Origin of the sequence: Micromonospora reichwaldensis (genome assembly GCF_031845925.1) — a bacterium.
GTDB lineage: Bacteria > Actinomycetota > Actinomycetes > Mycobacteriales > Micromonosporaceae > Micromonospora > Micromonospora reichwaldensis.
The window spans coordinates 1-55890 of record NZ_JAVRFL010000013.1 but is presented as its reverse complement, the minus strand read 5'-3'; the positions used below and the strand labels follow the sequence as shown (position 1 = coordinate 55890).

The window sequence follows — 55890 nt, the reverse complement described above, 5'->3', positions numbered from 1 at the left end:
TTCGACGCGCCGCAGGGCGCACCCAGCCCGGCCGGCGGCGCGCCCGCCCCGCCGGCCAACGGCGGCGGATCGGCTCCGGGCGGGCTCGACCCGCAGGCCATGGAACGCGCCGTCTCCAGCTGGTCGATCGCCACCCAGTCCGGCCGGATGCTCGCCGTCATCGACGTCTCCGGGTCGATGAAGGAGAAGGTGGCCAACGCCGGCAACGCGACCCGGCAGCAGGTCACCGTCGAGGCGGCCCGGCGCGGGCTGAACCTCTTCGACGACTCCTGGTCGATCGGTCTCTGGACGTTCTCCACGCAGCTGGTGGGCGCCCGCGACCATCGGGAACTGCTCACCATCGGGCCGCTGTCCCGCCAGCGCGGCAAGCTGGAGCAGTCCCTGGGCTCGATCCGCTCGTCGAACGGCGACACCGGCCTCTACGACACCGTCCTGGCGGCGTACCAGGAGGTGCAGGACAACTGGGAGCCCGGCCGGGTCAACTCGATCGTGCTGTTCACCGACGGCAAGAACGAGGACTCCGACGGCATCACGCAGCAGAAGCTCCTGGCCGAGCTCAACAAGCTCAAGGACCCGGAGCGGCCGGTGCAGGTCGTGATCATCGGTATCGGCAGCGACGTGAGCAAGGCCGAGCTGAAGTCGATCACCGACGTCACCGGCGGAGGCGCCTTCGTCACCGAGGACCCGACCAAGATCGGCGACATCTTCCTCAAGGCGATCGCGCTGCGCAAGGCTCCGGCCTGAGCCGCAACGTAGCGCGGGGCGCACCCGCCGCACGGGATCCGGTGCCGTGGGCCCTTTCCCCGCAAGGGGTTCCTCGGGGAAAGTAGTGACGGTAATGCGTCCGAAGCAATCGGCGAGCGGGGTTGTCGGGGCACGATGTCCTGGTGCCCCTGCGGCCGGCCCGCGACCCGGGCCCGGCGTACGGGCCGTCGGCGACCGAAGTGGGGAGGGCCGGTGACCTCAGCGACGCTGTTGACCCCCGCCAGCACGTCGTCGAGACCGGACGCACCACGGCCAGGGCCGGCCCGCACCCGCGAGCGTGCCTACGTCCGCTCCCTGGTGGTGCTGGACACCACCGTCCTGACCATCGCCGTGCTCGTCGGGTACGTCGCCCGGTTCGGCGACGACGCCCCCGGCGGATCGAAGATCCCGTACGTCCTGGTCGCCCCCGGGCTGGTCCTCGCCTGGCTGGTCTCGCTGCGGGTGCTGCGCTGCTACGACGACCGCGTCCTCGGCTACGGCGCCGACGAGTACCGGCGGGTCGGCACCGCCAGCCTGCGCCTCGCCGGCGGCATCGCGATCGCCGGCTACATCGCCGACGTGGGCGTCTCCCGGGGATTCCTCGGCATCTCGTTCGCCGTCGGCATGCTCGGCCTGGAGGTGGCCCGGTTCGCTGCCCGCAAGCGGCTGCACCGGGCGCGCTCCGAGGGCGCCGGCTGGTCGCGCAAGGTGCTGGTGGTCGGCGACACCGCGCACGTGCTGGAGCTGGTGCACACCCTGCGGCGCGAGCCGTACGCGGGCTACCAGGTGGTCGGGGCCTGCATCCCGGACGCGCTGCTCGCCCCGGTCGCACAGCGGCTGGGCGACGTGCCGGTGGTCGGCTCGTTCCGGGGCATCCCCGAGGCGGCCACCGCCATCGGCGCGGACACCGTCGCGGTGACCGCCTCCGGCGAGCTGACCGCCACCCGCCTGCGCCGGCTGGGCTGGCAGCTGGAGGGCACCGGCATCGACCTGGTGGTGGCCCCGGCGCTCACCGACGTCGCCGGCCCGCGCATCCACACCCGGCCGGTCGCCGGCCTGCCGCTGATCCACGTCGAGGCGCCCGAGTTCCGCGGGGCCCGCAAGCTGGTCAAGGGCTTCGTCGACCGGGCCGTCTCGTCGGTGGCGCTGACGCTGCTGCTGCCGCTGCTGGCCGTCATCGCGCTGGCGATCAAGGTCGACAGCCGGGGGCCGGTGCTGTTCCGGCAGACCCGGGTCGGGCAGGGCGGGCGGGAGTTCGGCGTCTACAAGTTCCGCACCATGGTGGTCAACGCCGACGCCCTGCTGGCCGCGCTGGCCGCCCGCAACGAGACCGACGGCCTGATGTTCAAGATGCGCGACGACCCGCGGGTGACCCGCATCGGGCGGCTGCTGCGCAAGTGGTCGCTGGACGAGCTGCCGCAGCTGGTCAACGTCCTGCTCGGGCACATGAGCCTGGTCGGCCCCCGCCCGCCGCTGCCGTCGGAGGTGGCCCGCTACGACGGCGACGTGGCCCGCCGGCTGCTGGTCAAGCCGGGCATGACCGGCCTCTGGCAGGTGAGCGGCCGCTCCGACCTGAGCTGGGAGGACGGCATCCGGCTCGACCTCTACTACGTGGAGAACTGGTCGCTCGCGGCCGACCTGACGATCCTCTGGAAGACCTTCGGCGCGGTGGTCAACAGCCGCGGGGCGTACTGAGCGGCCGGACGCTCAGTCCTGCGGGCCCGTCCAGTCCAGGCACACCACCACCGCGTCGTCGGTCAGGTCGCCGGCGACGAACGCGCGCAGGTCGCCGATCAGCGAGCGGACGGCGTCCAGCGGCTCCATCGGTCCGGTCCGGCGCAGGAACCGGTCGAGCGCGGTCTCGCCGTACCGGACGTCCTGCCCGGTGGCCTCGATGACGCCGTCGCTGACCACGAAGAGCCGATCGTCGCGGCACAGCTCGAAGTGCTGCTCCCGGTAGTCGGTGGCCTCGAACATGCCGAGCGGGAACTGCGCTTCCAGCGGCAGCTCCCGGACCTGCCCGTCGCGCAGCAGCACGAGGCGGGGCGACCCGGCGTCGACCACGGTGAGGTGCCCCGAGCGCAGGTCCAGCTCCATCAGCAGCACCGCGAGGTGCTGGTCCCCGCGGTGCAGGTCGTAGACCGCCTGGTCGGCGAGGGCCGCCTGGTCGGCGAGGGCGAGCCCGGAACGGCGGGCGTTGCGCAGCGCGTGGGTGGTGAGCGAGGTGAGCATGGCGGCGGCCACCCCCTCACCCGTGCCGTTGATGGTCGCCAACCAGACCCGGCTGCCGTCGTCGGACCAGTCGAAGCTGTCGCCGCGCACCGTGTACGCCGGTTCCAGCTGCCCGGCGAGGCTGAACGACGGGCGGGTCCGGCTGCGGCCGGGAAGCAGCTCCCACTGCATCTCGGCGGCGAGGGTGAGCCGCCTGCTACGCCGCGCGCTCCGGTACACGTCCGTGCCGTTGGTGACCGCGGCGATCTCGTGGGCGAGCGCGGTGGCGATCTCCGTCAACTCGTCGAGGGCGGCCGGCCGGGCCGGCGAGGGGGTCACCACCAGCACGCCACGGCGTTCCCCGCGCATGGACACCGGGAGGTATCCGGTGCCGTCGGCGACGATCGGGGTCTGATGGTCGAAGCAGCGCCAGGCGGGATGCCCCGGCGCGGTGACGGGCTCGTCCCCGACGAGCGGCAGCAGCGCCGCCAGCCGGTAGTCGGCCTGGAGCAGTTCCACGCGGACGATCCCGTAGTCCGCGGCCAGGACGTCGGCGATCCGGTCCAGCAGCAGGTCGGCGGGCGCCTCGTTGAGGGCGCGCCGTGCCCGGTTGACCGGTTCGCTCATCATCGCTCCTTCGTCACGAGCCCAGACTTGGGGATTCGGAGTAGTCTCGGCCCCACCATGGCGGAACTGCACGGTCCCTCCGGACCCGAGACGAGTATGGCGGTCGAGCTCGACGCGGTGGCCGATGCCCTGCTGACGGTCTGGGAGGCCGCGCGGGAGCGGACGACCAGCCGGGTCTCCGGCGCGCAGTTGCGCGCGATCATGCTGGTCGAGCAGCACGAGGGGATCAACCTCCGCCGCCTCGCCACCGGGCTCGACATGCTGCTCTCCTCCGCCAGCCGGCTCTGCGACCGCCTGGTGGCGGCGGGCATGCTGGAACGGGAGCCCGGCCGGTTCGACCGGCGGGAGATCTCGCTGCACCTCACCCCGGAGTCCCGCCGGCTCCTCGCCGAGCTGCGGGACGACCGGCGCCAGCAGCTCGCGGCGATCCTCGCCGACATGACCGCCGAGGGGCGGCAGGCTCTCCTGCGAGGCATGCGGGAGTTCGACGAGGCGGCGCGGCACCGGAACGCCTCCGTGCAGTCCGTCGAGGCGGCCGGCCCCTGGCCGGCGGTGCCGCGGGAGCGCCCGGTCGGCATACCGGCGCAGGAGCGGCCGGGGAACGAGACGCGGGTGGCAAGGACGGCCTGACCCGGCCGGAGTGGGCCCGGGTTCCCGTCGACGGGGCCCGCCGAAGGACCGGGCGCGGCCCGCGACGGTTCGGCCGGTCAGGGCGCTGCCGCCGCCACGGCCAGCATCGCGATGTCGTCCTGGCTCTGCCCGTCGAGCCACTCGTCGACGGCATCGAGGAGCCGGTCGACCAGCGCGGCCGGGGCCAGCCCGGCGGCCGAGGCCAACGCCGCGCGCAGCCGTTCCTCGCCGAACATCTCCTGGCCGCCGGGGCCGCCGCGCGCCTCCACGACCCCGTCGGTGTACGCGAGCAGCAGCTCGCCAGGGCCGAGGCACAGCTCCGCCTCGGCGAACCGGGCGGCGGCCAGCGCGCCCACCGGCATCCCGCCGACCGCGACCGGGGCGACCCCACCGTCGGCCCGGACCAGCAGCGGGGACGGGTGACCGCCGCCGGCGATCCGGACGGTGCACCCGCCGCCGGGCGCGGCGTGGAGGGTGCCGAGCAGCAGGGTGGTGAACTGGCTGCGGCGGGCCGCGTCCGGGGAGTCGAAGAGCGCCTGGTTGAGCAGCCGCATCAACTCCAGCGGCCGCTGCTCGACCAGGCGCAGGGTCCGCAGGGACTGGCGGACCCGCCCGGTGAGGACGGCCGCGCCGACGCCCTTGCCGGCCACGTCCCCGAGGGCGAAGATCGCGCCCCGGGGGATGGGGAAGACGTCGTAGAAGTCGCCGCCGATGCGCAGCCGGTCCCCGGCCGCCCGGTACCCGCCGGCGAGGGTGGCGCCCGGCACGGCCGGCAGGTCGGGCGGGAGCAGGCTGTTCTGCAACACCCGGGCCAGGTGGACCTGTTCACCGTAGAGCTCGGCGGCGCCGAGGGCCGCGCCCGCGCGGGCGGCGAACTCCCGGGCCAGCTCGATGTCGCGCCGGGCGAAGCCGGCCCGCCCGGCGCGACGGACCAGCACCAGGGCGCCGGTGGTGCGTCCGGCGCCCCGCATGGGGCTGACCAGCACGGTGCCGGGCCGGCCGAAGCCGGGCGGAAGCACGGTGGACAGGCCGGCCGCCTCCTGGTCCGGCCACGGGGCCGGGTTGGCCGCGTGCCCGGCCAGCGCCTCGGCCAGGCCGGGCAGCGAGTCGGTCAGCGACCAGGTCGCCAGCCCCGTCGCCAGGGCGGGATCGACCCCGTCGTACCGGATCCAGTGCGGCTGACCCTCCGCGGGCGGGGGCGGCAGGTGGACCACCATGGCCAGGTCGGCCAGGTAGGGCACGGGCAGGGTCGTGGCGGTCCGCAGCGTCTGCTCGCGCTGGAGGGACAGCCCGAGGCGGCTGCCGGCCTGGGCGAGGAACGTCGTCCGGGACCGCTCGACGCTCAGCGCCTCGGTGCGCGTGTGTTCCTCGGTGACGTCCCGCACGTACCAGGCGTGCCGCCCGTCGGCCAGGTCGCGTCGTACGCCCCGCAGCCGGCGACCGCCGTGTTCGGCGTCGAAGCTGTCCGCCCCGGCCCCCGCCGCCCGGGCCATGGCCGGTATGGGGCAGGCGCGCAGGTCCGTGCCGGGCACGAGCTCGGGGAGCAGGGCGGTCGCCATCGCGTTGACCAGGGTCACCAGCCCCGCCCGGTCGGTCGTCACGACCGCCTCGGTGAGCCCGTCGAGCACCTCCCGCGTCAGCCGGGAGTCGACCGGGCGCGCGGGGCCGGGGGAGAGGCCGGAGCGGAGGCGGGCGGGCTGCCCGCCGTCGGCCGGGCGCGGGCCACCGCCCCCGGGAACGGTGGTCACCGCCGCTCGCCGGGCGCCCCGGTCGGTCGACCTGTGCGCATGCTGGTCGTGCTCTCCTCGGATGGGGGTCGTTGCCTTGGGACAAGCGTACCGAGGCGCGGCGACGCCGCCGTCGGGGGAATCCGGCTCAGGCCGCCCGGGCCAGCCAGCCGGCCGGGCGCGCCAGGATCCGGCGTACCACCGAACCGGCCCCGCCGACGGCCGCGGCGGGGGCGCCGAGGGACGCCGGCCGGACGGTGACCGGCGACCAGGCCGCGGTGAGCACCCGCCGGGAGATCTCGGCGAGCACCGGCGGGCGCAGCCACGGCGCCAGCGGGGCGTACCCGCCGCCGAGCACCACGGTGTCCAGGTCCAGCAGGTTCACCACGCCGGCGACGGCTACCCCCAGGGCGGTCCCGGCCTCGGCCAGGGCCCGCAGCGCGCCCGGGTCGCCGGCCCCGGCCAGCTCGGCCAGCCGGGTCGTCGCGGTGTCCGCCGGCAGGTCCGCGCCGGCGAGGCCGGCCGCGGCGAGGATCGCCTCCTGACCGGTGTACGTCTCCAGGCAGCCCCGCCCGCCGCACCGGCAGGGCGGGCCGTCGGGCCGGATCGGGAGGTGACCGATCTCCCCGCTCCAGCCGCGCGCGCCCCGGAACAGGGCGCCGTCGAGCACGATCCCGGCGCCGATGCCGACCTCGCCGGAGATGTGCAGGAAGCTGGCCCGGCCTGCCGGCCCGGCGTGCAGCTCGCCCAGCGCGGCGAGGTTGGCCTCGTTGTCGACCACCAGCGGCGGTACGCCGTCGACGTGCGCGGTCAGCGGCGGCCCCTCGGCGAGCAGCGCGGGGACGGGCACGTCGCGCCAGCCGAGGTTCGGCGCGAGGCGGACCAGGCCGGCGTCGTCGACCAGGCCGGGCACCGCGAGGGCCGCGCCTGCCAGGGTGAGCCCCTCGCGGGCAGCGTCGGCGCGGGCGCGGGCGGCCAGGTCGGCCAGCCGGGCCAGCGCCTCGGCGGGGGAGACGGGCCGCAGGTCGGCGCGGTGCACGGTGTGGTGGCGGACCCGGCCGGCGAGGTCGACCACGCAGGCGGCCAGGTAGTCGACGTTGACCTCCAGGCCGAGCCCGGCCGGGCCGTCCGTGGCGAGCACCAGGCCCCGCGAGGGCCGTCCCGCGCCGGTCCGGGGCGTCGGCTCCGCCTCGGCGACCAACCGGCCGGCGAGCAGGTCCTCCACCACGGCCGAGACGGTGGCCCGGGTGAGGCCGGTGCCGGCGGCCAGCTCGGCCCGGGACGGCGGGCGGTCGGCGGCGGCGATCCGGCCGAGCACCACGGCGAGGTTCCACTCGCGCAGGCTGCCCTGCCGCACCGGCCCGGGCGGGGCGTCGGGTCGGGTCACCCCTTGACAGTGCCACAGGCCGGCCAAATAATTCAACCACTGAACAAATAGAGGACGACACCACCGGAGGTCTGCCATGGCACCCCGTCCCACCCCAGCCGACAAGTTCTCCTTCGGCCTCTGGACGGTGGGCTGGCAGGCCCGCGACCCGTTCGGCGACGCCACCCGCCCCGAGCTGGACCCGGTCGAGGCGGTGCACCGGCTCGCCGAGCTGGGGGCGTACGGGATCACGTTCCACGACGACGACCTGGTGCCCTTCGGCGCGGACGCCGCCACCCGCGACCAGCACGTGGCCCGCTTCCGCAAGGCGCTCGACGAGACCGGCCTGGTGGTCCCGATGGTGACCACCAACCTCTTCACCCACCCGGTCTTCAAGGACGGCGGCTTCACCAGCAACGACCGCGACGTCCGGCGCTACGCGCTGCGCAAGGTGCTGCGCAACGTCGACCTCGCCGCGGAGCTGGGCGCCCGGACCTTCGTGATGTGGGGCGGCCGGGAGGGCGCCGAGTACGACCTCGCCAAGGACGTCCGGGCCGCGCTGGACCGCTACCGGGAGGCCGTCGACCTGCTCTGCCAGTACGTCGTCGACTCCGGCTACGACCTGCGCTTCGCCATCGAGCCCAAGCCGAACGAGCCGCGCGGCGACATCCTCCTGCCTACCGTCGGGCACGCCCTGGCCTTCATCTCCACCCTGGCCCGCCCTGAGCTGGTCGGGCTCAACCCGGAGGTGGGGCACGAGCAGATGGCCGGCCTGAACTTCGCCCACGGCATCGCCCAGGCGCTCTGGCAGGGCAAGCTGTTCCACATCGACCTCAACGGCCAGCGCGGCGTCAAGTACGACCAGGACCTCGTCTTCGGCCACGGCGACCTGCTGAACGCGTTCGCCCTGGTCGACCTGCTGGAGCACGGCGGCCCCGGCGGCGGGCCCGCCTACGACGGCCCCCGGCACTTCGACTACAAGCCCTCGCGCACCGAGGACATGACCGGCGTCTGGGCGTCGGCGGAGGCGAACATGCGCACCTACCTGCTGCTCAAGGAGCGGGCGGCGGCGTTCCGGGCGGACCCGGAGGTCGCCGAGGCGCTGGCCGCGAGCCGGGTCGTTGAGCTGGCGACGCCGACGCTGGCGCCGGGCGAGGGCCACGCCGAGCTGCTCGCCGACCGCTCCGCGTTCGAGGAGTTCGACGTCGACACCGCCGCCGCGAAGGGCTTCGGCTTCGTCCGGCTCAACCAGCTCGCCGTCGAGCACCTGCTCGGCGCCCGCTGAGGCCGGCGATGGCGATCGTCGCGGGGGTCGACTCCTCGACCCAGTCCTGCAAGGTCGTCGTCCGGGACGCGGAGACCGGCGCCCTGCTCCGGCAGGGCCGGGCGCCGCACCCGGACGGCACCGAGGTCGACCCCTCGGCGTGGTGGTCCGCGCTGGGCGCGGCGGTCGACGCCGTCGGCGGGCTGGCCGACGTGGCGGCGGTCTCCGTCGCCGGCCAGCAGCACGGCATGGTGTGCCTCGACGAGGCGGGCGACGTGGTCCGGCCGGCGCTGCTGTGGAACGACACCCGCTCCGCCGGGGCCGCCGCCGAGCTGGTCGAGGAGGCCGGCGGCGGGGAGGCCGGCCGCCGGTTCTGGGCCGACGCGGTGGGCAGCGTGCCGGTCGCCAGCTTCACCGTCACCAAGCTGCGCTGGCTGGCCCGGCACGAGCCGGAGCGCGCGGCCCGGGTGGCGGCGGTCTGCCTGCCGCACGACTGGCTGACCTGGCGGCTGGCGGGCGCGCCGGGGCTGGCCGCGCTGCGTACCGACCGGGGCGACGCCAGCGGCACCGGCTACTGGTCCCCGGCCACCGGCGACTACCGCCTCGACCTGCTGGAGGGGGCGTTCGGCCGGCGCCCGCACGTGCCGGCCGTGCTCGGCCCGGCGGAGCCGGCGGGCACCGTACGCCCCGACGCCCTGCGGGGCCTGCCCGCCGACGGGGCGGTGCTCGGTCCCGGCACGGGAGACAACGCCGCCGCCGCGCTCGGCGTCGGCGCGGGTCCGGGCGACGTGGTCGTCTCGATCGGCACCTCCGGCACCGTGTTCAGCGTCGCCGACGCCCCGGCCGCCGACCCGGGCGGCACGGTCGCCGGCTTCGCCGACGCCACCGGCCGCTTCCTGCCCCTGGTCTGCACCCTCAACGCGGCGCGGGTGCTCGACGCCGCGGCGGCGATGCTCCGGGTCGACCTGGACGAGCTGGCCCGGCTGGCGCTCTCCGCCCCCGCCGGCGCGGACGGGCTGGTCATGGTGCCCTACCTGGAGGGCGAGCGGACGCCCGACCGGCCACTGGCGTCCGGGGCCGTGCACGGGCTGACCCTGCGCACCTCGACGGCCGCCCACCTGGCGCGCGCCGCCGTCGAGGGGTTGCTCTGCGCCCTCGCCGACGGCCTCGACGCGCTCACCGCCCAGGGCGCCGCCGTGCGCCGGGTGATCCTGGTCGGCGGGGGCGCCCGCTCGGCGGCGGTGCGCCGCATCGCGCCGCAGGTCCTCGGCGTGCCGGTGGTCGTCCCGCCGCCCGGCGAGTATGTCGCCGACGGCGCCGCCCGCCAGGCCGCCTGGGTCGCCCTGGGCGGCGCGGCGCCCCCCACGTGGTCCGTCCACGGCACCGAGGAGTACGCCGCCGCCCCCGTCCCCGCCATCCGGCAGCGGTACGCCGCCGCCCGCGAGCACTTCCTCGACCGGGTCGACGCCGTGGCGGGGTAAAGGACTGTACGGGCGCGCCCCGGCTCGCGATCATCGACGGATGCGAACCACCCACGAAGCGGACGAGGCGCCCGGCACCGGCATTCCCTCAATGCTCCAGTACGACGACGCGGACACCCCCTGCGACGTCATCGACGCGCTGGTCCTGGCGGACTTCGTCACCGGCCGCCACCCGTGGTCGCACACCGTCCGGCTCTCCCGGGTGCGTCCCGACGCGCCGCTGACCGCCCCGGACGGGCGACTGCTCCGCACGGCGGTGGAGAACCGCCAGCTGTCCCGCCTGCTGGCCGGCGACGGCTGGACGGCCCGGGTGGTCACCTGGAAGGGGCGCGGCGCGGAGGTGACGGTCACGGCGGTCTCCGAGGAGGTGGGCCGGCCGGCCCTGGACCGGATCGTCGACGGCGCCGCCGAACCGGAGGATCCGGGCGCCGGCCGGATCGGCTTCTGGCACCAGAACCCCCGCCGGGGCAGCCAGCGCGACGTACGCTCCATCGCCGCGCCGGAGTGGGCGGCGATCCGGCCGAACTACGCCGCGGCGGCACGCGACGCGCTCGACGAGCTGATGGCGACCACCCCGGAGCGCCTCTCCGGTCGGCTGGTGCTGCTGCACGGGGCGCCCGGGACGGGAAAGACCACCGCGCTGCGTGCCCTCGCCCGCCAGTGGCGCGACTGGTGCCAGGTCGACGCCGTGCTCGACCCGGACGTGCTCTTCGCGGACACGGCGTACCTGTCCGAGGTGGCGGTCGGGGACGAGGACGGCGAGCCGGGGACGGGCCGCCGGTGGCGGCTGCTCATCCTGGAGGACTGCGACGAGCTGATCCGGGGCGAGGCGAAGCAGGCCGCCGGGCAGGCCCTGTCCCGGCTGCTCAACCTCACCGACGGGCTGCTCGGGCAGGGGCGCGACGTGCTCGTCGCGATCACCACGAACGAGGACCTGTCCCGGCTGCACCCGGCCGTGGTCCGCCCGGGGCGCTGCCTGGCCCGCATCGAGGTGGGCCCCCTGTCGTACGAGGAGGCGACCGGGTGGCTGGGCACGGCGGCGGGGGTGCCGCCCCAGGGCGCGACCCTCGCCGAGCTGTACGCGCTGCGGGCGGGCACGCCGGCCGCGCCCGCCGCCCCGCCCGCGATCGGCGGCTATCTCTGAGCGCCCCCGGCGCGCCCGCGCGTCGTCACCCGCTCGTGACCTGATCCTGGTTGGCTGCCGCACATGACCTTGACCAGGGGCGGGCCGGCGCGGGCCCGGGGCGGGACGCCCGCGCACCGGTTCTACAGCGTCGTGGTCTTCGTGCTGCTCGCCTCGCTGGACAACGTGGCGATCGGTCTGGTGCCCCCGCTGTACGGGCCCATCTCCGCCGCCTTCGACGTGCCGCAGCGGCTGCTCGGCCTGGTCACCGCCGTGAGCTTCCTGGCCAGCGCGGTGGCCGCGGTGGGCTGGGCTTACGTGGGCGACCGCGCGAACCGCAAGCCGCTGCTGATGGTCGGCACCCTCATCTGGGCGCTGGGCACGGGCGGCAGCGCGGTCGCGGCGAACTATCCCGCCTTCCTGGCGGCGCAGATGCTGGCGGCGGTCGGCCTGGGCGCGGTCGGGTCGGTCGGCTTCTCGGTCGTCACCGACCTGATCTCGCCCCGCCGCCGGGGGCTGGTGATGAGCTTCTGGGGGCTGTCGCAGGGCGTCGGCACGCTCGCCGGCACGCTGGTCGGCGGGCTGCTGGGGGCCGCCGACTGGCGACGCCCCTTCCTGCTGCTGACCGTGGTCGGCGTCGCGGCGACCGTTGCCTACCTGTTCACCTACGACATCCGGCGCGGGCAGAGCGAGCCGGAGTTGGCCGACGCGCTCGCCACCGGCGCGGAGTACGACTACCGGATCAGCCGGGCGGACCTGCCGAGGATCCTCGGCCGGCGGACGAACCGCTGGCTGATCCTCCAGGGCCTCACGGCCCAGGCGGCCTTCGGGTCGCTGGTCTGGCTGCCGGTGCTCTTCGCCGAGCGGGCCGAGGACCAGGGCTACACCGCCGCCACCGCCGTGGTCGTGGGCAGCGTCTTCGCCACCCTGTTCCAGCTCGGCGGGGTGCTCTCCATCGTGGGCGGGCTGGTCGGCGATGCGCTGCAACGGCGTACGCCCCGGGGCCGGGCCCTGGTCGCGGCGGTCGGCATCCTCGCGGCGCTGCCGTTCTACCTGGCGCTCTTCTTCGTGCCGGTACGCATCGACGTGCCGGACGGCGCCGGCGCCGGCGCGGTGGTGCGGGCGGTGCTGACCAGCGTGTTCACCGAGCCGACGGTCGGGCTGAGCCTGCTCACCGCCGTCGTGGCGCTGGCGCTCACCTCGGCCAACTCGCCGAACTGGTTCGCACTGATCGCCGACGTCAACCCGCCCGAGCACCGGGGCACCGTCTACAGCCTCGGCAACCTGGTCAACGGCGTCGGCCGGGCGGCCGGAAACGGGCTGGTGGGGGTGGCCTTCCACGGCCTGCGGGCGGCCTTCCCGCCGCCGCTGAACTACGCCGTCGGGCTGGCGGCCTTCCAGCTCTTCTTCATCCCGACGGGCGTCATGTACTGGCTGGCCTCGCGGACCTCGCCGGGCGACATCGACGACGTCCGGGACCTGCTGCACGACCGCGCCGAACGGCTGTAAGGAAGGGCACCTTCCTAACGCATAGCGTTAGGAAGGTGCCCTTCCTTACACCTCAGGCCGGGCGGACCCAGACCGTCACGTCGGTGGGCACGGCGCCGTCGGCGTCCAGCGGGGCGCTGGCGTGCACCAGCTCGGACCCGGCGGGCAGCGGCACGGCGGCGTCGCCGAAGTTGGTCAGCACGGTCAACCCCCCGTTGCGGAACGAGAGCACCTCGTCGCCGGAGGCGAGCCACTCCAGCGGGCCCTCGCCGAGCCGGTGCTCGCGGCGCAGCCGCAGCGCCGTCCGGTACAGCTCGTACGTCGAGCCGGGCGTGTCCCGCTGCCGGTCCAGGGCGTACTCCGCCCAGAGCGACGGCTGCGGCAGCCAGCTCGCGTCGGTCGGCCCGAAGCCGTACGAGGGGGCGTCGGCCTCCCACGGGATCGGCACCCGGCAGCCGTCGCGACCCCGTTCGGTGTGCCCGCTGCGCGCCCAGGTCGGGTCCTGCCGGGCCTCGTCGGGCATCGTGGTGTGCTCCGGCAGGCCCAGTTCCTCGCCCTGGTAGAGGTAGGCCGAGCCGGGCAGGGCGAGCATCAGCAGGGTGGCCGCCCGGGCCCGGCGCAGGCCGAGCGCGGCGTCCGGCTGCGGGTCGCCGATGCCGATGCCGTTGGGCCGCTTGCCGCCGACCGGCAGCCCCAGCCGGGAGGCGTGCCGGACCACGTCGTGATTGGAGAGCACCCAGGTGGTCGGGGCGCCGACGGCGTCGGTGGCCTCCAGCGAGCGGGTGATCACCGCGTACTGGGCCGGGGCGGTCCACGCGGCCAGCAGGTACTCGAAGTTGAACGCCTGGTGCATCTCGTCCGGGCGGACGTAGCGGGCCAGTCGCTCGGCCGGCTCGACCCACGCCTCGGCGACCAGGATCCGCTCGTCCGGGTAGCCGTCCAGCACGCGCCGCCAGTCCCGGTAGATGTCGTGCACGCCCTCCTGGTCCCACATCGGCGGGCGCGGCTTGTCGATCTCCTGACCGGAGAGGATCTCCTGCGGCTCCTGCCAGTCCGCCAGGTCGGCCTGCTTGATCAGGCCGTGCGCCACGTCGACGCGGAAGCCGTCGACGCCGCGGTCCAGCCAGAACCGGAGCACCTCCAGGAACTCCTCCCGGACCTCGGGGTTGTCCCAGTTGAGGTCGGGCTGACCCGAGTCGAACAGGTGCAGGTACCACTGGCCGGGGCGACCGTCGGCCCCGGTGACGCGGGTCCAGGCCGGCCCGCCGAAGACGCTCTGCCAGTCGTTCGGGGGCTGCGCGCCGTCCGGCCCCCGGCCGTCGCGGAAGACGTAGCGGTCGCGCTCCGGGCTGCCGGGGGCGGCGACGAGCGCCGCGGCGAACCACTCGTGCGCCGACGACGTGTGGTTGGGCACCAGGTCGACGATGACCCGCAGCCCGCGCGAGTGCGCCCCGGCGATCAGCCGGTCGGCGTCGGCGAGGGTGCCGAAGAGCGGATCCACGTCCCGGTAGTCGGCGACGTCGTACCCGGCGTCGGCCTGCGGCGACGGGTAGAACGGCGACAGCCAGAGCGCGTCCACGCCCAGTTCCACGAGGTGGTCCAGGCGGGCGGTGATGCCGGGCAGGTCGCCGATCCCGTCGCCGTCGGAGTCGGCGAAGGAGCGCGGGTAGACCTGGTAGATGGTGGCCCTGGTCCACCAACCGGTGGCCGGGCCGGCAGGCGTGTCCTGGTGCGTCGGGTTGCTGTTCAGGGCCTTCTCCCGTGTGTCGAGCCGGACGGTCGGATGCTGCCGGGCGTCGCCGGTTCCCGTTAGTGTGCCCGGGGTGGTGCGGTCGATTCACGCACGATCAGCCGAGTGGGCAGGATCACCGGCGATCCCGGCGTGTCGAGATAGGGGGTGCTCCCCGGCGGCAGCGCCCGGCCGTGCAGCGGGTCGAGCAGGATCCGCGTGGCGAGCCGGCCCTGCTCCGCCGCCGGCTGGGCGATCGTGCTCAGCCCGAGGACGCTGGCCAGGTCGTGGTCGTCGACGCCGATCACGCTGACGTCCTGCGGCACCCGCAGGCCGGCGTCGCGCAGCGCGGTCATCGCCCCCATCGCCATCTCGTCGCAGGCCGCGAAGATGGCCGTCGGCGGGTCGCCGCGCCGGAGCAGTTCCTCGGTGGCCCGCGTACCGCCGCTGATCGTGAACTGCGACTCGACGTCCAGGCTGGGGTCCGGCTCGATCCCGGCCTCGCACAGCGCCTCCCGGTAGCCGCGCCGCCGGTCGAGGTGGGTGGTGTAGGCCAGTTCGTCGTCCGGGTCGCCGGTGATGTGGGCGATCCGGCGGTGACCCAGGTCGAGCAGGTGCCGGGTGGCGGTCCGCGCGACACCCACGTCGTCGATGCGTACGCAGGGCCAGCCGGGCACCACCGTGCCGGAGCTGAGGGTCACCCCGGGGAGCTTCAGCCTGCCCAGGGCGGTCAGGTCGGTGGGCCGCAACGGCGTGGCGACCAGCATGATCGCGTCGACGCGCTTGTGCAGGTCGGCGGTGCGCAGCACCCGGGCACGCACCTGCTCGCGCCCGCCGAGGTTGTAGAGCAGCAGGTCGTAGCCCGCCTGCTGGAGAATGTCCTCGACCGCCTCGACCACGGTGCCGAAGAACCACCGGGTGATGCGGGGGACGACGACGGCGACCGTGCCGGTGCGCCCGCCGGCCAGCCGCGAGGCGCTCGGCGAGACGGCGTACTCCAACTGCTCGGCCGCCGCGAGCACCCGGCGCCGGGTCGCGGCCGAGACCGTCGGCAACCCTCGCAGCGCCCGGGACACGGTGGCGGTGGAGACCCCGGCCAGGCGTGCGACATCATCGATCCTCGTCACGCTACCCCCCCGCTCCGCGCAGCTCCGCCGCCGCCGGGTCACCGGCGGCGGCGGAGACGCCTCAGCCCTTGACGCTTCCGGCGAGCAGGCCGCGCACGAAGTAGCGCTGGAGGGACAGGAAGACGATCAGCGGTACGACGATCGAGACGAACGCGCCGGCGGTGAGCCGCTGCCACTCGTTGCCCCGGGTGCCGGCCATCTCGGCCAGCCGGACGGTGAGCGGGGCGGTCTCGTCGCCGCCACCCGCGAAGATCAGCGCGACCAGCAGATCGTTCCAGACCCAGAGGAACTGGAAGATGCCGATCGCGGCCAGCGCCGGGGTGATCAGCGGCAGCACGATGCTACGGAAGATCTTCGGGTGGGTGGCCCCGTCGACCCGGGCCGACTCCATCAGCTCTCCGGGCAGCTGCGACATGAAGTTATGCAGCAGGAAGACGGCGAACGGCAGCGCGAAGCAGGTGTGCGCGAACCACACCTGCGCGAACTTCTGTTCGTCGACCAGGTCCCAGGCCGGCAGGACGGTGATCCCGCCGACGGTGACCCCGGTGGAGAAGAACTTCAGCAGCGGCACCAGGGCCATCTGCAGCGGCACGATCTGTAACGCGAAGATCGCGATGTAGAGCCAGTCCCGGCCCCGGAAGTTGATCCAGGCGAGCGCGTACGCGGCCAGGGCCGCGAAGGCGATCGGGAAGAGCACCGACGGGATGGTGATCGCCAGCGAGTTGATGAAGTAGCTGGCGAGCTGCCCGGACGACGAGGAGCGCCCGAACAGCACCTCCTGGTAGTTCTCGAGGGTGAACGACGGGCTGGTGAAGAAGTTCCACCACCCGCTGCTCTTGATCTCGTCCTCCGGCCGGATCGAGGAGACGAACAGGCCGAAGGTGGGGATGGTCCAGAACACCGCGATGACGATCGAGACGACGGTCGCGGTACGGCTGTTCAGCCGCCTGCGGACCCGCCCGGCGGTGCTGGTGCCCCGGCCGCCGGTCTTCTGGGTGCCGGCGGCGACGGTGGGCGTCGCGGTGGTCATCTCAGCCCTCCCGCTGCTGACGGATGTTGCGGATCTGGTAGATCACGATCGGGATCACCAGGACGAACAGGAAGACCGCCAGGGCCGAGCCCTGCCCGTTCTCGCCGTAGCGGAACGCCTGGTTGTACATCTCGTTGGCGATCACGCTGGTGTCGTAGTTGCCGTTGGTGGACGTCCGGACGATGTCGAAGACCTTGAGGGTGGCGATCGACAGCGTCACCACGACCACGATCAGCGCCGGCCGGATGCTCGGCATGGTGATCTGCCAGAACATCTGCCACGGGGTGACCCCGTCGAGCCGGGCGGCCTCCACGATGTCGGCGGGGATCGCCTTGATCGCGGCGGAGAGCACCACCATCGCGAAACCGGCCTGGATCCAGACCATGATCACGATCAGCAGCAACGTGTTCAGCGGTGAGTCGAGCAGCCACTGCTTCGGCTCGCCACCGAGGCTGACCACGATCTGGTTGAGCAGACCGATCTGCTCCTGCCCGTCGCCCCGGTAGGCGTAGACGAACTTCCAGATGATGCTGGCGCCCACGAAGGAGATCGCCATCGGCAGGAAGATCAGCGACTTGGCGACCGCCTCGAACCGGGCCTTGTCCACCAGCACGGCGTAGACCAGGCCGAACGTGGTGGCCACCAGCGGGACGAGGAGCACCCAGATCAGAGTGTTGAGCAACACCCGGACGATGGAGTCCTCGGAGAACATCCAGCCGTAGTTGCGCAGCCCTACCCAGTCGTCGCTGCCCTGGTCCATGAACGACAGCAGCACGGTGCGGACCGCCGGGACCACCAGCCCGATGGCGAGCAGCAGCAGCGTGGGCAGCAGGAAGAAGAGCGCGAAGACACCCTCGCGCGGCTTGCGCCGGCGGGGCATCGGGGCGCCGCTCGCGGAGGCAGCGACGAGCTGCGCCTCCCGGCGGCGGGCGAACCAGGCCGGCACCACGTCGAGGAGCAGGAGCAGACCGCCCACCACCGCGACGAAGGCGACCAGCCCGTACATCAGCATGAGGAACTTCGGCTGTTCCGCAGCGAAGTCGAACTCCATCGACCCTCCCAGGTCCTTGACCGGCCGGTGGGCCGGCCCGCGTCCCCGCGGACCGGCCCACCGGTCAGATCACTTCCAGCCGCTCTCCACGTCCCGGAGCACGGTCGCGGTGTCCTTACCGTTGATCCACTGCACCATGGCCTTCCAGAACGTCCCGGAGCCGACAGCTGCCGGCATCAGGTCCGAGCCGTCGAAGCGGAAGACGCTGGACTTGTCCTGGAGGATCTGCACGGAGAGCTTGTCGACGGGGTTGGGGACGTTGGCCAGGTCGAGCTTGTTGTTGGCCGACACCCAGTCGCCGATCTTGGCGCGGCTGTTGGTGTACTCGCCGGACGCGAGGTAGGTCTGCACGGCCTGGACCTCGGGGCGGTCGTTGAAGGCCGCGACGAACTCGCCGCCGCCCAGCACGGGCTTGCCCTTGCTGGCGTCGATCGCCGGGAAGTAGAAGGCGAAGACGTCGCCGTCCTCGGCCACCTTGGTGCCCTCCGGCCAGTTGTTGGCGTAGAAGGACGCCTGGCGGTGCAGCGCGCACTTGCCCGTGGTGATCGGCACGCCGGCCTCCTGGAAGGAGGTGGTGGCGATGCTCTTCACGCCGCCGAAGCCGCCGTTGACGTACTTCTCGTTCTTGAGGATGGTGCCGGCCTTGTCGAGGGCCTCGGCGACCTTCGGGTCGTTGAACGGGATGCCGTGGCTGACCCACTGGTCGTAGACCTCGGGGGTCTGCGTCCGCAGCATCAGGTCCTCGATCCAGTCGGTGGCCGGCCAACCGGTGGCCTCACCCGACTCGATGCCGGCGCACCACGGCTTGGTGCCGGTGGCGGCGATCTGGTCGCTGAGCTTGATCAGCTCGTCCCAGCTGGTCGGGACCGTCCAGCCCTTCTCCTTGAAGGTCTTCGGCGAGTACCACACGAAGGACTTCACGTTGGAGCCGAGCGGGGCGCCGTAGAACTGGCCGTTGACGGTGCTGTACTTCAGCCAGTCGGCCGGGTAGTTCTCCTCGGCCATCTTCTTCGTCTCGGCGCCGACCGGCTTGAGCTTGCCCGAGTCGACGAACCGCTTGAGCAGACCCGGCTGCGGGATGAACGCGAGGTCGGGGGCGTTGCCGCCGTCGACCAGGACGTTGAGCTGCGCCTCGAACTCGCCGCTGCCCTCGTGGTCGATCTTGATGCCGGTGCAGTCCTCGAACTGCTTCCAGGACTCCGCGAGGCGGTCGGCCTCGATCTCCCGGATGGACGAGTAGATCTTGACCTTCTTGCCGTCGATGTCGCCGTACTTCTCGTATGCGGCGCACTCCGCGGAGCCCGCGGTGTCGCTCTTCTTGTCGTCGCCGGTGCCACAGGCCGTGGCGCTCAGCGCCAGCCCCAGCACGCCGGCGACCGCGATAGCCCGGCGTGATCTGGCAAACGCCATGCCGTTCTCCTTCCTTGCCGGCGCGTCAGGGATCGAACCCGCGCCGGTCCGATGGGCGTCACCACATGTAAGCGCTTGCATCTGGCCTGGTCCACCCCTATCCGGACACGAGCGAGTAACAATCCGGAAACCCGTAAACCCCCTGTTGGGCACGCTCCCACACGGGAATTCGACCCCTTTCCATCGATGTCATTTTCTGTCACTCTGGAGGTCGGTGATCGAAGGATTTCGACATAGGAGGTGTTGGATGGGCAAGCGGTGGTTGGGCCTGCTGGCGGCCGGTCTGCTGGCTGTGGGCGCGCTGGTCGTCCCGGCGGCCCCGGCGATGGCGGCCCCCACGTTCAAGGTCCCGTTCCCGTGCGGGCAGTCCTGGTCCGGTCAGACCCGGACCAACCACAGTCCGGCGTACTCGATCGACTTCAACCGGACCGACGACCTGGGCGACCCGGTGGTGGCGAGCGCGCCGGGCACCGTCGACCGGGTCACGGACCTCGGCGGCACCAGTTACGGAAAGTACGTGCGGATCAGCCACGCGGGCGGCTACCACACCTACTACGCCCACCTCAACGGCTTCAACGTCTCCGTGGGTCAGAGCGTCGGCTACGGCAAGGTGATCGGCTGGGTCGGCAGCACCGGCGGCTCGACCGGTCCGCACCTGCACTACGAGCAGCGGCTCAACGGCGCGGACATCCAGGTGCGGTTCAACGGCGCGCTCGCCCTCTACTGGGGCACCAAGAACTACTCCAGCGACAACGGCTGCGGCAGCAGCGCCGGTTCCGGCACGGTCAACACCAGCGGTACGCCGCTGACCGTCCGCTCCGGCCCGGGCACCGGCTACGCCGCCGTGGGCACCGTCGCCGACGGCACCCGGGTGACCATCCAGTGCCAGACGAGCGGCACCAGCGTCACCGGCACCTACGGCACCAGCACGATCTGGGACCGGATCGGCGCCGGCCGCTTCATCGCCGACGCGTACGTCTACACCGGCTCCGACGGCTACATCCCCGGCGTACCGCGCTGCTGAACGTGTGACGGGGCCCCGGCTGCACGCCGGGGCCCCGTTCCGTCGTCGTGTCCTCCGTCGCCCGGCTCAGCCGTTCAGGCGCCAGATGGCGAAGTTGAGGGCGGCCGCGAAGGTGACCCACGCCCAGTAGGGCAGCATCAGCAGGGTCGCCGGGCGGGACACCCTGCGGAAGAGCGCGACCGTCACGCCGATCGCCACCCACATCAGCAGGATCTCGGCGAACGCCAGCCCGTAGCGGCCGGCGCCGAAGAAGAGCGGCGTCCAGAGGGCGTTGAGCACGAGCTGGGCGACCCATGCCCAGAGGGCCGGGCCGAAGCCGACCCGCCGCCAGACCAGCCAGCCGGCCACCGCGATCATCGCGTAGAGAAGGCTCCAGACCGGTCCGAAGAGCCAGGACGGGGGAGCCCAGGCGGGCTGTTCGAGGCTCGCGTACTCGGCCGAGGTGCCCTGCACACCGAGCCCGCCGATCGCCGCGGCGACGAACACCGCCGCCCCGAAGCCGAGCAGCGCCCACCACTGCCGGGCGCCGCCGGTCCGTTCAGCGCTCCTGGACATCTCCATGGTGGGGATATGTCCGCTGAGGGTGGACGGTAAACCCGCGGTCACCCTCCGGCCGGCACGACACCGGGGTCGTCATGTCCGGATGCTCCTGTCGGGAGGACGGAGTTCCGGTCACGACGACCCCGGTGGGTCCTGAACGGCGGCCTGTAGCCGCCTCGTCAATTGAAGATGCTCACACCACCCGGCCCGACGAGCAGGCCGACCACGATGAGGACGACGCCCCACAGGATCTGCCGCCGGAACAGCGCGAGGATGCCGGCGACCACGAGTACGACTGCGAGAATCCAGAGAATCAGCTCCATGATTGCTGAATACCCGACCCGCCGACGCCGGAAACCTGTGCGTGATCGAGGTTGTCGCCCAGGTGGAAGACGCTGTACGCCTGCTTGATCACGGGGTGGGCGACGTTGCGGACGCGTACCCCGCCGGGCGTGGTGCCCCGCTCGGAGCCGGCGTGCGCGTGCCCGTGCAGGGCCAGCGCGGTCGGCGCGGAGTCGATCGCCTGCCCGAGCTGGTACGAGCCCAGGAACGGGTAGATCTCCAGCGGCTCACCGGCGAGCGTGTCGGGCACCGGCGCGTAGTGGGTCAGCGCCACCAGCACGTCGCACTCCAGTCCCCGCAGCGCGGCGGACAGGGCGTCCGCGCTCTGGGTGGTGGTCCGGACGAACGCCTTCATCTCCGGCTCGCCGAAGTCGCTGGCGCAGCGGCCGGCGAACCCCCCGCCGAACCCCTTCACCCCGGCCACACCCAGCCGGCCGCCGGCGCAGTCCAACACGACGCCGTTGCCCTCCAGCACGGTGATCCCGGCGTCTTCGAGCACCTTGACCACCTGCGGCACCTGGTCGCACTGGTGGTCGTGGTTGCCCAGCACGGTCACCACCGGCACGCCCAGCCCGCCGAACTCGGTGGCCACGCACCGGGCCTCCGACTCCGTCCCGTGCCGGGTCAGGTCGCCCGCGAGCAACAGCACGTCGGCGTGCTCGGGCAGCTCGTCCAGTGCCGGCCGGAACCGGCCGACCACGTCCTCGTCCAGATGCACGTCGCCCACGGCGGCGATCCGGATCACCATGGAACCTCCTCAGGGCAGTTGCTCGATCTCCGTGGGCGCCTGCGCGCGGATCACCCCGATGTCGCTGGTGACCGGCACGTCGGGGAAGCGTTCGGCCACCCGGCGCAGGATCTCCTCCCGCCGGTGCGGGCTCTCGACCTCGCCGTAGAGCACGAGGCCGCGCTCCCGGCGGACCACGGTGATCCCCTGCTCGGCCACGTCCGGGTCCTCGGCGAGCAGCCGGTGGATCTCCGCCTCGACGTACTCGTCGGGCGGTCCGGTGGCGACGTCGCGGTGCTCGGTCACGGTGTCCCCTCTCCCTCGCCGGTGCCGGAGTGCGGCACCACTTCCAGCCGGTCCAGCAGCACCAGGAACGCCTCCGCGTACGGGGAGTGCTGCGTCTCCTTGCGTACCCGTTCCCAGTCGATCTGCTCCCGCAGGGAACGGGCCAGCGGCAGGCCCCGGGCGAAGTCGCAGTAGTGCTGCGAGAAGCTCAGCAGCTTGTGCACCATGAGCTGGCTGGCCGAGAGCACCGGCATGTGGATCGCGTCGACCGGCCGCACGACCGTGTCGGCGAACGTCTCCTCCGTCACCGGCGTCTCGATCGGCCGGTGGATCAGGTCCACCATGCGACCGTCGTCGAACACCTTGACCAGCCAGTCCTCGGGCGGCCGCTCGGCGGTGAAGCCCGCCGCGACCAGCGCCTCGAGGGACCGTTCCACGTCGACCTCCCGGATCAGGAAGTCGACGTCGTGGTCGCTGGAGTGACCGCCGTGGGCGTACACCGCGAAGCTGCCCCCGAGCGCGAAGGGAATCTCTTCCTGCTTGAGCACGGCGGCGACCTTCTTCAACGTGTGCACCAGGCTCTCGTCCCCGCGCTCTGCCATTGGCGTCTCCCGTCGATGGTGGTGGGCGGCTGATCCAACTCCGGTACCCGGCATCCCGGCGGGCCACACCTGGCAGGTGGCACGGTCGGGGTCAACCGGGAGGACACGGCACAAATCTCCGGGTACGCGAGCGCGGGTCGGATAGCCTGTGCAGAGTGTCCAGATCACCGGGGGCGCGGCGCGGCAGGGCCCGATTGCGCGCCGTCGCCCTGATCGGCATCGACGGCTCGGGCAAGACCACCCAGGCGCACCGGCTCGCCGACGCGCTCACCGCGGCGGGCCGCCCCGCCACCTACCACCGCAACGCTGGCGGGCGGCGCTGGCTGGGCCGCCTCGCGCACCGCCTCGGCCGCCCGGACGCACAGCGGCTCGTCGGGCGCAGCGGCATGCTGGCGGTGGAGTCCGTGCTCCGCTGGCTGGCGATCGCCCTCGCCCTGATCAGTTGCCTGGCCACCGGCCGGGTCGCGGTGATGGACCGCTACTCCGCCTGCCAGTACGCGAGCATCCGGGCGCACGGGGGCCAGCGCTGGGAGCGGCTGGCCCGCGCCGGCTACCGGATGTTCCCGCGACCGCAGCTGACCTTCCTGCTGACCGTCGATCCCGCCGAGGCGTACCGGCGGATCGAGCAGCGCGGCACCGACCACGAGAGCATGCGCTACCTGACCGCCGCCGACACCGCGTACCGGACCCTGCCGGAGTATCCGACCTTCGTCGTGGTGGACGCCGGGCGCCCGCCGGAGGAGGTCTCCCGGCAGATCCAGGCGCACCTGGCGGGCTGGCTGGGGTCGTCCGCCGACGGTCGCGACGGCCGGCTGACCGACGGTCGCGACGGCCGGGCGCCCGACGGGCGGGACGTGCGGTCCGCCGTCGTGCCCGGGCCGCCGGGCGGGGAGCCGGTCCCGATCGGCCGGCTGAGCGCCTGAGCCGACGGCCCCCGGGCCGGCTGCCTGGGGATCCGGCCGGGTGGCGGGGTGCCGCGGGAGGCGGCGGGATGGCATCGTCTGTACGCGGCCGGCAGCGACCGGGTGTCTTCTCCACGCAGGTCCGGCGGGGGAGGCGACGGTTTCCGTGGAATGGCACGCTGGGCGGTACGGATGGCACGCCGGGCGAAACGGCGTGTCCGGGCGGGCGGTACTTTCCTCAATACGCGCAGTCATGGTTGACGGTCACGCCTCGTGAAAGTAAGTTTCATCCGTGGCGAAGAGTCCGAAGATTTCTGCGAGTCACGAGCCGGGTGGGCTGATCGTCCACATCAGCGGCCTGCTCCCGTCGTTGTCGCCGGCCGAGCAGCGGGTCGCCCGGCTGGTGGTCGCCGACCCGGCCGCCGCCTCGCGTCGGACCATCACCGACCTCGCCACCGCCGCCGAGACATCCGAGGCGACCGTCATCCGCTTCTGCCGATCGGTCGGCATGGACGGCTACCCGCAGCTGCGGATCCGGCTCGCCGCCGAGGCCGCCCGCCGGGTCGAGCCGCCCGACGCGCGGGTCGTCGGCGGCGACATCCCACCCGGGGCCGACCTCGCCCAGATCATCGCGACCATCGCCTTCAACGACGCGCGGGCCGTCGAGGAGACGGCCGAGCAGCTCGACCCGGCGATCTGCGAGCAGGTGGTCGACGCCATCACGGGCGCCGGCAGGATCGACGTCTACGGGGCGGGCGCCAGCGGCTTCGTCGCCTCGGACTTCCAGCAGAAGCTGCACCGCATCGGCCGCACCGCCTTCTACTTCCCGGACGTGCACACGGCGCTGACGTCGGCCGCGCTGCTCGGGCGGGGCGACGTCGCGGTCGGCATCTCGCACACCGGCACCACCTCCGACGTGATCGAGGTGCTGGAACAGGCGCGGGCCCGGGGGGCGGCCACGGTGGCGCTCACCAACTTCCCCCGGTCGCCGATCACCGAGGTGGCCGACTTCGTGCTCACCACGGCCGCCCGCGAGACCACCTACCGCTCGGGCGCGATGGCGAGCCGGCTGGCCCAGCTCACCGTCGTCGACTGCCTCTTCGTCGGGGTGGCCGCACGCAACCGGTCGCGGGCCAGGAAGGCCCTCGAAGCGACAGCCGAGGCGGTCTGGTCGCACCGGGTCGGCCCGGGACGGAGGCGGGCATGACGGCGGGCGCGGTGGAACCTCACGAGGTGACGACCCCGGTGACGGCCCGGCCGGTGATCCGGGTCGGCGCGCCGACCGAGCGGCGCAACCCGCTCAGCGCGGATCTCGACCTCATGTCGACCCGCGACGTGCTCACGGTCATCAACGAGGCGGACCGGCGGGTGCCCGGCGCCGTCGCGGCCGTCCTCGACGAGATCGCCGCGACGGTGGACCTGGCGGTGACCGCCCTGCGCGGCGGGCACCGGGTGCACTACTTCGGCGCCGGCACCTCCGGCCGGCTCGGCGTGATCGACGCCGCCGAGCTGGCGCCCACCTTCAACTCGCCCCGGCACTGGTTCTGCGCCCACATCGCGGGCGGGCCGGAGGCCATGTGGCGGGCGGTCGAGGACGCCGAGGACGACGACCGGGGCGGCGCGGCGGAGGCCGCCGACTGCGTACGGGCCGGGGACCTGGTCGTCGGGCTCGCCGCCAGCGGACGCACACCGTACGTCCTGGGGGCGCTCGCCGCGTCGGGTGCCAAGGGGGCCTCGACCGTGCTGCTCTGTGCCAACCCGGAGGCGCAGGCCGCCCGGTCGGTGGACGTCTTCATCGGGGTGGACACCGGACCGGAGGTCGTCACCGGGTCGACCCGGATGAAGGCGGGCACCGCGCAGAAGCTGGTGCTGAACACGTTCTCCACGGCCGTGATGGTCCGGCTGGGCCGGGTCTACTCGAACCTCATGATCGACATGGTCGCCACCAACGCCAAACTCCGGGGCCGCATGATCTCGATCCTGATCGAGGCGACCGGCTGCTCGGAGGAGATCTGCCGGCGGGCCCTCAACGAGGCCGACGGTGACATGAAGGTGGCGCTGGTCTCGCTCGTCTCCGGGGTGGAGGTGTCCGCCGCGCGGGCCGCCCTTTCCCGCTCCGCCGACCAGGTCCGCGGCGCCCTGGCCCTGCTCGCCTCCTGAGCCGACCCCACCCCTGCCCCCGCCCTGCGATCCCCGTCACGTACGGGCACGGGTCCGCGGTGCGGATTGTTCACCGGGGGGTGGGGTATTACCACGGGCGTGGATGAACCGACCGGTCCATCCGTGCGTGACTCCGCAGTGACCAGGATCGCAGCCCGACGGTGACCCGGGTCGCTGCGTCCGCGGGCGGGGCGATGCTGCCATGGACCGGGACACGGCGACACGTCGATCCGCCGCCCCTGGCGTGGTGCCCATCGGAGCCGCCACCCGGGGTGCTGACAGCAAACATGGACCGCGCTCTCAGCGGATTATCAGGCATTCGTGACACTTTCGACTCACGTCATGGAATCCCCGGCGCGTCTCAACTGTTGTGTAGGTGTCAGCACCGGTGGGCACAGCGGAAGTTACGGGGGAGGGCTGATGGACGTGGGGATGGCAAGGAACCGGGCAACCGGCGCGAGCGAGGGGACCGTGGGCAACGTGGACAAGAACATCGGCATGCGAACCGACGAGGTTGCCGAGGAGCGCGACCTGGTCGGCGTCTACCTTCACGAGATCTCCCGGACGCCACTGCTGGACGCCGCCAAGGAGGTCGACCTCTCCAAGGCCATCGAGGCCGGCCTCTACGCCGAGCACCTGCTCGGTGAGGACCGCGTCCCCGCCGGTGCCGACCGGGACGACCTGGAGCGGCTGGTCGCCGAAGGCGAGCGGGCCAAGGACCTGTTCATCCGGGCCAACCTGCGACTGGTCGTGTCGATCGCCCGCCGCTACGTGCGTTCGGGCATGCCCATGCTGGATCTGATCCAGGAGGGCAACACCGGCCTGGTGCGGGCGGTCGAGAAGTTCGACTACGTGCGCGGCTACAAGTTCTCCACCTACGCGACCTGGTGGATCCGCCAGGCGATCAGCCGGGCGATCGCCCAGCAGGAGCGCACCGTGCGACTGCCGGTGCACCTGGTCGAGGACGTCAACCGGATGCGCAACGTGGCCCGGCAGCTCACCCGTGAGCTGGGCAGCGACCCGGAGCCGGAGCAGATCGCGGCGTCCCTCGGGGTCACCGTCGAGCGGGTCAACGAGCTGGTCCGCTGGTCGCAGGACACCGTCTCGCTGGACACCCCGGTGGGCGACGACGGCGACACCAACCTCGGTGACCTGGTCGCCGACAGCGACGCGCCGTCGCCGGAGGAGATCGTGCTGACGGGGCTGGAGCGGCAGCGGATCGAGGGTCTGCTCAACCACCTCGACGACCGTTCGGCCGGCATCATGCGGGCCCGCTACGGGCTCGAGGACGGCCGGGAGCACTCCCTCACCGAGGTGGCCTCGCGGTTCTCGCTCTCCCGGGAGCGGATCCGGCAGCTGGAGATCCAGGCGCTCGGTCGGCTCCGCGAGCTGGCCCGGGCCGAGGGCCTACAGGCGGCCTGAGCAGGGTAGGAACAACGCGAACGGCCGGCGTCCGATAGGGGGACGCCGGCCGTTCGCGTTGCCGGTGGGTCAGCGGACCCGACCGTAGCCCTGGATGGGCATCAGGTTCATGCCCCGTTTCAGCACGTTGCGCCCGGCGCTCGGCGCGTCGATGACCTGACCGCCGCCGACGTAGAGGCCCACGTGCCCGAGCCCGCTGTAGAAGACGAGGTCGCCGGGGCGCAGCTCGCTCCGGCTGATGTGGGCCACCGCGCCCCACTGCATCCGGGTGTTGTGCGGCAGTGACTTGCCGGCCGCCCGCCAGGCCGCCGAGGTCAGGCCCGAGCAGTCGTAGCCGTTCGGCCCGTCGGCGCCCCAGACGTACGGCTTGCCGAGCGCGCCGTACGCGTACCGCACGGCGACGCCGGCCTTGCCGGAGACCGTCGGCGCCTCCTCCGCGCTGTCGGACCGGGCGGCCGGCTTCTCGGTGGCCCGGCCGTACGCCTGCCGGCGCAGCTCGTAGAGCTCGGTGAGGTCGCGCTCGATCCGCTTCTTCGTGGCGGTCATCTCGCGGGCCTGCGCCGCCTGCCGGCCCAGCGTGACCTCCAGCCGGGTCTTCTCGTCGAGCAGCCGGCGCTGGTTGCCCGTGAAGTTCGAGATCTTCGCCTGCCGCTGCCGCGTGAGCTGGTCGAGCATGCTCAGCCGGTCGAGCAGGGTGTCGGCGCCGCCGGGACGCAGCAGCGCCTCCGTGGTGCTCAGGTTGTTGCCGGTCTTGTACGCGGTCACCGCCATCTCGCCGACGTCCGCCCGGCTCCGTTCGGTCTCCTGCTCCAGCGGACCGATGCGGCTCTGCACCCGCGCCACGGCGGCCTGGTTGGTCTTGATCTCCTCCCGGAGCTTGTTGTACGCCTCGACGACGTGCTCCAGCTGGGAGGAGGAATTCTCGATCCGCCGGGTCAGCTCGGCGGGGGACGGCTCGGCCCGGGCGGGTATCGCCGGGGCGAGCAGCGCGGCCGACACCACGGCGACCGCCAGGGCGCGCAGCGTGTTCCTGAGGGACGACAAGAGCGGAAGGCTCCTCTCCCACCGGCCGCCGTGGGCTGCTGACGCCCCCGGCGGCACCGGGCCGGTGCCGTCCGGTTGGACGGCTATCGACCGGGCCGACCGGGACAACCTATCCCGGGGCAGGAGTGATGCGCAGTTGAAGCAGGGTCGAATGTTGGCCGAGTGACGGAAATTGCGGATCACGACGGGTGCGGCGCGTGATCGACTCCTTCGGCCCGCCGCTGCGGCCGGCGGCTATTGTCGGCGATCAGGCGATCCGTGCCGTTCGTCGTTGTCGGCGTATGCCGTCGGAACGTGAGCCGTTATGACCGACAAGACCGACATGGCGGTCGGAACCGGCTGGCCACGCGACCTCAGCCCTCGGACGCGAGCCGAAATCGCCGTCCGGGCTGGCGCGTGCGCCACACAATGAAGCGCGCAGCCGGGAATCCCGCCGACCGGCACCGATGCGAGACCGTCGACGGGAGCCGACCCGGCACCAGCCGTGGGAGGTAGAACCGTGAACCCTCAAGGCGCCACCCGACAGGAGCGGTCATCGCGGACGACCGCGCAGAAGAACACCCTTCTCTACGCCCGACCCGGGATCATCGTGACGGTCGACCGCTTCACCGTCGGCCGCAACAGCTGGCAGGTCACCGAGCTGACCCACCTCCAGACCGGCCGCGGCCCGCACGACCGCGTCGCGGTACGGGCCGTCCTGGTCACCGGCGCCATGATCGGCGGCGTCGGCCTGCTGCTCGGCTTCACCGGCGGGCTGCAACGGCTCACCGCGGGGGCGTACCTCGTCCTGGGGCTGGTGTTCCTGCTGCCGGTGCTGGTCGCGCTGGTGGGGGACCGGTGGCGACCGCCCGCGTACGAGCTGTGGGGCCGGCGCCGGGGCGACCGGGTGCTGCTGTTCAGCAGCGACGACGAGCGGCAGTTCGGCCAGGTCACCCGGGCCCTGCGCCGGGCCCGGGAGATGAACCGGTACGGCGGCTGGGAGGACCCGCTCGCCTCGGCCGACCCGTGGCGGCCCACCCGGTGACGGGGATCAGCCGGCGACCGGCTCCGGGGTGCGCTCGGACTGTTCCGCCGTCACCCAGTTGCTGACCCGGCGCTCCGCGTAGAAGGAGACGAACGGCACCGTGCCGGCCAACATCACCAGGACCATCCGCTTCAGCGGCCAGCCGGCCCGGCGGGACAGGTCGAAGGCGGCCACCAGGTAGAGCATGTAGAGGAAGCCGTGCGCCTGGCCCACGGTCTCCACCAGGATCGGGTCGTCGAAGCCGTACTTCATCGGCATGCCGATCACGACCAGCAGGATCAGCGCCACGCCGACGATCCAGGCGATGACTCGGTACCGGGTCAGGGCTGCGCCCACCGTCGTCCGTCCTTTCGCGTCCGGCCTCAGCCGGGGTAGTCACCGGGCTTGGCGCCCGGGTTGTCGTTCAGCCATTGCAGGTAGTGGTTGTAGGCGGCGAGGTCGCCGTCCTCGCCGCCGCCGGCAGCCGCGGCCACGCGGGCGACCCGCACGGGTCGGCGTACGACCGGGCGCGTCGCAGCGGCCTGCGGGGCGTCGGCCGGTCGCGTCCCGGCGGCGGTCGACGCTTCCCCCTGCGCGTCGGCCGGCGCCGCCGGCCCGCGCAGGGCGTGCCGGACCTCACGCCACCAGACGAAGACCACGAAGCCCGCGAAGATCGGCCACTCGACCGCGTAGCCCCAACTGATCGCGTTGCCGGCGGCGGCCCGGCTGACCTGCCACCAGCCCAGCGCCAGGAAACCGGTGACGAGCACGACCATGGCCACGTGGCGCGCGATCCACGCCGGGGTCCAGAGCCGTTTCATGGCATCGAGAGTACCGGGGACCGCCGGGGTCTCCGACGCGGCGTCGTAGGTGCGGGGGATGGTTTGGTGCCCTGCGGTGTGGGCATCCGTCTAGACGCGAGCCCAAACCAGAGCAGGGGGTCGATCATGACGGGATCGGTACGGCAGGACGACTTCGGCAGCCCGGAGCAGCGGATGCCCGAGTGGGACGGCGACCATGTCCACGACAGGGCCTCCGGCGAGGCCGATCCGCCCGACGGCGAGCTGCTCGGCGTCGACCCCGCTGAGCTGGCCGACGAGGACCTGATCCGGGAGATGCACAGCCTGCACCGGACCCGCCTGGACACCCTGCGCCACGCGGCGGATTCCGCGCTCGCCAACCACCTGCGGCGCACCGCCGAGCTGGAGACCGAGTACCTCGCCCGGCACCCCGGCCGCGAGGTCGACCCGAGCCGGCTGCGGGACGCCTAATGGCGTCCGCCGAGCGCGGGATGTCCGCGCCGCCGGAGGTCGTGTTCAACACCGCCACCGACCCCGCCCGGGCGTCGGCGTGGCTGCCCGAGCCGCTGCGGGCCGACGGCAGCCCGGCCGACGAGGTCAGCGCCGAGGAACTGCGGGCCCGGTGGAGCGCCGCCGAGGACTGGTCGGCCGAGATCCTGGTGGAGCCCGCCCAGGCCGGTGGCGCCCGGATGCGGCTCGACCTCACCGGCGGGCCGGACGCCGGGCGGCTGGCCGACGAGGCGCTGGACAGTCTCGCCCGCGAGGTGGCCGACAACCTGCAGGCCGGCTGAGCCGGACCGCACCCGAGAGGATCGAGGAGACCGGGTGACCGCCCTGAAGGAGAAGGTGGCGCGGCTGCGCCAGGCGTACGCGCCGCACGAACACCGACCGCTGGGTGGGTACCTGGCGGCGATGGGAACCTACGCCGGGGTGACCGCCGGCATCGCCGGTCTGGTCAGGGCGACCGGCCGCCCGGTTCCCGAGCGTCCCGCCCCGGCGGACGTGGTGCTGCTGAGCATCGCCACCCACAAGCTGAGCCGGCTGCTGACGAAGGACGCGGTGACGAGCCCCCTGCGGGCGCCGTTCACCCGGTACGACAAGCCGATCGGCAGCGGCGAGGTGATGGAGCAGGTCCGTGACCAGGGCAGCTCCACCCGGCACGCGATCGGGGAGCTGCTCAGCTGCCCGTTCTGCCTCGCCGTCTGGGTCGCCACCGGGTTCACCGGCGGCCTGGTGCTCGCCCCCCGGCTCACCCGCCTGGTGGCGACCGCGCTGACCGCCGTGGCCGCCTCGGACTTCCTCCAGATGGCGTACGCGGTGGCCCAGCAGGCCGCCGAGGGCGGCGACCACGACGAGGACTGACGACGTACGACGAAGGGGCCGGCTCAAACGCCGGCCCCTTCGTCGTGGCTGTTCTCAGGTCGGGGTCGTGCCGTGGTCCTGGCCGGCCCAGCCGCGGGATGCCTCCGGCTCGCGCTCGTCGGCGTCCGCCCCGGTGATGACGTCCCGGTCGACCGCGGTGCGGTCGTGCTCGTTGGCGAAGTCGGGCTCCGGCAGGGTGTCCCGGCCCTCGGGGGGCTGACCGAGCGCCGGCAGCTTCTCGTGCTCTTCCTCGTGGTGGGACATCTCGCTCTCCTCACTGCTCGTCGGCCTCCGGTGCGGAAGGCCGTCCGCCCCCGGGGGACGGGATGGGCGGCGGTCTCGCCCCACGACGGGTCGTCACGGCCCGCCGGGGCCGTGACGGTCCCGGTCGCCGGGCGTCAGGTGACCGAACCGCCGAGTAGGTCGGCCACCTCGTCCACGGCGTACTCGCCCTCGGGCAGGGCGGCCATGCGGGTGAGGAGCTGCGCGGGAAGCTCGGCGGCGACGGCCCGGCGGTAGATGTCCGCCTGACTGATCCGCTCCTGGCCGTGGTAGAGATCCTCGAGGAGGTCGTCGAGGCGCCGGATGTCCGGCTCCCCGATCACGGGCGCGTCCGTCACGGGTGCGTCGTCGGTCACGACGGTCAGCTACCCGCGTCCGAACCGGTGAAACGTCGCCGGGCCGTGCGCGGAGTGGTCGCCGGGGGCTGTGACGGCGGTCATGGCGCGGGCCGGAACACCGGCGGCGGGTCCCCGGTTGAGTGAGGTGTCGGTGTGTCCAGTGTCCCCGGGCCTCACCTAATTGCCTTCGCGGAATACCGTCCGGCTGGAGCCGCGTCGTGCCACTCGCCGAGAGGCGACCTGCACACCGACACCGGTGCCGCCCCCGAGCCCTCCCGGGCCCGGGGGCGGCACTGTCCATCTCCACCACCGCCCCAAGGCAGGGGTCAGGCGGGGGTGGGGGCCGGGGTGCGGCGGCGGGTGCGGACGGCGGCGGCCAGGTGGCTGAGGACCTCCTCGGTGGTGTCCCAGCCGATGCAGGCGTCGGTGACCGACTGGCCGTACGTCAGCTCGCGGGTCGGGTCGAGGTCCTGGCGGCCGGCGAGCAGGAAGCTCTCCAGCATGATCCCGACGATGCCGCGCTGGCCGGCGTCGAGCTGGGCGGCCACGTCGGCGGCGACCCTCGGCTGGTTGCGGTGGTCCTTGCCGCTGTTGGCGTGGCTCGCGTCGATCACCACGCGCTCGGGCAGGCCCGCCGCCCGCAGCAGCTCCAGGGCGCCGGCCACCGACTCCGCGTCGTAGTTCGGCCGCCCGCCGCCGCCGCGCAGCACCAGGTGTCCGTCCGCGTTGCCCCGGGTGTGCAGGATCGCCGGCGTGCCGGAGACGTCGATGCCGGGGAAGACATGCGGTACGCCGGCGGCCCGGATGGCGTCCACGGCGGTGCCGATGCTGCCGTCCGGGCGGTTCTTCATGCCGATCGGCATCGACAGGCCGGAGGCGAGCTGCCGGTGCACCTGGCTCTCCACCGTGCGCGCGCCGATCGCGCCCCACGCCACCGTGTCGGCGATGTACTGCGGGGTGATCGGGTCGAGGAACTCGCAGCCGACGGGGAGCCCCAGGCGCAGCACGTCGAGCAGGAGTGCCCGGGCGGTACGCAGCCCGGTGTTGACGTCGCCGGAACCGTCCAGCCCGGGGTCGTTGATCAGGCCCTTCCAGCCCACCGTCGAGCGCGGCTTCTCGAAGTAGACCCGCATCACCACCAGCAGGTCGTCGGCCACCCGGGCGGCGGCGTCGCGGAGCAGGTGGGCGTACTCCAGGGCGGCGGCCGGGTCGTGCACCGAGCACGGGCCGACCACCACCAGCAGGCGGTCGTCGGCGCCGTCCAGCACCCGGCCGACCGCGCGCCGCCCGGCCAGCACGGCCGAGGCGAGCGTGTCGTCGAGGGGCAGGTCGTGGTGCAGCAGGGCCGGGGTGGTCAGCGGCACGACACGGTCGATCCGCTGATCGCTGACCCGAACGGTCTCCGGGGTCGTCACGGTGGGAATCCTTCCGCCGACCGTGCCCCGGGGCCGGTGCCCAGGTCGAGCCGGCTGCTCGTACGCAAAAGGGCAGGAACGAGAGCTCCTGCCCGGCCGGCTCGAATGTGGTGACGTCAGATCATGGTGAAGTCACCGGCGTGCGAGCCGGCTGCCTAAACCATCGATACGAACGCGTCACGCGGCCCAGCGTACCCGGTTGCGCGGGAAGGTCCACCCGGTCGCCGGGAAAGACCCGCTTCATGTTGGCCTCCATGGATGCGTGCGACGGTAGTTCCACGACACCGGTCGTCGTACACCTGGCACGACGCACCCGACGGCGGCGCCTGCTCCGTCGCCGGCACCGGCTGGACCACGTCTCGAACTCCGAGATCCCGAGCACCGGTGGGGCCGGTCGCGATCATCCGGGCGCGATCATGCGGCGTGCCGGAGACGGCGACGGGGTATGTGGGCGGTCATGAGTCACGAGCAGAGCGACCAGGAACGAGTGGAGTCCCGCGCACACCTGCTGCCCGAGGAGGCGGCGGCCGGCAGCGACGACCCCCACGCGCAGGCGGAGGCCATCCTCGCCGAGTCCGACCTCCGGGAGGAGGACCGCAACGCCGCCCCCGACACCGTGCTGGAGCGGCGTACCTCCGATCAGACGGTGACCCCCATCGAGCCCCCCGACTGAGCCACGGCCCCCCGGGCCCGTCGCGAGCCCCGGTAGGTGTGCTCCCGCAGCCAGGCGATCGGGCCGACCGCCCGCAGCCCCGGCGGCAGGTTGCCGATCGGGTCGAAGGCCAGCGCGGCGTCCTCCCGGGCGCTGAGCTGGGCACCGAGGCTGACCTGCCCGAACGGACGCCACGGCCCGACGGCGGACGCGACCGCGAGCACCAGGCGCGGCGCGTCCGCCCGGGCCGCGGCGGCCACCTCGGCCAGGCTGCGGCCCAGGCCGGGCGACTCCGGGTCGGCGAGCGCGGCCAGGAAGAGCCGCCGCCGGCCCGCGCGAAACGGCATGATCGTGCTGTACGTCCCCGCGAAGCGCCGCCGGGGCAGCGGCAGGTTCCGCAGCAGCGGCGCGGCCCCGCTGGAGCTGACCAGCAGGTCGAACGGCCGCTCACCGTCGCGGTGCAGCCGCACGGCCAGCCCCAGCACGTCCGGCCAGGCGCCCGGCGTGGGCACGCCCTTGGAGAGCCGGACGGTCGCCCGGAAGCGGCCCGGGCCGTCCAGCAGCGGCACCCCCGTCGGCGGTCCCGGCGTACCCCAGACGACGACCTCGCCCGCGAACGAGCGGCCCGCGGGATGCAGCAGGCGGGCCCGGCGCAGCCGGGTCAGGGCGGCGGTCGCGCGGTCGACCGCGACGGCGGCCCGGTCGGTGACGGTGGCGGCAGGCGGCATGCCTCCCCGGTACCCGGCGGCCGGCGGTCGATGCCTCGCCGCGTGCGGCGCGTCCCGCTGCGCGACCCCCGATCGGATAGCGTCGTGCCATGCCCGACAGCGGTTACCCCTGGCCCATCGAGACCACCCGCCTGGACAACGGTCTGCGCGTGGTGGTGAGTGAGGACCGCACCGCTCCGGCGGTCGCGGTGAACCTCTGGTACGACGTCGGTTCCCGCCACGAGCCCGAGGGGCAGACCGGCTTCGCGCACCTCTTCGAGCACCTGATGTTCGAGGGCTCGGTCAACGTGGCGAAGACCGAGCACATGAAGCTGGTGCAGGGCGCGGGCGGCTCGCTCAACGCCACCACCAACCCGGACCGCACCAACTACTTCGAGACCGTCCCCGCCGAGCACCTGGAACTGGCGCTGTGGCTCGAGGCGGACCGGATGGGCGGCCTGGTCCCCGCGCTGACCCAGGAGACGCTGGACAACCAGCGGGACGTGGTCAAGAACGAGCGGCGCCAGCGCTACGACAACGTGCCCTACGGCGACGCCTGGCTGCGGCTGCTGCCGCTGCTCTATCCGCCCGGGCACCCCTACCACCACGCCACGATCGGGTCGATGGCCGACCTGAACGCCGCCGACCTGGGCACCTTCCAGGCGTTCCACCGGACCTACTACGCGCCGAACAACGCCGTGCTCACCGTCGTGGGCGACGCCTCGGCCGCCGAGGTGTTCGCGCTGGCCGACAAGTACTTCGGCGCCATCCCGCCGCGCGCGGAGATTCCGCCGGCTCCGGACGGTCGGACCGTCCCGGCCACCGGCCGACCCGCCGTGGAGACGGTCACCGCCGAGGTGCCGGCGCCGCGCGTCTACGTCGCCCACCGCACCCACCCCTTCGGCAGCCCCGGCTACGACGTGCTGACGGTGCTCGCCACCGTGCTGGGGAGCGGCCGGGGCAGCCGCCTCTACCAGCGCCTCGCCGACGGCGAGCGGATCGCCCAGCCCGACATGGTCGGGGCGTACGGGGTGGACCTGGCGCACGCCCCCGCGCCGCTGATCGCCACCGCCACGGCCCGCCCCGGGGTGAGCGCCGAACGGCTGGGCGCCGGGCTGGCCGAGGTGGTCGACGAACTGGCCACCGTCCCGGTCACCACCACCGAACTGGACCGGGCCAAGTCCCTGCTGAGCACCTCGTGGTGGCGGCAGATGTCCACGGTGGACGGCCGGGCGGACACGCTCGGGCGCTACGCCACCCAGTTCGGCGACCCGGCGAAGGCCGCGGAGCGGCTGCCGGCCTGGCTCGCGGTGACGGCCGAGCAGATCGCCGAGGCCGCCGCCGAGGTGCTCACCGCCGACGACCGGGTCACCCTGACCTACCTGCCCGAGGAGAAGCCCTGATGACGCTGATCGCCGACCGTCCCGGGCCCGGCGCCGCCCGCCCGTACCGGTTCCCGCAGGTGGTCCGCCGCACGGTGGCGGGTGGTCAGGTGGTCGCCGCGCACCTGCCCGGGCAGAACCTGGCCGTGGCGCTGCTGCTGCTCGACGCGGGCGCCGGCCGTGAGCCCACCGGCAAGGAAGGGCTCGGCGCGGTGCTCGCCAAGGCCCTGGAGGAGGGGACCGCGCAGCGCGACGCGACGGCGTACGCGCTGGCGATCGAAGGGCTCGGCACCGAGCTGGTGATCGGGCTGGACTGGGACTCCTTCCAGGTCAGCGTGCAGGTGCCGGTGGAGCGGCTGAACGCCGCCGTGGAGCTGCTCGCCGAGGCGGTGCGCACCCCGAAGCTGGACCCGGACGACGTCCGGCGGGTCCGCGACGACGAGGCGACCGCGCTGCGGATGGACTGGGCCAACCCCGGCCCGCGGGCCGACGCGGCGCTGCGCGCGGACCTGTTCGGCGCCGGCAACCGCTGGGGCCGCCCCCTGTACGGCGACCCGGAGTCGGTGGCGGCGCTGGACGTCGAGGACGTCACGGTCTTCCACTCCGAGTGGTTCATCCGCCCCGGCACGCTGGTCGTCGCCGGGGACCTGGGCCGGCTGGACCTGGACGCGCTCGGCGCGGCGGCGTTCGCGGGCACCGGTGGCGGGCCGGTCGACCGGGGCGACCCGATCGAGGTGCCGACCCGCCCCGGCCGCCGGATCATCCTGGTGGACCGGCCCGGCTCGGTGCAGTCCACGCTGCGACTGGGCCACCCGTCGCCGCACCGCTCCCACCCCGACCACGTGCCGATGACGCTCGCCGGCACGGTGCTCGGCGGGGCGTTCACGTCCCGGCTCAACCACCTGATCCGCGAGGTACGCGGCTACACGTACGGCATCCGGGGCGACTTCGCCTCGTCCCGCCGGTTCGGCCGGTTCGGGGTCAGCTCCGGGGTGCAGACGGCGGTCACCGCGCCGGCCGTCGTCGAGGCGGTCGGCGAGATCACCCGTACCCGGGAGACCGGGGTGACCGAGGAGGAGCTGGCGGTCGCGCGCTCCTGGCGGGCCGGGCAGCTCTCGGTCGAGTTGCAGAGCCCCCGGTCGATCGCCTCCGCGCTGACCACCCTGGTCGTGCACGACCTGCCCGACGACTACCACGCCCGGTTGCGCGAGGCGCTGCTCGCCGCCGACGTGGCGGAGGTCTCCGCGGCGGCCGCCACGCACCTGCGCCCGGCGGACCTCACCATCGTCGTGGAGGGCGACGCCGCGGTGATCCGCGACGAACTCGTCGCCACCGGCCTCGGCGAGCTGGTCGAGCACGCCTCCTGACCGGCCCGGGGCGGTGTGACATGGGTCGCGCCGCCCCCGGCCGGCGCGGGTGGCCCGTCCGGGGCAGCCGGCGTGGATGCTGCGGCGGACCGCGCCGCCCGCTGACGATCCTCCCGTTCCACCGGCCCCTCCGGCGAGGTCGTTGCGTCCCGGGGTGACCACGGCCACCGCCGGGCGGGAGCGCCGCCGGCCCCGGTGGGTGGGAAAGCGTTCCCGGTCGGGCCGCCGGGCTGGGTAGCCTCGCGGGCATGAGGATCGGCATTGTGGGGGCCACCGGCCAGGTCGGTGGCGTGATGCGGCAGGTGCTGGCGGAGCGGGAGTTCCCGGCGGAGCAGGTGCGGTTGTTCGCCTCGGCGCGGTCGGCCGGGCGCACCCTGCCCTGGCGGGACGGCGAGGTGACCGTGGAGGACGCGGCCACCGCCGACTACTCCGGGCTCGACATCGTGCTCTTCTCCGCCGGAAAGGGGAGCGCGAAGGAACTCGCGCCCCGGGTCGCCGCCGCCGGTGCCGTCGTCATCGACAACTCCTCGGCGTTCCGCATGGACCCGGAGGTGCCGCTGGTCGTCGCCGAGGTCAACCCGCACGCCGCCGCCGTACGCCCCAAGGGGATCATCGCCAACCCGAACTGCACGACGATGGCCGCGATGCCCGTGCTGCGCCCGCTGCACGCCGAGGCGGAGCTGGTCAGCCTGGTCGTCTCGACGTACCAGGCGGTCTCCGGCGCCGGCCTGGCCGGCGTCGCCGAGCTCGACGAGCAGGTCCGCAAGGTCGCCGAGCACGCCACCGGCCTGGCCTTCGACGGCGCGGCCGTGGAGTTCCCGGCCCCCCGCTCGTTCGCCCGGCCGATCGCGTTCAACGTGCTCCCGCTCGCCGGCTCGATCGTCGACGACGGCAGCTTCGAGACCGACGAGGAACAGAAGCTGCGCAACGAGAGCCGCCGCATCCTGGAGATCCCCGGGCTGCGCGTCTCCGGCACCTGCGTGCGGGTGCCCGTGTTCACCGGCCACTCGCTCCAGATCAACGCCCGGTTCGCCCGGCCGATCAGCCCGCAGCGGGCCCGCGAGCTGCTCGACGGCGCCCCCGGCGTGGCGCTCGCCGACGTGCCGACCCCGTTGCAGGCGGCCGGCCAGGACCCCACCTTCGTCGGTCGGATCCGCGCCGACGAGACCGTCGAGCACGGCCTCGCCCTGTTCTGCTCCAACGACAACCTGCGCAAGGGCGCCGCGCTCAACGCGGTGCAGCTCGCCGAGCTGGTCGCCGCCGAGCGCCGCTGACCGACGCGCCTTCCCCGGGCCCCCGCCAGCTGTGGCGGGGGCCCGTCGCGTCCCCCGGTGCGGCCCGCCGCGTCGGCGTACGGCGGGCACACGGGCGCGGGCGGGGCGTCCGCCGTGGTTCGATGGGGACGCCGTGACCCGGTCGAGCGGAGGTTGCCGTGGCGGACGACGAGACCCAGCGGGCGTTGACGGAGCTGATTGCCGGCCACCGGCTGGGGGTGCTGGCCACGCTCAAGCGGGACGGGCGTCCGCAGCTCTCCACCGTCATCTACGCCTTCGACAGCACGGCGGCCCTGATCCGCGTCTCGGTGACCGACGGCCGGGCCAAGACCGCCAACCTGCGCCGGGACCCGCGGGCCTCCTTCCACGTCGCCAGCGACGACGGCTGGGCGTACGCGGTCGCGGAGGGGCGCGCCGAGCTGACGCCGGTGGCCGCCGACCCGCAGGACGCGACCGTGACGGAGCTGGTCGACCTCTACCGGGCGATCCAGGGGGAGCATCCGGACTGGGCCGACTACCGGCGGGCGATGGTCGCCGAGGGGCGCCTCGTGCTCCGGCTGCACGTCGAGCGCCTCTACGGCCTCCCGCCGCGCGCCTGACCCGGGCCGGTGTCGCGCGCGTTACCCCGTGCGGTCGGCGGGTAGACGGCGGTGCCGACACCGAGAGGGGAGCACCATGACAACGGTCGGAGAGTTCATGACGACCCGGTTGGTGACGATGGACGGCAACGACACGCTGATCGCCGCGGCGCAGGAGATGCGCGACAGCGCCATCGGCGACGTGGTGGTGACCGACGGCGACGACGTCATCGGCATCGTGACGGACCGGGACATCACGGTCCGGGGCGTGGCCGAGAACATGGACCCGAACTCGACCCCGCTCAACCGGATCACCAGCAAGGACGTGATCACGGTCAGCCAGTACGACGACGCGGTCGCCGCCGCCGACCTGATGCGGACCTACGCCGTACGCCGGTTGCCGGTCATCGACGACGGGCGGCTGGTCGGCCTGGTCTCGATGGGTGACCTCGCCGTGGAGCGGGAGCCGCAGTCGGTGCTCGCCGACATCAGCGCCGACGAACCGAACAACTGACCGTACGCGTCGGCGCGCCGGCTACCCCGAGATGGGAGCCGGCGCGCCGGCCCTCGGCTGGACCGCCGGAACTATGATCCCGGCGTGCCCGCAGAGCCCCCCGCACCAGGCCGGACCGCGCCGACCGGCTGGCGCCCCGACGTCCGACCCACCCTGCCGCCGACCGGGCCCGTGCCGGTGGCGGGAGCGTGGTCGGCCGGCAGGTCGACGGCGATGACGGTGCTGCTGGTCCTGTTCGGCCTGGCCGTGGTCGCGGTGAACACCGCCATCGCGTACGCGACGGTCGGCGCGACGGTCGTCCCGATCGTCACCGGGCTGCTCCTCTGCCTGGTGTTCGTGCTCGCCGTGCGTCTGCTGCACCGGGCCGCGTGGCTGGCGTTCCTCGCCATGGGGCCGGCCCTGTTCGTCCTCGTGGGTTCGGTGCAGCTCGCCCCGGAGGCGGTGCTGGAGGCGCGCGGCGTCCGCCAGGAGGTGACGATCGTCGACGTGTCGGTCGTCGGCAAGCGACATGCCTTCACGCTCCAGGGCGTCGATGGGCGCCTCGACGAGCCGCTGGTCCACCAGGGCAGCAACCCCAGCTACCGGGTCGGCGACAGGCTCGCCGTGCTCACCGACCCCGACGGGGTGGTCGAACTCGAGGCCGCCGACCGGGTCGACTCCGGCGGCATGGTCGGGGCACTGCTCTTCGGCGGTGCCGGCTGGACCTTCATCGCACTGCTCGCCGGGTGGCGCGGCCACGTCCGCCGCCGGCACGACCGCCACGACACCCTCCTGATCTAGCCCGTCCCGCGGAAGGGCCACGCCGCCGGGCGGGCGACTCACCCGGTCCGGGCGAGGTTGGCCCGGCACCGGACGGGGACCCCGTGCAGGGACATTGCCCGACGGGGGAGGAGAAGACCCGATGGTGGACGCGACGACGAGGTTCTTCGAGGACCTCGACCGGCGGGGGCACGACCCCCTGCTGGCGAAGTCCTCCGGGACCCTGCGCCTGGATCTGCACGAGGGGGCGCACACGACGCACTGGCTGCTGCGGATCGACCGCGGGCGGCTCCAGGTCAGCCAGGAGGACCAGGAGGCCGACACGGTGGTCGGGACCAGCCCCGAGCTCTTCGAGGAGCTCGCCGCCGGCCGCGAGAACGGGGTGGCGGCGCTGCTGCGGGGGGACATGACGGTGAGCGGGGACCTGCGGCTGGTGGTGCAGATGGAGCGCCTCTTCCCCGGCCATCCGGATGCCCGCGGACCGCGCCGGCATTTCGAGCTCCATCGGGAGGTGCGGTGATGGCGCAGAACACGGTCCGGATCCTGGACGGCAGCACCTTCGTGGTGTCGGAGGACACGGGGGACATCGAGGCGACACCGAGCGAGCCGACGGGGTTCTTCTCCCTGGACACCCGCTACCTGTCGACGTGGGTGCTGACGGTGAACGGCGACCGGCTCACCCCCCTGTCGTACGACGACCTGCAGTACTACGAGGCCCGCTTCTTCCTGGTGCCGGGGATGGCGACGCACTACATCGACGCCAAGCTGTCGATCATCCGGGAGCGGGCGGTGGGGGGCAGCTTCCGGGAGACGCTCACCATCCTCAACCACGACGAGAAGCCGATCGACCTGGAGATCAGGATGGAGGCGGCGTCCGACTTCGCCGACCTTTTCCAGGTCAAGGACGAGATCCTCAACAAGAAGGGCGAGATCTACACGGAGGTCGAGCCCGACCGGCTGCGCCTGGGCTACCGGCGGGGCAACTTCATCCGGGAGACGCTGATCTCCGCGTCCCCGGCCCCGCGCTACGACCGTAAGGGCTTCGCCTACTCGATCCACCTCCAGCCCAACGAGCAGTGGAAGGCCGAGCTCGACGTCAAGACGATGGCGCTCTCCCCGGGCGGGCGGGACCTGCGAATGGGACTGCGGGCGCACACCACCGAGCGGCTCGCCCTCCAGCACGACCTCGAGGAGTGGATCGCCAAAGCCCCCAAGGTCAACAGCCAGCACGACCGGGTCGCCTCGACGTACCGGCGCAGCCTGATCGACCTGGCCGCGCTGCGCTTCTCGCCGCTCTCCCTCGGCGGGGCGTCGTTGCCGGCCGCCGGCCTGCCCTGGTTCATGACCATGTTCGGGCGGGACAGCATCCTGACCTGCCTGCAGACGCTGCCGTTCACGCCGGACCTGTCGAAGACCACGCTGCGGATCCTGGCCTCGCTCCAGGGCACCCGGTTCGACGACTTCCGCGACGAGGACCCGGGCCGGATCCTGCACGAGATGCGGTACGGCGAGACCGCCGCCTTCGAGGAACAGCCGCACTCGCCGTACTACGGGTCGGTGGACGCGACCCCGCTCTTCCTGGTGCTGCTCGACGAGTACGAGAAGTGGAGCGGGGACGTCGAGCTGGTCAGGGAGCTGGAGCGGGAGTGCCGGGCCGCGCTGAAGTGGATCGACGACTACGCCGACCTGGTCGGCAGCGGCTACATCTGGTACGAGCGGCGCAACACCGACACCGGCCTGGAGAACCAGTGCTGGAAGGACTCCTGGGACTCCATCTCCTACCGGGACGGCACGCTGCCGCCGTTCCCCCGGGCCACCTGCGAGGTGCAGGGGTACGCGTACGACGCGAAGCTGCGGGCCGCCCGCCTGGCGCGCGAGTTCTGGGGTGACCCGGACTTCGCCAACCGGCTGGAGCAGGAGGCGGCGGCGCTGAAGGAGCGGTTCAACCGGGACTTCTGGGTGGCGGACGGCGAGTACTACGCCCTCGCGCTGGACCCGGACGGCCGCCAGTGCGACGTGCTCAGCTCCAACATCGGTCACCTGCTGTGGAGCGGCATCGTCGACGACGACCGGGCCGAGAAGATCGCCGAGCACCTGGTCGGGCCCCGGCTCTTCACCGGCTGGGGGGTACGGACGCTGGCCGAGGGCGAGGTCCGCTACAACCCGATCGGCTACCACAACGGCACGATCTGGCCGTTCGACAACTCCTTCATCGCCTGGGGCCTGCGCCGGTACGGCTTCGCCGAGGAGGCGGCGGTCGTCGCCAACGGCATCCTCGACGCGGCCACCTACTTCGAGGGCCGGCTGCCGGAGGCGTTCGGGGGCTACCCCCGCGAGCTGACCAAGTTCCCGGTGGAGTACCCGACGGCGTGCAGCCCGCAGGCCTGGTCGACCGGCACGCCGCTGCTGCTGTTGCGGACGATGCTCGGGTTGGAGCCGCACGAGGGGCACCTCGCGGTGGAGCCCCGGCTGCCGATCGGAATGGGCCGGATCGAGGTGCTGGACATCCCGGGCCGGTGGGGGCGCGTCGACGCGTTCGCCCGGGGCCGCCTCGACATGCACCGGCTCACCGACTAGCGCGGGCCCGGCTCCCGCGGGGCCGGCGGCGACCGGGCGGACCGGACGCCGCCGGCCCCCCTCGACCGGGGGACCGGCCCGCACGGGCGGGCGGGAGCCGGCCGGGCGCGGTGGCCCGGCGGGTCGGCATGGGGTTCAGGCGGGCAGGGTAAGTTCGCGCCATGCCGGAACTCGTGTACCCGCCCGTGATCGCCGCCGCCAAGACGATGTTCCGGGTCCTCGACCTGAAGATCACCATCGAGGGCGCCCACCACGTGCCGCGTACGGGCGGGGCGGTGCTGGCCAGCAACCACGTCAGCTACCTCGACTTCATCTTCTGCGGGCTGGGCGCGAACCCCGCGAAGCGGCTGGTGCGGTTCATGGCCAAGAAGTCCGTCTTCACGCACAAGGTGTCCGGCCCGCTGATGCGGGGCATGCGGCACATCCCGGTGGACCGGCGGGCGGGCGCCGGGTCGTACGCGACGGCGGTCAGCGCGCTGAAGCGCGGTGAGGTGGTGGGGGTCTTCCCGGAGGCGACGATCAGCCGGTCGTTCACGGTCAAGTCGCTCAAGAGCGGGACGACCCGGATGGCGGCCGAGGCCGGTGTGCCGGTGCTGCCGGTGGCGCTCTGGGGCACCCAGCGGCTCTGGACCAAGGGCCGGCCGCGCACCCTGACCCGCCGGCACACCCCGATCACGATCCTGGTCGGCGAGCCGATGGACCCGGCGGCCTACCCGGACGCCAACGCGATGACCGTCGACCTGAAGGAGCGGCTGACCGCGCTGGTCGACCGGGCCCAGCGGGAGTACCCCGACGCCCCCGCCGGCCCCGACGACACCTGGTGGCTCCCGGCGCACCTGGGCGGCACCGCGCCCACCCTGGAGGAGGCCGCCGACCTGGAGGTCCGCCGCAAGGCCGCCGCGGTCGACCCCGACGCCTGACCGACGGCCCCGATCGACCCGACGCCCGCGGGGAGGCCCCCGGGCGGCGGATCGGCGGGCACCGGGGTGGCCGGATCGTTCCGCAGCGGGGCGGGATGGTGCCTGCCGCGCCGGCGCGTCCCCGGCGAGGATTCAACCCATGAGCAGAGCAGCACTCGTCGTCATCGACGTGCAGGAGTCCTTCCGCCGCCGCCCCAGCTGGGCGTACGCCTCCAACCCCGACATCGTCGGCCGGGTCGACCGGCTCGTCGCCGCCGCCCGGGGACGCGGCGACCTGGTCGTCTGGGTCCTGCACGCCGAGCCGGGCACCGGCGGGGTCTTCGACCCGGCCAACGGGCACGTCCGCCTGATCGAGGGGCTGTCGCCCGCCCCGGGGGAGCCCACGCTGGTGAAGACGTCGCACAACGCCTTCACCACCACCAACCTCGAGCAGGTGCTGACGACCGCGGGCGTCCGCGAGATCACCGTCTGCGGCATCCGTACGGAGCAGTGCGTCGAGACCACCGCCCGGGTCGGCTGCGACCTCGGCTACGAGGTGACCTTCGTGACGGACGCGACGGTCACCTTCCCGACCCCGCACCGGGACCTGCCGGCCACGGCCACGGCGGAGGAGATGCTCGCCGACCCGCGCACCCTGTCGAGCGAGGAGATGACCGCCCGCACCGAGTACGCCCTCGCCGGCCGCTTCGCCACCATCCGCACCGTGGCCGAGCTGACCGGCGCGCCCCCGGCCGGCGCGCGGGCCTGAGTCGATGGCCCGGGTCGTCTTCCTGCTCGTCCCGCAGCTGCACCTGCTGGACCTCGCCGGCCCGGCCCAGGTCTTCTCCACCGCCGCCGACCTCGGGTACGACTACCGGCTGCACTACGTCGCCGACCGGGAGATCGTGCCGACCGTGCAGGGCGTACCGCTGGTGGCCGGGCTCCGGTGGCCCGAGCTGACCCGCGACGACCTGGTGGTCGTACCCGGATGGCGGCTGCGCGCGCACGGACCGCAGGGGCCGGTCGGGCCGGACGACCTGCGGCGGCTGGCCGACCACCACGCCGGCGGCGGGACCGTCGCCAGCGTCTGCGCCGGCGCATACGCCCTCGGCCGGGCCGGCCTGCTCGACGGCCGCCGCTGCACCACCCACCACGACGTGCAGGACGAGCTGGCCCGCCGGTTCCCGTCGGCGCGGGTGGTCCGCGACGTGCTCTACGTGGTGGACGAGCGGGTGGTGACCTCCGCCGGCATCGCCAGCGGCATCGACGTGGCGCTGCACCTGGTGGCCACCCGGCACGGGCCGGCGGTGGCGGCCCGCATCGCCCGCTCCCTGGTCCTGCACGCCCGGCGCAACGGTCACGAGCCGCAGACCGGCGCCATGTTGCGGCACCGGTCCCACCTCTCCGACGCCGTGCACCGGGTGCAGGACCTGATCGACCGCCGGTTCGCCGAGCCGCTGCCGCTGGCCGACCTCGCCGCCGTCGGCGGGGTGGCCGAGCGGACGCTGACCCGACTGTTCCGGCGGGCCACCGGGCTGACCCCGCTCGGCTACCAGCAGCTGCTGCGGGTGGAACGCGCCGAGCACCTCATCGGGCACGGCGCCACCGTGGAGGGTGCCGCCCGTACCGTCGGCTTCACCGATGCCCGGATGCTGCGCCGGCTGCGGGCCCGTGCCACCCGCGATCGAAGCGCCCCGGCCGGTAGTAGTCGTCCCGGGACTGGAACTCGACCGGCAGCGACCCGGGCAGGGTGATCCGGGTCTCGCCGGCGCCCGGCCCGCCCCCGGCCCGCACCGCCAGCACGTCCCGCTCGGGCGGCGACAGGTCCACCATTTCGGGGTGGGCCAGCCGGAACCCGGCCACCGCCCGGCGCACCTGGCGGGTCAGCCCGGTGATCTCCCCGGCGGGGCCGCTGAGGCCGAGGGCCGGCTGCTGGATGGTGCGCAGCGCGTCGCAGACCACCAGCAGGCGGGCGCGCTCACCGGGCCCCGCCGCCAGCAGCTCCAGCCGGGACGGCCACTGCCAGCGGATCTGACCGCTGATCAGACCCGGCAGCCGGACGCCCCGGCGGTGCCGCGCGCCGTCACCGACGCCGTCGACCAGGGCGAGCTGTGGCCCGCCGCCGGCGTACGCGATCCGTCGGTCGGTGACGGTCACCGCCACCGGCTCGGGCAGCGTCCACCGTCGCCGTGCCTCGGTCGGGCCGAGCAGATGCCCCGACGCGTGCAGCCGGTGCCGGGCGAGCACCCGCTCACCGGCCTCGACGACCAGCTCGTGCCGCCGGTCCAGCGCCGGGGCCAGGTCGTCGTCCGAGTCGAAGCGGTGCGGGGCGATGAAGAAGGGGGACGCGTCATCGTGCATCGTCATGACCTCCGGTGCCGACGGCATCTCACCATGAGGGTCGCCGACCCCAGGGCCGGCTGTCATGACGCCCGTTAGGGGGTCGGCCGGTCGTAGGAAGCCTGTGACCGATAGATGCCGATCTCCTCCGGCCGGACTAGGCCGTCCTCGATCGCCCGGGCGAGCAGCGCCGCCTTGGTGGCGGCCGGCCGCCCCGCTCGGGTGTACTTGATCCGCGCCCGGTCGACGTACTGCTTGACGGTGTGCTCGCTGATCCGCATCCGACGGGCCACCGACGCCTTCGACATCGACTGGAACCACAGCAGCAGCGCCTCGCGTTCCTTGTCGGACAGGGCGGGCCGGTCCGGGCGGGGGTCACCCACGATCGCCCCGGCGAGCGCCGGCGGCACGTACGGGCGGTCGCTGGCGGCGGCCAGCACGGTGGCCACGCAGTGTTCCCGCCCCTCGTGCTTGGCCAGGAACGCGACCGCCCCGGCGTCCAGGGCGGCGAGGATCGTCTGCGGGTCGGTGTGCTCCGAGTAGACCACCACCCGCCGGCCGGCCGCGCTCAGTTCGGCGAGCTTGTCCAGGGCCATCCGCCCGTGCAGCCGCAGGTCGAGCAGGACCACGTCGGCGTCGGGGGCGGCCCGCAGCACGGCGTCCGGGTCGTCGCCGGTCGCCAGCACCCGCAGCCGGGGCTCGGCGGCCAGCCAGACGCGGACCCCCTCGATGACGACCGGGTGGTCGTCGACGATCGCCACGCCGACCGGCCGACCGGCGGTCACCCCCGCCACCGCGTCTGCGCCCATCTGATCTCCCCGTCCCGCTCGTAGAGGTACTCCACCCGCCCGTCGTCGCCCGGCGGTCCGGCGGTGTCGGGACCGGCCCGGTCGGGCGTGACCAGGCTGACCACCACCTCGTCGGGCCGGGCGACCACGGTCAGCCGGGCCCAGCCCCGGGCGTCGGCCAGGAGCGCGGTGAGCGGGTCGGCCAGCCGGCGGCGCACCTGCACCGGCAGGGGCGGCGGGTCGCCGATCGTCACCAGGTCGATCGGTAGCCCGTTGCGGTCCGCCAGGTCGGCGGCGGCCCGCAGCTCGTGCAGCAGCGGGTCGGGCACGTCGTCGGACTCGGCGATGAGCCGGCGCAGCCGGGCGGCGGCCAGCACCGCCCGCCGCTGCACGTCAGGGTCGGCCGGGTCCGCCCGCCCGTCGGCCAGCTCCGCGAGCACCTCCTCGGCGGCGCCGCTGACCAGCGTCAGGCGGGCGCGCCGCTCCTGCCGGGCCCGTTCGGCGGCGTCCCGCTCGGCCGCCGCCGCGTGGGCGTCCGCCGCCGCGCCGGCGCGCTGCCGGGCCAGCCTCGCGATCGCCGTGCCGCCCACGAAGACCGCCACCTGAAGGGTCGACGTGGCGTAGACGGACATGGCGTACCGGGCCAGGTCGGCGGGGGCGGTCGCGCCGTGGCCGAGCACCCCGGCCAGCGCGATCAGCGCGTGCACGCCCAACGCCGCGATCAGCCCGTGGGCCCGCCGCCCCCACAGCACCATGACGAAGAACCAGCCGAGCGTGCCCCACACCCAGTTCGCGGCGGTGAAGAGATGCCGCTCACCGGCCGCCGCGACAACCACCGCGTCGACCACCAACAACAGCGCGGCCAGCGGCCAGGCCGGCAGGGCGGCGCCGCGCAGCAGCCGGAGGCCGGCCAGCACCCCGACCGTCGCCACGAGCAGCCAGCCGGCGAGGACCACCGCCGGCGCGGCCAGCTCCGCCCACGCGCCCAGCACCGCGGGCAGCGCGATCGCCGTGTGCCAGGCCAGCGCGATGACCACCGCCACGACCCGGGCGCCGCCGTCGGAGGCGGCGGCCACCGCCGCCGCCGGGTCCACCGGGGACCGGCCTGCGTCCGGCGTACGCGCCGTCGGCGCCGGGGCGTTCGTCGTCTCAGTCGACACCGGACCACTCCAACCGGATCCGGGTACCGGCGCCGGGGCTCGAGTCGATCTGGGCGCGCCCGCCGACGGAGGACATCCGGCCGCTCACCGACTCGCGTAGCCCGTACCGGTGCGCGGGAACGGCCGCCGGGTCGAAACCCGGACCGTCGTCGGCGAGCTCGACCACGACGGTGCCGGCGACCCGGCTCAGCCGCAGCGCGGCGGACGCGCCCGGCGCGTGCCGGACCACGTTGGACAGCGCCGCGTACGTGCTCTCCGCGAGCGCCTCCGCGACCGGGGCGGGCACGACGCACGGCGCCAGCTCGGTGGTGACCGGCAGCTCGGGCAGCCGGGCGCGCACCGCCCGCAGCCGCCCGTCCAGCGGCACGGGCCCCTCCTCGGGCGAGGACCGCGCGTCGGCCAGCGCGGTGAGGGTACGCAGGTCGGCGGCGCACCGCTCGCGCAGCGCGGCGGACGGGCCGGCGACCGCGCCCAGCCCCACCATCGTCAGGGTGGCCAGCACCGTGTCGTGCAGGTCCCGGTTCTGCCGCCGCTCCGCGTCCCGCGCGGTCCGGGCGACCAGCGACTCCCGGGTGAGCCGCTGGTGCGCCACGAAGGCGTCGTCGGCCCGACCGATCCGCCGCCGCATGATGGCGGTGATCAGCGCGCCGCAGGCCGTCTGCACCAGCAGCGTCACCGCGTGCGCGACGGCCTCGTCGGGCTGGCCGGCGGCGTGCGCGCCGGTCGCGTACGCCGCCGTCACCAGCAGCCCGGCCGGAACCGACCAGCCGATGGGGGCGTTGGCCTGCGCGTTGAGGACCGTGGTGCTGGCCAGCACCGCGATCCAGCTCACCTCGCCGGGGAGCACCTCGGGGGCGACCAGCGCCGGCATCGCCAGGCAGGCGGCGGCGGTCAGCGCCACGTCGCCGAGCACCATCGGGCGGCCGATGCCGTGGCGCAGCGCGCGGAACGCGTACCAGACCGACCATGCGGTCAGCGCCGCGACGGCCGGAAACAGCAGCGCCGGCTCGACCGGCGGGGTACGCACCGACAGGGCGACCACCGCGCCGACCAGGCCGCAGGCCAGCCGCAGCAACGCCGGCAGGCGGGTGAAGATGAGGGTGAACGCGCCACCGGCCGGGTTGTCCAGCGCGGTCGGCGACGTGGTCGGGGCGGCAACGGCCGGCATCGGGAAAGTGGGTCCTTCTGCGACAACGACCCGATCCGGGCCAAAACGGGGGATCGACGCCGGAGAATAGCATGAGCGCCGGCCCGCGATCACCCTCGGTGCGTGCCGTGTCGCCGTTCGGTCAGCTCTTCCCGGCGCCGTCGACAGGCCGCTGACCTGCCCGCCCGCCCCTGCGGGTGCCCGGTCAGTTGATCGGCAGGACCTTCGTGCCGCCGCCGGCGATCGAGCGGGTCAGCTTCTTGCCGCTGGACCAGTACCAGCAGCGCACCCCCCGGTCGCCGCGCGCCCACGCCTCCTCGGACGGGAACCGGTACGTGCTGCCCGTGCGGTAGCGGAGCATCCCGTCGACCGGCACCTTCGCGTAGCGGGCGATCACCGGCCGGCACTTCGCGTGCACGGCGTCCTCGTCCTTCGTCGCGTCCTCGTACGACACGTCGGGCGCGGTCCAGACGCCCACGTACTCGAAGCGGTGGACCTTCGTGCACGGCACCGCCAGCAGGTTCGACCACTCGTCCTCCTCGGCGCAGCCGTACCGCAGCGGGGTGGCCGCCTTCAGCGCGCCCCGCAGACTGCCCGTCCGGTTGACCGCCGAGTCGTTGTCGCCGTTGGCGCCGCTCACCGCGTCGAGCTCGAACAGGTCGCACCGGTACCACCGGCTGCCGCCCGTCCAGCCGGCCGGCGACGTGGGCGCCACCTGCACCGACAGCCGGGCGTCGCGCCACTCGCCGCCGACGAACTCCTTGGCCTTGGCGTCACACTCGGCGAACGCGGACCGCATCGCCGCCGACCCGACGCGAGGCGGGATCGGGCGGGCGGCCAGGTCGCCGGTGAACGTGCCGATGTGGAACGTCTCGACGAGGTGCGCCTTGGCGCAGTCGACCGGCTGGTGGCTGGTGAGGTAGGCGGTCGGCTCGGCGACGACGTGGCACTCGCCGGCCTGCGGCGCGAACTGGCGGGCCTCGGCCACGGGCCGCCAGTCGTCGGTCAGGTCCCCGTCCGTGCCGGCCGGCGTGCCGCATCCGCTCACCGCCGCCGCGACCAGCGCGGCCGAAGCCGTGACGCCCAGCCAGCGTCGCATGTGGTCCTCCCCGCGCCCCCGTGACAACCGGCGCAGCATATGGCACCCGGCGCGGAGCCGGGTGCCCGCGGGCTTGGGCTGCGGCATCGCGCACCCGATCACGTGGTCGCCCTGCCCGACCGCCGTCGGGGCGGTGCTGCGCCCGCGCGGCCGGGCGCCACTGACGAGCCGCCGGCTTTGGACGGTGGTGCTACCTTCGCGCCGTCGCCGTTCTCACCGCCGTCGGGAGCCCACCGTGACGAAAAGGTACGTCGGTCTGCTCGCCCTCGTCGCCGTGACGGCGTGCCTCGCCGTGGTCGGCACCCTCGGCGGCTGGTTCCTGGCCGGCCGAGGCGACTCCGAGCGGGCCGACCCGACGCCATCCGCGCGGGACGCGGCCACCACCGGCGCCGCCGGCGGCCCGTCGACGGGCTCCCCGGCTGCCGGCGCGTCGCCGGGCGCCGGTGCGTCGCCGACGAAGGAGCAGCCCGCGGGACGGACGTACCAGCTCGACCGGTCGGTCTACAGCCAGTCGGGCCTGACGGTCACGCTGGTCAGCGCGGCAACCACCGGCGGCAAGCTACGGCTGAACCTGACGTACCGCAACGGCTCGCCGGTGCCGTGGCCGGTGAGCTGCCCGACCGCCGAGGTCGACCGGACCTCCTCCGAGATCGTCCTGTCGGACGGCCGGACGGTGCGTCCCGAGTCCACCTGGTGCACCACCACGCGGCCCGACGAGTCCTTCAGCATCGCGCCGGGGGAGCGGGTGGAGAGCTGGGCCGTCTTCCCGGTGGTGCCGGAGACCGGGTCGTCCTTCGAGCTGAGCTGGTACGACTTCCCGACCCTCGACGTCCGGCTCCGCTGACCGTCCCGGCAGAACAGGCACGGCCGGCACGGGCACTGTGAGTCAGTGTCCGTGCCGGCCGGCAGGTGACGCATCCGGTCACCCTGTCCGCCGACGGTGGCTCACCAGGCCGAACGCGCTGCCTGGAGTGCCGCCGTACGGGTCAGGCCTGGGTCTCCCTGCGGCGCAGCCGGCTGGCGCCGACCATGAGAGCGCCCGCGGCCAGCAGGCCGCCGCCCAGCGAGAGGGCCTGGGTGGAGCTGACGCCGGTGACCGGCAGGTGGGGCTTGCCGTCCTTGTCCTTGTCCCAGCCGCCCTTGTCCTTGTCCCAGCTGTCCTTGTCCTTGTCCTTGTCCCAACCGTCCTTGTCCTTGTCGGGCTTGCGGGGGTCGTACTTGCCGTGCCGGATGCAGACGGTGACGGTGACCGGGTCGGAGGTCACGGTCGCGCTGCCGTACTTGCCGGTCGCCCGGGCGGTGTTGACCACCTTGCCCTTCTTGACGTCAGCCGCGGTCACCACGTGCGGGTTGACGGCGTGGCAGTCGGTGCTCGTACCCGGTGCCAGGGTGGTGTTGTTGCAGACCACCGGTCCGGCGGTCGGGTCGTTGACCGCGACGTTGGTGATGGTGACGGTGCCGGTGTTGGCCACCCGGTAGGTGTAGAAGATCTTGTCGCCCTTGGCCGCGAAGCCGTCCTTCTCGCACTTGTCGCGGCAGTCCGACTCGACCCGGGCCTTCTTGTCGATCGACAGGCTGGCCTGCGCCTCCTGCGTCGTGACGGTGAACGTGGCGTTGTTCGACGGCACCAACTGCTGGCCGAGGAATCCGGTCGCCTGGGCGATGTTGACGATCTTGCCGTTGGCCACGTCGGCCTTGGTGACGGTGTACGTGCCGGTGCAGGTGGTGCTCGCCCCCGGCGCGAGCGAGGTGGCCTGGCAGGTGATGCCGGTGACCGTGTTGTCGTTGACGGTGATGCCGGTGATCGGGTTGACCGTACCGGTGCTCTGGTTCGTCACCGTGTACGTGTAGGTGACCTTGTCACCGGCCTGGAGACCGCTGGTCGGCGTGCCGGTCTTGGTCAGGGTCAGCTTCGGGTTCACCCTTGGGCTCGACGCGGCGCACGTGTGGGTGAGCACGAAGAAGTCGGCGGTGCCGGAGATGACCGCCGAGGCGCCGGTCAGCGTCCAACCAGCCGGGAGCCTGATCCAGGCCTTGCTGGTGCCCATGTCGTTGACGATGGCGCTGTTGGAGGTGGGGGCGGTCGGGATCGTCCGGATTTCGGTGCCGCCGGGCGTGCTGAACGTCGCCGTGACCGACAGGAAATTGCCGCTGGTCTGCTGGTTGCCCGGCAGGTTGAACACCCAGACGTCCTCGTTGGCGAAGGGCCCGCCGCCCAGGTTGGGATCGCAGTTCTGCGTGGCTTGGGTCGCCGTCCTCGGCACGTTGCCTGGATTGATGTTGATGGTCTCCGCCGCCAGGGCCGGCGAGCCGCCCAGCAGCAGGGCACCGGCCAGCAACGCGAAGGCGGCCAGCCGGGCGCAGAGGCGGGCCGGTCCGTTCGTGGTAGAGGTTCTGCTCATGTAAATCCCCCGTGCGGTGATCGTTGACAACGGAGGCAACGAGGGGTAGAGACATCCGTCACGTCGGACCAAAAAGAATCCCCCGCTAGGGGTACTGCCACGCCAATCCTGAACGCCCACCTCTTATCCGGCCGGGGATGTCCCCGGCCGGATGGTGCAAGATGAGTGATCAGTCGCGCACTCGCACGACGCAGTAGGTGGTGTCGGGGGTCGCCGGGACGGACAACCGCGCGTTGACCGCGTACAGGCTCGAGCCGAAGGAAACCACAGCCGACGGTTCGTCGAGGTCGCGGTCACGGATCACGTCGACCGGCGTGGCCCGCGTCAGCCGCTCGTTGAGGCGGAACTTGGCGATCACGTTGTTCCGGTTGCGCACCACATACAGCGTGCGCCCCTCGAGCAGGAGACCGTCGCCGTTGGACACCGACACACCGCACGTGCTGATCTGGGCGGCCATGCCCGCGCGGGGATCGAAGCAGTAGAGCCGGCCGGTCCTGGCCTGCACGACGATGAGCTTGCCCGCCCAGGCGGCGACGATGCCGGTGTTACAGGCGGTGGGGTCACCGAGCCCACCTGGCAACAGCAGCGCGCGTACTCCCGACTGTCCGGGCAGCGAACCATTGCGGCCGAACTCGACGCAGTAGACCTTTGCCTTCTCCGAGTCGGTGAAGAACACGGCCTTCTTCGTGGCGGTCACGCCGTCGATGAACCCGCCGCCGAAGTCGTACGTCGCCAGGCATTCGCCGGTCGATTCACGGTAGACGGCCGCGCCGCCCATGTTGCCGCAGGCCGCCCAGATCCGGCCTCGTTCGACGTCCAGACCCGTCGCCTGGGTGCCGGGCACGGGCGGCACGAGGAGCTTTCCCCTACCGGTGCGCAGGTCGGCACACCAGAGGCATCCGTCGGCCATCGAGCTGACGTAGATCTTCGTGCCGGTTCCGCGGGCGATCCCCTCCGGGCAGAACCCGTTCGGCAGGTTGATCACTGAGGGATACCGGCCGTGCCCGTGGTGGGCCGAGGCCGGAGCCGCGGCGATGGCGGCCCCGATGGGCGCCGCGACGGCTGCGGCCAAGAGCGTTCGTCTGTGCACAGTCGTGCCCCTTCCAACAGGCGAACACCTATATGGGACCTGTGGATCATGCGCCGGGGCCACTCCGCCATTGCTCGACAAGCGACCGGACGGAGCCCGCGTGCCACCCGCCGATCACCGCCGCCGAAGGAGCCCGCGAGCCGAGGATCCGAAGAAGCCGGCCCGAGCGAGTGATCGCATCGAGGGCGTGGGGTTCGTGACCATGTCGGTGACCCGGGGCAGGTGGTGCCGCTTGCGGCTGGCCGGATAGCTCCATGGGAGCCGTCCGGTCGGGAGAAGTGCCTGTGCGCCCGGCAGGATTCGAACCTGCGGCCTTGGGATTAGAAGTGGCATTCAGGCCTTGATCTCTGGCTTCAGTGATTGCTCTAGCTGCGCAAACTGCTTCCCTGATGCGCCCGGCTTTCCTTGGTGGCCCGTATTCCGCTCCACGAATAGCTCCACGTTCGGCCGGGTTGAAGGGTTCGGGTGATCTGAGATGTAGTAATGCTCTGTAAGTCGGCGCAGTAGGGCCTGGCTGTCGGCTGGTTGGTGTCGGCTGGATGTCCGCGACGTTGGGAATTGCTGCTGCCGGGATGTGGTCCAAACTTCCTATACGGCTTCTAAAGCGGCCCGCTTCGCAGGCCGCGCGCATCGCCGGCCAGCGGCCGGCCCCGACGGGGCCAGCCGGTCGGGACCGCGCCCTTAGCGCAAGCGCACGGGCGCTCCCGGAGGTTGCAGCCCGTTGGCAGCGCGAAGGATGCGAAAAAGCCCCGGGTTGCCATGACGGTTGGAACTTCGGGGCTGGGGCGGCAACTGTGAATCAGAGGTAGTGCCTCCGGCGGGACTCTCGGGCGTGTCGTCGGCGCCACCCCGGAGCCTTCGTCCGGGCGAAGCCGAGTGGGTGAGGCCTATCCGGTCAAGGTCGTTCGGACAGTGGCGTGCTCCATCCTAACGGGCCAGGCCCCACCCACTCCACGAATGTGCGGACGAAGGCCGAGGGGATGCCTAGAAGAGCAGGGGGAGGGCAGGAAACTCCCTTGAGCTACGCGGTGGTCACCTTGCTCGCCAAGAAGATCCGGCACTCACCGGTGCTCTCGAACAGCACGGTTGAGAGGTAGTGTTCGCCATTCCTGGTCTGCCTGGCCTCCACCTCAATGCCGATCTCGTCAATGCCCTCCACCTGGACCCGACGCGGAGCCGGAGTTCCGCCGCGAACCTCTGTCGTCACTACTGAGATATCCATACGTCGAGTGTGGCCGGCAGGTACGACAACCGGCTCGCCGCCTGGGCCGGAGGGTGGGCGGGCGACGATCGGCCTGCGGAAGGATGCGTCTAGGGACGCCGGCGGGCCGTTCGAGCAGTTCTCCCCCATGCCCGCTCAGCTTGAGCGCCGCTGGCGATCCCTTCGAACGAAGGAGCCGAGCCCCGCCTGGCGGCCGACCGAGCCGAGCCGCGAACCGGCAGGTTGAGGCGTGAGCCCGCCAGGCAGCAATCCGCTTCGCGCAGAGGCGAGGTGTGTTAGCGGACGTGCTCATCCGCGGCGAGCCGGTCGCGAGCCTCTGGTGACACCTGCGTGTATCGCGTCCAGAACGACCGCAAGGGTTGTCTGAACTCGTTGCTGCATGTGGGGCTCCCAAGCGCTTCTCGGAGCGTGATGTCGCCCCTGAGGACGGCGCTGGTCGTTAATGGCGGCCGTGGCGATCGCATGGCCTACGAACCAAGTTCGCCGAAGTACCAGCAAACTCATGGCCCCATCATGCCGAGCAGAGGCCGGCAGTCGCGAGGAAGGGGGCCTAGGCTGTGTCTTCAAAGGATCTTGGTGTCGGATGATGTAGCGCGTGGGTCGTCGCTACGAGTTGTCTGACGTTGAGTGGGAAGCGCTGTCGCGGTACCTGCCGTCGGCGGTGACCGGTGGTCGGC

General features: G+C 73.2%; 57 protein-coding genes (1 of these 57 only partly in view). 29 read left to right on the top strand and 28 right to left on the bottom strand.

Translation table 11 applies throughout. The annotated features are described in order from the left end of the window. Together RM555_RS13200 and RM555_RS13195 are read left to right on the top strand one after the other, a co-directional pair. Window positions 1-744, top strand: the end of a protein-coding gene (locus RM555_RS13200) for a substrate-binding domain-containing protein (RefSeq protein WP_311412008.1). 1017 nt of this gene lie to the left of the window's left edge; the window shows 744 of its 1761 coding nt (coding positions 1018-1761); its start codon lies off the left edge, out of view; the stop codon is at window positions 742-744. Between the two features lie 213 nt (window positions 745-957). Then, entirely contained in the window at window positions 958-2439 is a 1482-nt protein-coding gene (locus RM555_RS13195) for a sugar transferase (protein WP_311412007.1), read from the top strand. Window positions 2440-2451: 12 nt separating this feature from the next. On the opposite strand, the gene RM555_RS13190 is transcribed toward RM555_RS13195, so the two are convergent. Beyond that, a complete protein-coding gene (locus RM555_RS13190) occupies window positions 2452-3582 on the bottom strand; it encodes a PP2C family protein-serine/threonine phosphatase (RefSeq protein WP_311412006.1) in 1131 nt (376 codons plus the stop codon). A 96-nt stretch (window positions 3583-3678) separates the two neighbouring features. On the opposite strand from RM555_RS13190, the gene RM555_RS13185 reads away from it, so the two are divergent. Further along, window positions 3679-4212 carry a MarR family winged helix-turn-helix transcriptional regulator gene (locus tag RM555_RS13185; protein ID WP_311412005.1) on the top strand — a complete coding sequence of 178 codons (534 nt, stop codon included), beginning with the start codon at window positions 3679-3681 and terminating at the stop codon, window positions 4210-4212. A gap of 77 nt (window positions 4213-4289) precedes the next feature. Here RM555_RS13185 and RM555_RS13180 read toward each other — a convergent pair whose 3' ends face one another. Further along, on the bottom strand, window positions 4290-5960 hold the full coding sequence (locus RM555_RS13180; RefSeq protein ID WP_311412004.1) for a PP2C family protein-serine/threonine phosphatase: 1671 nt from the start codon (window positions 5958-5960) through the stop codon (window positions 4290-4292). A gap of 127 nt (window positions 5961-6087) precedes the next feature. Next, window positions 6088-7353, bottom strand: a complete 1266-nt coding sequence (locus tag RM555_RS13175) for an ROK family protein (protein ID WP_311412094.1) — start codon at window positions 7351-7353, stop codon at window positions 6088-6090. A 49-nt stretch (window positions 7354-7402) separates the two neighbouring features. On the opposite strand from RM555_RS13175, the gene xylA reads away from it, so the two are divergent. The 4 genes from xylA (at window position 7403) to RM555_RS13155 (ending at window position 12682) form a co-directional block, all read left to right on the top strand. Continuing rightward, on the top strand, window positions 7403-8590 hold the full coding sequence (gene xylA, locus RM555_RS13170) for a xylose isomerase (RefSeq protein WP_311412003.1): 1188 nt from the start codon (window positions 7403-7405) through the stop codon (window positions 8588-8590). 8 nt (window positions 8591-8598) lie between these two features. Further along, a complete protein-coding gene (gene xylB, locus RM555_RS13165; RefSeq protein ID WP_311412002.1) occupies window positions 8599-10050 on the top strand; it encodes a xylulokinase in 1452 nt (483 codons plus the stop codon). A gap of 40 nt (window positions 10051-10090) precedes the next feature. Beyond that, on the top strand, window positions 10091-11194 hold the full coding sequence (locus RM555_RS13160) for a DUF5925 domain-containing protein (RefSeq protein ID WP_311412001.1): 1104 nt from the start codon (window positions 10091-10093) through the stop codon (window positions 11192-11194). A 63-nt stretch (window positions 11195-11257) separates the two neighbouring features. After that, entirely contained in the window at window positions 11258-12682 is a 1425-nt protein-coding gene (locus RM555_RS13155) for an MFS transporter (RefSeq protein ID WP_311412000.1), read from the top strand. 52 nt (window positions 12683-12734) lie between these two features. Here the strand turns inward: RM555_RS13155 and RM555_RS13150 are convergent, their stop codons facing one another. The 5 genes from RM555_RS13150 to RM555_RS13130 all read right to left on the bottom strand — a co-directional run bounded on the left by RM555_RS13150 (window position 12735) and on the right by RM555_RS13130 (window position 19008). Beyond that, window positions 12735-14411 (bottom strand): glycoside hydrolase family 13 protein, encoded by a 1677-nt coding sequence (locus tag RM555_RS13150; RefSeq protein WP_311412093.1) that lies wholly within the window; start codon window positions 14409-14411, stop codon window positions 12735-12737. A 59-nt stretch (window positions 14412-14470) separates the two neighbouring features. Next, window positions 14471-15517, bottom strand: coding sequence for a LacI family DNA-binding transcriptional regulator (locus RM555_RS13145; protein WP_311411999.1), 1047 nt, complete (start codon window positions 15515-15517; stop codon window positions 14471-14473). 61 nt (window positions 15518-15578) lie between these two features. After that, the gene (locus tag RM555_RS13140; RefSeq protein ID WP_311411998.1) at window positions 15579-16547 is read right to left on the bottom strand and encodes a carbohydrate ABC transporter permease; all 969 of its coding nucleotides are present in this window, start codon (window positions 16545-16547) and stop codon (window positions 15579-15581) included. Between the two features lies 1 nt (window position 16548). Continuing rightward, the gene (locus RM555_RS13135; protein ID WP_311411997.1) at window positions 16549-17598 is read right to left on the bottom strand and encodes a carbohydrate ABC transporter permease; all 1050 of its coding nucleotides are present in this window, start codon (window positions 17596-17598) and stop codon (window positions 16549-16551) included. 69 nt (window positions 17599-17667) lie between these two features. Then, on the bottom strand, window positions 17668-19008 hold the full coding sequence (locus RM555_RS13130; RefSeq protein ID WP_311411996.1) for an ABC transporter substrate-binding protein: 1341 nt from the start codon (window positions 19006-19008) through the stop codon (window positions 17668-17670). Between the two features lie 247 nt (window positions 19009-19255). Between RM555_RS13130 and RM555_RS13125 the strand changes: the two genes are divergently transcribed. Next, the gene (locus tag RM555_RS13125) at window positions 19256-20032 is read left to right on the top strand and encodes a peptidoglycan DD-metalloendopeptidase family protein (protein ID WP_132239427.1); all 777 of its coding nucleotides are present in this window, start codon (window positions 19256-19258) and stop codon (window positions 20030-20032) included. A gap of 66 nt (window positions 20033-20098) precedes the next feature. Here RM555_RS13125 and RM555_RS13120 read toward each other — a convergent pair whose 3' ends face one another. The 5 genes from RM555_RS13120 to RM555_RS13100 all read right to left on the bottom strand — a co-directional run bounded on the left by RM555_RS13120 (window position 20099) and on the right by RM555_RS13100 (window position 22582). Then, entirely contained in the window at window positions 20099-20593 is a 495-nt protein-coding gene (locus RM555_RS13120) for a TspO/MBR family protein (protein ID WP_311411995.1), read from the bottom strand. Window positions 20594-20751: 158 nt separating this feature from the next. Then, complete coding sequence (locus RM555_RS13115; RefSeq protein WP_165947907.1) at window positions 20752-20895, bottom strand: GPGG-motif small membrane protein; 144 nt, start codon at window positions 20893-20895, stop codon at window positions 20752-20754. Continuing rightward, window positions 20886-21662, bottom strand: a complete 777-nt coding sequence (locus tag RM555_RS13110; protein ID WP_311411994.1) for a metallophosphoesterase family protein — start codon at window positions 21660-21662, stop codon at window positions 20886-20888. Before RM555_RS13110 ends, RM555_RS13115 begins: the two co-directional genes overlap by 10 nt. A gap of 9 nt (window positions 21663-21671) precedes the next feature. Beyond that, a complete protein-coding gene (locus tag RM555_RS13105) occupies window positions 21672-21947 on the bottom strand; it encodes a hypothetical protein (protein WP_132239421.1) in 276 nt (91 codons plus the stop codon). Then, window positions 21944-22582, bottom strand: a complete 639-nt coding sequence (locus RM555_RS13100) for a nucleotidyltransferase family protein (RefSeq protein WP_132239419.1) — start codon at window positions 22580-22582, stop codon at window positions 21944-21946. Before RM555_RS13100 ends, RM555_RS13105 begins: the two co-directional genes overlap by 4 nt. A 92-nt stretch (window positions 22583-22674) precedes the next feature. Here RM555_RS13100 and RM555_RS13095 point away from each other — a divergent pair, with 92 nt between their 5' ends. The 4 genes from RM555_RS13095 to RM555_RS13080 all read left to right on the top strand — a co-directional run bounded on the left by RM555_RS13095 (window position 22675) and on the right by RM555_RS13080 (window position 27012). Further along, on the top strand, window positions 22675-23451 hold the full coding sequence (locus tag RM555_RS13095) for a dTMP kinase (RefSeq protein WP_396888764.1): 777 nt from the start codon (window positions 22675-22677) through the stop codon (window positions 23449-23451). A gap of 271 nt (window positions 23452-23722) precedes the next feature. Then, window positions 23723-24637 carry a MurR/RpiR family transcriptional regulator gene (locus RM555_RS13090; protein ID WP_311411992.1) on the top strand — a complete coding sequence of 305 codons (915 nt, stop codon included), beginning with the start codon at window positions 23723-23725 and terminating at the stop codon, window positions 24635-24637. Continuing rightward, the gene (locus RM555_RS13085) at window positions 24634-25590 is read left to right on the top strand and encodes an N-acetylmuramic acid 6-phosphate etherase (protein ID WP_311411991.1); all 957 of its coding nucleotides are present in this window, start codon (window positions 24634-24636) and stop codon (window positions 25588-25590) included. The genes RM555_RS13090 and RM555_RS13085 overlap by 4 nt, the downstream gene beginning before the upstream one ends. 432 nt (window positions 25591-26022) lie before the next feature. Continuing rightward, a complete protein-coding gene (locus RM555_RS13080; RefSeq protein WP_199729496.1) occupies window positions 26023-27012 on the top strand; it encodes a sigma-70 family RNA polymerase sigma factor in 990 nt (329 codons plus the stop codon). A 69-nt stretch (window positions 27013-27081) separates the two neighbouring features. Here the strand turns inward: RM555_RS13080 and RM555_RS13075 are convergent, their stop codons facing one another. Further along, on the bottom strand, window positions 27082-28056 hold the full coding sequence (locus RM555_RS13075; protein WP_311411990.1) for a C40 family peptidase: 975 nt from the start codon (window positions 28054-28056) through the stop codon (window positions 27082-27084). A gap of 499 nt (window positions 28057-28555) precedes the next feature. Between RM555_RS13075 and RM555_RS13070 the strand changes: the two genes are divergently transcribed. Beyond that, window positions 28556-29080, top strand: coding sequence for a DUF6232 family protein (locus RM555_RS13070; RefSeq protein WP_311411989.1), 525 nt, complete (start codon window positions 28556-28558; stop codon window positions 29078-29080). 6 nt (window positions 29081-29086) lie between these two features. Here the strand turns inward: RM555_RS13070 and RM555_RS13065 are convergent, their stop codons facing one another. Both RM555_RS13065 and RM555_RS13060 read right to left on the bottom strand, forming a co-directional pair. Next, a complete protein-coding gene (locus RM555_RS13065; RefSeq protein ID WP_311411988.1) occupies window positions 29087-29416 on the bottom strand; it encodes a DUF3817 domain-containing protein in 330 nt (109 codons plus the stop codon). 26 nt (window positions 29417-29442) lie between these two features. After that, entirely contained in the window at window positions 29443-29880 is a 438-nt protein-coding gene (locus tag RM555_RS13060; protein ID WP_311411987.1) for a hypothetical protein, read from the bottom strand. 123 nt (window positions 29881-30003) lie between these two features. Here RM555_RS13060 and RM555_RS13055 point away from each other — a divergent pair, with 123 nt between their 5' ends. Genes RM555_RS13055 through RM555_RS13045 form a run of 3 tightly spaced genes read left to right on the top strand, consistent with a single transcriptional unit; the run spans window position 30004 to window position 31221 of the window. Beyond that, complete coding sequence (locus RM555_RS13055) at window positions 30004-30330, top strand: DUF6158 family protein (RefSeq protein ID WP_132239489.1); 327 nt, start codon at window positions 30004-30006, stop codon at window positions 30328-30330. Then, window positions 30330-30650 (top strand): hypothetical protein, encoded by a 321-nt coding sequence (locus RM555_RS13050; RefSeq protein ID WP_311411986.1) that lies wholly within the window; start codon window positions 30330-30332, stop codon window positions 30648-30650. The genes RM555_RS13055 and RM555_RS13050 overlap by 1 nt, the downstream gene beginning before the upstream one ends. A 34-nt stretch (window positions 30651-30684) precedes the next feature. Continuing rightward, complete coding sequence (locus RM555_RS13045) at window positions 30685-31221, top strand: DUF1360 domain-containing protein (RefSeq protein ID WP_132239401.1); 537 nt, start codon at window positions 30685-30687, stop codon at window positions 31219-31221. Window positions 31222-31275: 54 nt separating this feature from the next. On the opposite strand, the gene RM555_RS13040 is transcribed toward RM555_RS13045, so the two are convergent. The 3 genes from RM555_RS13040 to RM555_RS13030 form a co-directional block, all read right to left on the bottom strand. After that, window positions 31276-31485: a hypothetical protein gene (locus RM555_RS13040; RefSeq protein ID WP_132239399.1), complete on the bottom strand. Its 210-nt coding sequence runs from the start codon at window positions 31483-31485 to the stop codon at window positions 31276-31278. A gap of 134 nt (window positions 31486-31619) precedes the next feature. After that, window positions 31620-31868: a hypothetical protein gene (locus RM555_RS13035; RefSeq protein ID WP_396888763.1), complete on the bottom strand. Its 249-nt coding sequence runs from the start codon at window positions 31866-31868 to the stop codon at window positions 31620-31622. Between the two features lie 299 nt (window positions 31869-32167). Continuing rightward, window positions 32168-33265, bottom strand: coding sequence for a 3-deoxy-7-phosphoheptulonate synthase (locus tag RM555_RS13030; RefSeq protein WP_311412092.1), 1098 nt, complete (start codon window positions 33263-33265; stop codon window positions 32168-32170). Window positions 33266-33713: 448 nt separating this feature from the next. Between RM555_RS13030 and RM555_RS13025 the strand changes: the two genes are divergently transcribed. Further along, a complete protein-coding gene (locus tag RM555_RS13025; RefSeq protein ID WP_101415193.1) occupies window positions 33714-33929 on the top strand; it encodes a hypothetical protein in 216 nt (71 codons plus the stop codon). On the opposite strand, the gene RM555_RS13020 is transcribed toward RM555_RS13025, so the two are convergent. After that, a complete protein-coding gene (locus tag RM555_RS13020) occupies window positions 33896-34636 on the bottom strand; it encodes a phosphodiesterase (protein WP_311411984.1) in 741 nt (246 codons plus the stop codon). The two genes, RM555_RS13025 and RM555_RS13020, sit on opposite strands and share 34 nt — an antisense overlap. Window positions 34637-34725: 89 nt before the next feature. Here RM555_RS13020 and RM555_RS13015 point away from each other — a divergent pair, with 89 nt between their 5' ends. The 11 genes from RM555_RS13015 to RM555_RS12965 all read left to right on the top strand — a co-directional run bounded on the left by RM555_RS13015 (window position 34726) and on the right by RM555_RS12965 (window position 45719). Then, window positions 34726-36018: a M16 family metallopeptidase gene (locus tag RM555_RS13015; RefSeq protein ID WP_311411983.1), complete on the top strand. Its 1293-nt coding sequence runs from the start codon at window positions 34726-34728 to the stop codon at window positions 36016-36018. Continuing rightward, window positions 36018-37364, top strand: a complete 1347-nt coding sequence (locus RM555_RS13010; protein WP_311411982.1) for a M16 family metallopeptidase — start codon at window positions 36018-36020, stop codon at window positions 37362-37364. Before RM555_RS13015 ends, RM555_RS13010 begins: the two co-directional genes overlap by 1 nt. Window positions 37365-37612: 248 nt before the next feature. Further along, on the top strand, window positions 37613-38638 hold the full coding sequence (locus RM555_RS13005) for an aspartate-semialdehyde dehydrogenase (protein ID WP_311411981.1): 1026 nt from the start codon (window positions 37613-37615) through the stop codon (window positions 38636-38638). A 158-nt stretch (window positions 38639-38796) separates the two neighbouring features. Then, window positions 38797-39237 (top strand): PPOX class F420-dependent oxidoreductase, encoded by a 441-nt coding sequence (locus RM555_RS13000; RefSeq protein WP_311411980.1) that lies wholly within the window; start codon window positions 38797-38799, stop codon window positions 39235-39237. Between the two features lie 76 nt (window positions 39238-39313). Beyond that, entirely contained in the window at window positions 39314-39730 is a 417-nt protein-coding gene (locus RM555_RS12995) for a CBS domain-containing protein (protein WP_132239381.1), read from the top strand. An 84-nt stretch (window positions 39731-39814) separates the two neighbouring features. Then, window positions 39815-40510 (top strand): hypothetical protein, encoded by a 696-nt coding sequence (locus tag RM555_RS12990; protein WP_311411979.1) that lies wholly within the window; start codon window positions 39815-39817, stop codon window positions 40508-40510. Between the two features lie 121 nt (window positions 40511-40631). Continuing rightward, window positions 40632-41009, top strand: a complete 378-nt coding sequence (locus RM555_RS12985) for an SCP2 sterol-binding domain-containing protein (RefSeq protein WP_311411978.1) — start codon at window positions 40632-40634, stop codon at window positions 41007-41009. Further along, complete coding sequence (locus RM555_RS12980; protein ID WP_311411977.1) at window positions 41009-43066, top strand: amylo-alpha-1,6-glucosidase; 2058 nt, start codon at window positions 41009-41011, stop codon at window positions 43064-43066. The genes RM555_RS12985 and RM555_RS12980 overlap by 1 nt, the downstream gene beginning before the upstream one ends. Window positions 43067-43227: 161 nt before the next feature. Further along, window positions 43228-43986, top strand: a complete 759-nt coding sequence (locus RM555_RS12975; protein ID WP_311411976.1) for a lysophospholipid acyltransferase family protein — start codon at window positions 43228-43230, stop codon at window positions 43984-43986. Between the two features lie 139 nt (window positions 43987-44125). Beyond that, a complete protein-coding gene (locus tag RM555_RS12970; RefSeq protein ID WP_311411975.1) occupies window positions 44126-44734 on the top strand; it encodes a cysteine hydrolase family protein in 609 nt (202 codons plus the stop codon). A gap of 4 nt (window positions 44735-44738) precedes the next feature. Beyond that, window positions 44739-45719, top strand: coding sequence for a GlxA family transcriptional regulator (locus tag RM555_RS12965; protein ID WP_311411974.1), 981 nt, complete (start codon window positions 44739-44741; stop codon window positions 45717-45719). Here RM555_RS12965 and RM555_RS12960 read toward each other — a convergent pair. From RM555_RS12960 to RM555_RS12940, 5 genes are all read right to left on the bottom strand, one after another. Further along, a complete protein-coding gene (locus tag RM555_RS12960; protein ID WP_311411973.1) occupies window positions 45601-46326 on the bottom strand; it encodes a hypothetical protein in 726 nt (241 codons plus the stop codon). The genes RM555_RS12965 and RM555_RS12960 overlap by 119 nt on opposite strands. 74 nt (window positions 46327-46400) lie before the next feature. After that, a complete protein-coding gene (locus tag RM555_RS12955; protein ID WP_151455997.1) occupies window positions 46401-47114 on the bottom strand; it encodes a response regulator transcription factor in 714 nt (237 codons plus the stop codon). Beyond that, window positions 47087-48253 (bottom strand): hypothetical protein, encoded by a 1167-nt coding sequence (locus tag RM555_RS12950; RefSeq protein ID WP_311411972.1) that lies wholly within the window; start codon window positions 48251-48253, stop codon window positions 47087-47089. The genes RM555_RS12955 and RM555_RS12950 overlap by 28 nt, the downstream gene beginning before the upstream one ends. Then, window positions 48243-49421, bottom strand: coding sequence for a sensor histidine kinase (locus RM555_RS12945; protein ID WP_311411971.1), 1179 nt, complete (start codon window positions 49419-49421; stop codon window positions 48243-48245). The genes RM555_RS12950 and RM555_RS12945 overlap by 11 nt, the downstream gene beginning before the upstream one ends. 184 nt (window positions 49422-49605) lie before the next feature. Then, complete coding sequence (locus tag RM555_RS12940) at window positions 49606-50499, bottom strand: septum formation family protein (protein ID WP_311411970.1); 894 nt, start codon at window positions 50497-50499, stop codon at window positions 49606-49608. 235 nt (window positions 50500-50734) lie between these two features. On the opposite strand from RM555_RS12940, the gene RM555_RS12935 reads away from it, so the two are divergent. Beyond that, on the top strand, window positions 50735-51343 hold the full coding sequence (locus tag RM555_RS12935; RefSeq protein WP_311411969.1) for a hypothetical protein: 609 nt from the start codon (window positions 50735-50737) through the stop codon (window positions 51341-51343). A gap of 142 nt (window positions 51344-51485) precedes the next feature. Here RM555_RS12935 and RM555_RS12930 read toward each other — a convergent pair whose 3' ends face one another. The 3 genes from RM555_RS12930 to RM555_RS12920 all read right to left on the bottom strand — a co-directional run bounded on the left by RM555_RS12930 (window position 51486) and on the right by RM555_RS12920 (window position 55213). Continuing rightward, entirely contained in the window at window positions 51486-52901 is a 1416-nt protein-coding gene (locus tag RM555_RS12930; RefSeq protein WP_311411968.1) for a DUF7507 domain-containing protein, read from the bottom strand. A 169-nt stretch (window positions 52902-53070) separates the two neighbouring features. After that, a complete protein-coding gene (locus RM555_RS12925; RefSeq protein ID WP_311411967.1) occupies window positions 53071-53886 on the bottom strand; it encodes an NHL repeat-containing protein in 816 nt (271 codons plus the stop codon). 1126 nt (window positions 53887-55012) lie between these two features. Next, window positions 55013-55213 carry a hypothetical protein gene (locus RM555_RS12920; RefSeq protein WP_311411966.1) on the bottom strand — a complete coding sequence of 67 codons (201 nt, stop codon included), beginning with the start codon at window positions 55211-55213 and terminating at the stop codon, window positions 55013-55015. Between the last annotated feature and the right edge of the window lie 677 nt (window positions 55214-55890).

Excerpts from the sequence above, each read along its gene's own strand:
- RM555_RS13190 (WP_311412006.1), bottom strand. The coding sequence starts at position 3,582 with ATGAGCGAACCGGTCAACCGGGCACGGCGCGCCCTCAACGAGGCGCCC.
- RM555_RS13185 (WP_311412005.1), top strand. The coding sequence starts at position 3,679 with ATGGCGGTCGAGCTCGACGCGGTGGCCGATGCCCTGCTGACGGTCTGG.
- xylA (WP_311412003.1), top strand. The coding sequence starts at position 7,403 with ATGGCACCCCGTCCCACCCCAGCCGACAAGTTCTCCTTCGGCCTCTGG.
- xylB (WP_311412002.1), top strand. The coding sequence starts at position 8,599 with ATGGCGATCGTCGCGGGGGTCGACTCCTCGACCCAGTCCTGCAAGGTC.
- RM555_RS13160 (WP_311412001.1), top strand. The coding sequence starts at position 10,091 with ATGCGAACCACCCACGAAGCGGACGAGGCGCCCGGCACCGGCATTCCC.
- RM555_RS13155 (WP_311412000.1), top strand. The coding sequence starts at position 11,258 with ATGACCTTGACCAGGGGCGGGCCGGCGCGGGCCCGGGGCGGGACGCCC.
- RM555_RS13140 (WP_311411998.1), bottom strand. The coding sequence starts at position 16,547 with ATGACCACCGCGACGCCCACCGTCGCCGCCGGCACCCAGAAGACCGGC.
- RM555_RS13135 (WP_311411997.1), bottom strand. The coding sequence starts at position 17,598 with ATGGAGTTCGACTTCGCTGCGGAACAGCCGAAGTTCCTCATGCTGATG.
- RM555_RS13130 (WP_311411996.1), bottom strand. The coding sequence starts at position 19,008 with ATGGCGTTTGCCAGATCACGCCGGGCTATCGCGGTCGCCGGCGTGCTG.
- RM555_RS13125 (WP_132239427.1), top strand. The coding sequence starts at position 19,256 with ATGGGCAAGCGGTGGTTGGGCCTGCTGGCGGCCGGTCTGCTGGCTGTG.
- RM555_RS13120 (WP_311411995.1), bottom strand. The coding sequence starts at position 20,593 with ATGGAGATGTCCAGGAGCGCTGAACGGACCGGCGGCGCCCGGCAGTGG.
- RM555_RS13115 (WP_165947907.1), bottom strand. The coding sequence starts at position 20,895 with ATGGAGCTGATTCTCTGGATTCTCGCAGTCGTACTCGTGGTCGCCGGC.
- RM555_RS13110 (WP_311411994.1), bottom strand. The coding sequence starts at position 21,662 with ATGGTGATCCGGATCGCCGCCGTGGGCGACGTGCATCTGGACGAGGAC.
- RM555_RS13100 (WP_132239419.1), bottom strand. The coding sequence starts at position 22,582 with ATGCCGGGTACCGGAGTTGGATCAGCCGCCCACCACCATCGACGGGAG.
- RM555_RS13085 (WP_311411991.1), top strand. The coding sequence starts at position 24,634 with ATGACGGCGGGCGCGGTGGAACCTCACGAGGTGACGACCCCGGTGACG.
- RM555_RS13080 (WP_199729496.1), top strand. The coding sequence starts at position 26,023 with ATGGCAAGGAACCGGGCAACCGGCGCGAGCGAGGGGACCGTGGGCAAC.
- RM555_RS13060 (WP_311411987.1), bottom strand. The coding sequence starts at position 29,880 with ATGAAACGGCTCTGGACCCCGGCGTGGATCGCGCGCCACGTGGCCATG.
- RM555_RS13050 (WP_311411986.1), top strand. The coding sequence starts at position 30,330 with ATGGCGTCCGCCGAGCGCGGGATGTCCGCGCCGCCGGAGGTCGTGTTC.
- RM555_RS13040 (WP_132239399.1), bottom strand. The coding sequence starts at position 31,485 with ATGTCCCACCACGAGGAAGAGCACGAGAAGCTGCCGGCGCTCGGTCAG.
- RM555_RS13025 (WP_101415193.1), top strand. The coding sequence starts at position 33,714 with ATGAGTCACGAGCAGAGCGACCAGGAACGAGTGGAGTCCCGCGCACAC.
- RM555_RS13020 (WP_311411984.1), bottom strand. The coding sequence starts at position 34,636 with ATGCCGCCTGCCGCCACCGTCACCGACCGGGCCGCCGTCGCGGTCGAC.
- RM555_RS13015 (WP_311411983.1), top strand. The coding sequence starts at position 34,726 with ATGCCCGACAGCGGTTACCCCTGGCCCATCGAGACCACCCGCCTGGAC.
- RM555_RS13010 (WP_311411982.1), top strand. The coding sequence starts at position 36,018 with ATGACGCTGATCGCCGACCGTCCCGGGCCCGGCGCCGCCCGCCCGTAC.
- RM555_RS13005 (WP_311411981.1), top strand. The coding sequence starts at position 37,613 with ATGAGGATCGGCATTGTGGGGGCCACCGGCCAGGTCGGTGGCGTGATG.
- RM555_RS12995 (WP_132239381.1), top strand. The coding sequence starts at position 39,314 with ATGACAACGGTCGGAGAGTTCATGACGACCCGGTTGGTGACGATGGAC.
- RM555_RS12985 (WP_311411978.1), top strand. The coding sequence starts at position 40,632 with ATGGTGGACGCGACGACGAGGTTCTTCGAGGACCTCGACCGGCGGGGG.
- RM555_RS12980 (WP_311411977.1), top strand. The coding sequence starts at position 41,009 with ATGGCGCAGAACACGGTCCGGATCCTGGACGGCAGCACCTTCGTGGTG.
- RM555_RS12975 (WP_311411976.1), top strand. The coding sequence starts at position 43,228 with ATGCCGGAACTCGTGTACCCGCCCGTGATCGCCGCCGCCAAGACGATG.
- RM555_RS12970 (WP_311411975.1), top strand. The coding sequence starts at position 44,126 with ATGAGCAGAGCAGCACTCGTCGTCATCGACGTGCAGGAGTCCTTCCGC.
- RM555_RS12965 (WP_311411974.1), top strand. The coding sequence starts at position 44,739 with ATGGCCCGGGTCGTCTTCCTGCTCGTCCCGCAGCTGCACCTGCTGGAC.
- RM555_RS12960 (WP_311411973.1), bottom strand. The coding sequence starts at position 46,326 with ATGCACGATGACGCGTCCCCCTTCTTCATCGCCCCGCACCGCTTCGAC.
- RM555_RS12955 (WP_151455997.1), bottom strand. The coding sequence starts at position 47,114 with ATGGGCGCAGACGCGGTGGCGGGGGTGACCGCCGGTCGGCCGGTCGGC.
- RM555_RS12945 (WP_311411971.1), bottom strand. The coding sequence starts at position 49,421 with ATGCCGGCCGTTGCCGCCCCGACCACGTCGCCGACCGCGCTGGACAAC.
- RM555_RS12940 (WP_311411970.1), bottom strand. The coding sequence starts at position 50,499 with ATGCGACGCTGGCTGGGCGTCACGGCTTCGGCCGCGCTGGTCGCGGCG.
- RM555_RS12930 (WP_311411968.1), bottom strand. The coding sequence starts at position 52,901 with ATGAGCAGAACCTCTACCACGAACGGACCGGCCCGCCTCTGCGCCCGG.
- RM555_RS12920 (WP_311411966.1), bottom strand. The coding sequence starts at position 55,213 with ATGGATATCTCAGTAGTGACGACAGAGGTTCGCGGCGGAACTCCGGCT.